The following is a 57,671-nucleotide window of genomic DNA, read 5'->3' as shown; positions in this document are numbered from 1 at the left end:
GACGCGGCTGTTCGGCAGCACCCAGTCGGCCGTCACCACCGGACGCAACCTCGGGCTGCTGGGGCTGGACCTCTTGCCCGCCGCCAAGCGTTGGTTTGCCCGTCAGGCAATGGGTTTGGGGACTCGATCCGATGTTTGACTCACCCACTTCACATACAGGGCTTCGGCCACAAGCGAGAACGCTTTGACCATGGAAACGCGTGCAGATGTGTTGATTGTCGGGGCCGGAATGGTCGGCAGTGCTCTTGCGCTGGCCTTGCAGGGCAGTGGCCTTGATGTGCTGGTGGTCGACGGCGGGCCGCTGAGCGTCAAACCCTTTGACCCGCAATCGACTTTCGATCCACGGGTCAGTGCCTTGTCAGCGGCCAGCCAGCGCATTCTGCAGCGGCTTGGCGTGTGGGATGGCATCGCGTCGCGACGCACCAGCCCTTACGCGCACATGCACGTCTGGGATGGCAGCGGCACCGGGCAGATCCACTTCTCGGCCTCTAGTGTGCATGCCGACGTGCTGGGCCATATCGTCGAGAACCGAGTGGTGCAGGATGCGTTGCTCGACCGTTTGCACGACAGCGATATCGGCCTGCTGGCCAACGCGCGGCTTGAGCAGATGCGTCACTCCGGCGATGACTGGTTGCTGACGCTGGCGGACGGTCGTTTGCTGCGTGCGCCGCTGGTGGTTGCCGCCGACGGTGCTAACTCGGCAGTACGCCGCCTGACCGAAACGCCGACGCGCGAGTGGGATTACCTGCACCACGCCATCGTCACCAGCGTGCGCACGGCCGATTCCCACAAGAAAACCGCCTGGCAGCGTTTCACGGATGACGGCCCGCTGGCGTTTCTGCCGCTGGACCGTGAGGGCGAGCACTGGTGTTCCATTGTCTGGTCGGTCACGCCAGCAGAAGCCGAGCGTTTGATGGTGCTGGAAGATGATCTGTTCTGCCGTGAGCTGGAGCAGGCGTTCGAGGGCCGGCTGGGCCAGGTCTTGTCTGCCGACGCGCGCCTGTGCGTGCCGCTGCGCCAGCGTCACGCCAAGCGCTACGTCGCCAATGGCCTCGCGCTGATTGGGGACGCGGCGCACACCATTCACCCGTTGGCCGGGCAGGGCGTGAACCTGGGTTTTCTGGATGCTGCGGTGCTGGCGCAAGTGCTGACCCACGCAGCGCAGCGTGGCGAGCGCGTGGCAGACCTGCGCGTGCTGGGCCGCTACGAGCGTCGCCGCATGCCGCACAACCTGGCATTGATGGCGGCGATGGAGGGCTTTGAACGCCTGTTCCAGGCCAACCCGCTGCCACTGCGCTGGCTGCGTAATACCGGCCTGAAAATGGTCAACCAAATGCCCGAGGCCAAGGCTCTGTTCGTGCGCGAAGCCTTAGGTTTGTCGGGCGATCTGCCGGAGTTGGCACGGCTTGACGCTCGTTAGAGCATCTATCTAAAGCCCAGTGGCGTTGCGTCTGTTCAGCGCCGGACGCAGAGCGTCCAGAACGGCATGCGACGCGGAGCGTCGCACGATAACTGCATTATCCTCACCGCCCCAACGCACTCCGATACTGCCCCGGTGTCAGCCCGGTCCAGCGTTTGAACGCGCGGCTCAGGCTTTCGGTGTCGCTAAAGCCCAGCAGGTAGGCGATTTCGCTCAGTGAGCTTTGCGGGTCGTTCATGTGCAGCAGTGCCAGGTTCTGGCGGCATTGATTGAGTAACAGGTCGTAACAGCAACCCTCGTCCGCCAAGTGGCGATGCAGGCTGCGCGTGCTCAGGTGTAGTGCTGCAGCAATGCTTTCGGCGGTCGGCTCGCCATCCGGCAGCAGGGTTTCGATGGCCGAGCGCACGCGCTGCTCCCAGATCAGCGAAGGCAACGGGTCGCCATTGGCTTTTTGCTCGTTTACCTGCATCGGGCCGTCATCCAGGTGGCTGTCGAAATCATCGCCGCCAAACTCCAGCAGGTTCTCTTGCGCCGAGAACATCACTGGCGAACGAAACAGGTCTTCCCAAGGCTGCGGATTGTCAGGCGCGGGGCGTTGCAGGTGCACGGACAGGGGCGCGTAACCCCGGCCTAACCGACTGCGGCAAGTGCGCACGTAAATGGCCGCGAATGCATCCAGCAATTCATGCGCGGGGAGCTGACACGATTTCGGCGTGCCGAAGCGAAACTCGTAACGCTCGCCGACCGCTCTGAAGTCCAGTTCCAGCGAGTCTTCAGCCATTGCCCGATAGCGCACGATACGCTCGAAAACCTCGCGCAGAGAGCCGCTGGCCACCAGCGTGTAGCCCAGTGCATGGAACGCTGTGGGGCTGACAAAACGCGAGACTCGCAAGCCCAGCGCAGGATCAAGGCTGGCGTGCACCGCCAGTTGCCAAAGCCTGGCGATAGCGTCGGCCGGAAATTGCGCGCCGGGGTCATCCAGCGATTCCATATGGATACCCGCGCTCCTGCACAGCGCATGGCTGTCCACTCCCAGCGCATCGAGTTGCTTGCGCAAGGCGCGGGTCCAACTGGCGAGACTGCTTGGCTCAGGCATGCGGGGCGCCTCCTCCAGCATTCAGCGTCGGACTGTCGCCGACCAGGTATCGCAGGGCACTCCTTTGCCCAATGCCACAGCCAGAGAATGAAAGCATTTATGACAGTTGTGCAAGCCCCCGGAGCTGATTCTCGACGCTGCGCTGTGAGTTGCAGTACTTCATGGCTTGCGATCAGTGGCGAATAGGTCAAAACGAGCTAGAAACGCTGTCTCCCCAAGCAGTCATCGTATAACGAGTGTGTAAGCGTTCAGGCTTCAACATTCGCAAGCGCTTGCCAAGCGGAGTCAACAGCGTTTCTGGCATTTGACACTGGCATGGCAAATGACTATAAATGCGGGATGTTGTACGACAACATAAGACCTTTATAAAATTACAACCATAAAAATAATTCAAAGAGTAACAAAGCCATGATCAGACAAAATTGTCAGGCAAAAATCCCGTCTGGATTGCTCGATAGGTCACCTAAAGCGTCTGAACATCGTCGAAATCCATCGATTAGCCCCTCTGCAGTATCCGCAATCTAACGTTACATAAAAAACAGCCGCTCCACGGTTCTGGCCGCGGGACGCTCATCGCCAATCTAAAAATAAACAGGGTGAAGAGATGAAGATAAAAGGAATTCGGTGGTGGATGGTGGGGCTGGTCACGGCCGGCCTGGTCGTCAACTACCTCGCACGCAACACGCTGTCCGTTGCAGCGCCGACGCTCATGAGTGAGCTGAGCATTTCCACCGAGCAGTACGCGCACATCGTGGTCGCCTGGCAGTTGTGCTACGCGATCATGCAACCGGTGGCGGGCTACATCATCGACGCAATAGGCACCAAGATGGGCTTCGCGATTTTCGCTGTGGCCTGGTCGGGTGCCTGTGCTGCGGCAGCGTTCGCAACTGGCTGGCAGAGCCTGGCAATCTTCCGTGGCCTGCTCGGGCTGACCGAAGCGGCGGGCCTGCCTGCGGGCGTCAAGGCGACGACCGAATGGTTTCCGGCCAAAGAGCGCTCAGTCGCCATCGGCTGGTTCAACATCGGCTCGTCATTCGGCGCATTGCTCGCGCCTCCGTTGGTGGTCTGGGCGATTCTGCACAGCGGCTGGGAACTGGCGTTTCTGATTGTCGGTGGCCTGGGGATTGTGTGGAGCGGGCTGTGGCTGCTGCTCTACAAGCACCCGCGTGACCAGAAACGTCTGGGCGATGCCGAGCGCGATTACATTCTCAGCGGCCAGGAATCGCGCCTCAAGGATGCACCTGCCCAAAAAGGCAACTGGAAACGCCTGTTCAAGAACCGCAATTTCTACGCCATCGCCTCGGCGCGCATTCTGTCCGAGCCCGCCTGGCAGACCTTCAACGCGTGGATCCCGCTGTACCTGATGACCGAACGGCACATGAACATCAAGGAAGTCGCGATGTTCGCCTGGCTGCCGTTCCTGGCGGCCGATATCGGCTGCGTGCTGGGCGGCTATCTCAGCCCGCTGTTTCACAAGTACTGCAAGGTCTCGCTGTTCACCTCCCGCAAGATGGTCATGCTGTTCGGCTGTTCATGCATGATCGGCCCGGCCTGCATCGGGCTGGTCGAAAGCCCTTACACCGCCATTGCGCTGCTGTGCATTGGTGGCTTTGCGCACCAGACCCTGTCGGGTGCGCTGTACTCGATCACCTCCGACTCGTTCGGCAAAAACGAAGTGGCCACGGCCACGGGCATGGGCGGGATGTTCGGGTTCGTGGGGGCGGCTGCGTTCACGATGGTGTTTGGCGTGCTGGTCACCAAGATCGGCTACAGCCCGCTGTTCGTGGTGCTGGCGATCTTCGACGTGGTGGCCGCGATTGTGGTCTGGACCGTGGCCCGTGAGGTGCCGCAAAACGAAGAGCCCGTAGCGCTGAGTGTTGGCGAGTCGGGTGCTCGCGCCGTTCCGGCAGCCTGAGCGCCGTCGTAATCCTGTAACCAAGCGCGGATATTCTTTGCCCTGAAAGTGATTTTTTATTAGAGGCCGTTCCTCGAAGGCAGGGGACGGCTTCTTTTTTTGTCTGACGGCTTATATTCTTTTTGGGAATTAACAAATAGCTTCTTATTCCTTAGCGAATATAACTTGAGTCCCTATACTCGTCTCATGAACGCATACATGCAGGAGGCGAATCCATGCATAACGAGTCGATCCGGTATCTGATCGTGCCAGGCTGGCAAGGGTCTCCTGATGATCATTGGCAGACCCATTGGCAAAACAGCCTGCCCAACAGTACACGCGTAGAACAAGCCGACTGGCTCAAACCGCGCCGTGAAGACTGGGTGGGCGAGCTGCAGCGCACCATTGCCGCGCAAAGCACGCCAGTGATCCTGATCGCTCATAGCCTGGGTTGCGTGACGGTCGCGCACTGGGCGCAACTCGCGCCACTGGAGACCCTTCGCCAGGTGCAAGGCGCGTTGCTGGTTGCGCCTGCCGATGTCGAGCGTCCGAATTGCCCCCCTGCATTGCGCAACTTCGCGCCGATTCCTGCCGATCTGCTGCCGTTTCCGACGCAGGTTGTCAGCTCCGACAACGACCCTGCCGTCAGCTCCCAGCGCGCTATTGAAATGGCTCGCCATTGGGGTGCAGAGCTTGGGTTTCTGAGCCAGGCCGGGCATATCAACGTCAAGTCCGGTCATCAACGCTGGGAGCAGGGCTTCGCTTATCTGTACCGGCTGCAAAATCGTCTGGAGCAGCACGCGCGTCGTCGCGCATGAGCGGATTACGTATCTATCGGGCCTGCCGGGCCCTGTCTTTTTAACGCTTGAGCCGTCGCAAGGGCTCAGGCGGGAGTGTGTCATGAGCCTTCACGAAAATTTCGGCCAGCCGCTGCTGACCTTTCCCGATGCGGAAAAAAGCCCACTCAGCATTCGCGCCAAGGCGCTGGTGTTCATCGACCCACGCTCCCGCCGCTTGCGTGAGGAAATGGAGCAACTGGCCCCACGTGAGCTGCCGGTGCTGATCCGCGGTGAATCAGGGACCGGCAAGGAGCTGCTGGCACGGCACATTCATCGCGGCAGTGATCGCTCCGGCCTGTTCGTTTCGGTGAACTGCGGCGCCATCAGCCCGACCTACGCCGATGCCGAGCTGTTCGGTTACGCCGCCGGGGCGCACAGCGGCTCGGTCAGCAGCCGCGCAGGCTGGTTCGGTTCTGCCAATGGTGGCACTTTGTATCTGGACGAGATCGGCGACTTGCCGTTGCCGATTCAGGTCAAGCTGCTCGCCGCGCTGGAAAATCACGAAGTCACCCGAGTCGGCGCGCACCAGCCCAGCCCGGTCGATGTGCGCCTGGTCGCGGCCACCAGCATCGATCTGGCGCAGGCGGTAGCCGCCGGAAAATTCCACGAGCGGCTCTATCATTACCTCAGCGAAGGGAAGCTCGACCTGCCCGCATTGCGCGAACAGCCGGGCAATATCCTGCCATTGGCCGAATATTTTGTCGGCATCTACAGTCAGCGCCTGAGCCTGCCCGTGCAGTTGATCAGCGAAGACGCGCAACGCACGCTGGAAGCCCATAGCTGGCCCGGCAACACTCGCGAGCTGGAGAACGTCATTCACTTTGCATTGCTGGTCAGCAGCGGCGACGAGATTCGGGCCGAAGACATCAACCTGCCCGACATCGCCACCCCGCTGACGCTGATCGAGCGCCAGGCAAAGCTGTTGGTCAGCAGCGGAGATCGCGAGCAGCTTTCTGCGCTGCGGCAATTGCTGGAAACGGTGACGTCGCAGCTTGAGCAGAGCCCTGCGTGAGGGCGTTAGACAAAAAGATATAAGCACTCGACTAAAAAGTCTTTCATCGGAATATAAAATCTCGGTAATGTCAGCGTGATGTCGCAGTGATCGGATCGCGCGACGGCAAACCATTGAATAATAAGGCGTCGTTTTTGGATGACGCTCTCGGATTTCGCTAAGGACATTGCATGAAAAAGACGTTTTTGATCACCGCTCTGGCGGCTGCGCTTTCGATTGGCCTGGCTCACGCAGGCGAAAAACTGGTCGTCGGCGCAACGCCCGTACCGCACGCGGAAATCCTTGAGCTGATCAAGCCGACCTTGGCCAAAGAAGGCGTGGACCTGGAAATCAAGGTCTTCACTGACTACGTACAGCCCAACGTTCAACTGAACGAAAAGCGTCTGGACGCCAACTACTTCCAGACCAAGCCTTACCTGGACGGCTTCAACAAAGGCAAGGGCGCCAATCTGGTGACCGGCGTTGGCGTACACGTCGAACCGTTCGGCGGCTACTCCAGCAAGTACAAGAAACTGGCTGACCTGCCTGAAGGCGCAACCATCGCCATTCCGAACGAAGGCAGCAATGCCGGTCGTGCTCTTCTACTGTTGCAGAAAGGTGGCCTGATCACCCTGAAGGACCCGACCAACGCCCTGGCCACGCCTAAAGACATCGCGACCAACCCGAAAAAACTCAAGTTCCGCGAACTGGAATCTGCTGTATTGCCGCGCGCCTTGAGCCAGGTTGACCTTGCCCTGATCAACACCAACTACGCGCTGGAAGCCAAGCTCAATCCGAAGAAGGATGCGCTGATCATTGAGGGCGCTGATTCGCCGTATGTGAACTTCCTCGTCACCCGCGAAGATAACGCCCACACCGACGCCATCGAAAAACTGTCGAAAGCGCTGACCAGCCAGCAAGTCAAAGACTTCATCAACAAGAAGTACGACGGCGCGGTACTGCCTGCGTTCTGACCCGCTGACTCTCGTTCCCGCGCTGAGGAACGATAATCTCAACTATCGTGCGACGCTCCGCGTCGCATGCCGTTCTGGACGCTCCGCGTCCGATCTTGAATGTGCGGCGCGACGCAGATTTGTGACGCAGGAGCGTCACGCAAGGCATTCCGACGTTGGAGCGTGCGGAACGATAATCTCAACCTCGACCACTATCGTGCGACGCTTTGCGTCGCATGCCGTTCTGGACGCTCCGCGTCCGGTCTTGAATGTGCGGCGCGGCAGAGATTTGTGACGCAGGAGCGTCACGCAAGGCATTCCGACGCTGGAGCGTAAGGAACGATAAGCACCTGGCTTCAACATCAGCGCGGGCGGATCGCCCCAATCGCCCCACAGTTCCCCGCCATAAACTCCCCCGAAAACGCTTTCTCGACAAAACGTGTCGAGTCCGGCAGGGAGCCGTTCACAGCCCCCGAATGATCCAGTTGCGGGTAGTAATGCCATTCAACGCGGTCACCAGCGGCGCACGCATCCTTGACCAGCGCGATCTGGCTGCGGACCGGTGAAACGACATCCTTGCCGCCCGTACCTATAAAAATCGGGATGTCCGACGTCAACGTCGGGTAGGAAGACTCGCGGTTCACCTGATCAAGCACAGCCTCCGGCGAGCGCCTGAAACTGTTGTTGAACGTCAGCCCGTCTGCAACAAACTTGCGCTCAATGGCGTGCAGGCAACCCCGCTGACTGACTTCAAACGCAGGCTTTGCACGGTCGCTCAGATGATCGGTGGCCACGAACGACGGATTGATCAGCCCCGCAGTGCTCAGCCGCAGCAGGTTGTAAGCCAAGGATGGCGTGACCTGATCGCGTGACGTGTCCTGCCCGAAAATCCCCGCATGCCCTGAAGCCATCGGATACGGCGTCCCGGTCGCAACCACACCGACGATATTCAACTCTGGTGCGTAGGTTTTCTTGTAGACAGCCGTCGCAAACGCAGCACGACCGCCCTGCGACTGACCAAACACAACAACCCGCGAAGACAGATTGAAATCCGCCCTCTGAACCGCACGAATGCTGTCCAGAACGCCGTAAGCCAACGGGCTGCTCAGCCCGAACGGATGCAGCCCCGGCGTCCCCAGACCCTCATAGTCAGTGGCCACAATCGCGTAACCGCGCCCGAGCCATTCATTCAGATAGCGCGTGTCGCGACCACTGCGCCCGGCAAAAGAAGGCGCGCAGACATCCGCACTACCAACCGTGCCATGCGCCCACGCCATTAGCGGCCATCCACCCTTCGGCGGCGTGCCCTCAGGAATGAACAATGCACCCGACACCCCAATGGGCCCGTTGCTGCGGCCTTCAGTCGAGGTATAAAGAATACGAATATTCAGCGCGGCGTTTTTCAGACCTTGCTGCGGCGTGAGCGGCTCAGAACGCAACAGCTGTCCGGGCCTGGACGGCAGGTCGCCTGCCCAAGTGTAAAAGCCCGGCACGCCACCGTCTCCGGGTACAGCTTCCGAGGTGGCTTGAGGCGTACCGCTGCAGCCTGTCAGCAGTGCGAGTAGCAGGACAGCTGACGACCGCACCAATGAGTGCATCATCACTTCTCCAAAGCCTTTAACGTGTGAGCTTCGATTTAAGCCGATCAGAGCGCTGACGTCACCCGCGAAAGCGGCCCTTTCTTACGGCCTGCTCGGCGAAGAGTCAGGAGGTTTAAAGGTCAGGAAAACCCCAATCCTGGAGTGGTGAGAGCTGGGACAGGAATGTTAAGTGTTCGATGGTTTTTACTTTTTGCAGGTTTTTTAATTCCATCGGACCACCGAGTGCCAACGCAGGAACGAAGCCGTACATTTCGTCACTTTTGAGTTGGCCGAGTTTTTCGAGAGCCGGTCTGAATAGATCGTCTAAGTCGCTTTCGTCAGGTTTTTTTGACGAGAAAAAAACTTTTATGCCGAAGTCAAGCTTTTCGCCTGTAAATTTAGAGGTTCGTGGAGTGTATCGGGCTAAGTAGCTGTTAATGGTCAGGCAACTACCTTGTCTTTCACCCCACACATAAAGCTTGCCAAAAGCGCTACGGGCTATAACATGATAGTTGTCCTGTTCAAATATATCTGTGCCCACAAGCCATTGTTCAAGTAACTCTTCATAGTCTTGAGGGTTGACCGTCCAGAATATTCCTTGAGCATATCCGCTCCAGCCATGATCTTTCCAGTATTCAAGTAGCTGATTAGGTAGTTTGTTTTTGTACCGATCAATACTTGATGTGGGAACCTCTTGGCGGCTAAATTCCGTGCCGAATTTTTCTAGAAAAAAAGCGAAATCCTCATCCATTTTTAACCCCTTTCTTATCACATCTTTCAAGTTTCGCGTTAATCTTCGTGCTATCACGAATTGACTCAGGAATATCGTTGGCAGCGCTGTCCAATCCGCCTATACGGTTCGACCACTGAGGGCCTATGCTTGAATTGATCCGTTTGTCACCAAAGCCCCCGATAATGTCTTTTCCTCCGGCAAATAAGTCAGGATTATGCAAGGCTGCTAATGTAGACATTTTTTGTGCGGCCAGTAGCTCTGCCTGACTCTCTGCTTCCGATGCACTTATATTTTTTGACCTTAGTTCATCTATGAAGTCTTGTTTTAACTTTTGTCTAAATTCATTGCGTGCATCCCTCGCCACCTTAGGATCCCTTACAACATCGCCATCCGTAAAAGCCTTCCGCCCTTTCAGGTACTCATCCACTGTCAAGTCATTCAGCCCATTTTGCTGAACTTCTAGCTGGTCATCAAACTCTTTAGCAAGGTTGCGGTGCTTTTCACTTAATCTAAAGCATGGCACCTCATGCTCCGCTATACCCAACGGTTTCTTCGGCTCAGGCTCGTCCTCACGTCGATTGGGTGGTGGAGGCGGGGGCGGTGACTCCGGTTTGTCCAGCGCCCCTCTACGAGGGCCGGCGTTTTGCAGGTCGGGGTGTCTTCTCAGGGCTTCTTCGTGCTCAAGCATCCATTGGCCCAGCTTCGCACCTTTTGAGCTGGCCTGCATTTCGCTGGCAAGCACGTTTGCATTGCCTCAGCCGCGCGTCAGGTAGGCGACGATGGCGCCCAGTAGCACCACCACTTCTTCGTGGCCTTGGGCGATGTGATAGGCGGCGCGGTCTACAACCTGGGGATCATCGCCGCCGAAGGGGTTGAGGCCAGGCTCGCCACGGGTGCCTTCCCAGGCGACTTCGATGCCACGCACGTAATGGTCGAAAATCTGCGGAAGGCCGTCGACGAAAAATTCGGCAATGGAGGCCAGGCCGAGAATCGCCAGGATCCAGGTGCTGACTTCCAGGCCGATTGCGGCACCTGCTGCGCCAGAAGGAAGCGCGCCGATCCCAAAGAAACCGAAGCCGATCCCTGCACCTATCGCGCCTCCGACGAGCGTACTGCCGGCGACGATCATGGCCATTTGGCTAACCACGTCTATCAGGTCGTTGATGATGCTGGCGATGTCGATGTCTGCGAAACGCCGCCCAAGCCGGCGGGCTGCTTGCCATTCGGCGCGGATGAATGCGGTTCTGATATTGCTGATACGGCGAAGGTTGAGCTGTAACGTCGAAACAGGCTCATTGTTGGGGCTGCGCTGGAAGCTGGCTCCAGGCTGGTAGCCCATGCTTTGGCTAAAACGTCGTTCTATATCGAACCACGTTGGCACAATGCTCCATAGCGGCATTCGGCGTCTCCCTGACTGCTCCGGCTGGTAGGGGCACGATAGAGAAGGCCGATAATGAAGTCAAAGCAGGCTGGGTGTTTCTGACGGGTCCTACACGTTGAGTCGCAATGTCCCGCATGCAGCTCTCTGAATTAGTAGGAGCGGACTTGTCCGCGAACTGCCGGGAACCGGCAGCAAAACCGGCCGCCTCAATACACCAGATACAACCAAGGTGGCCGGTTCTGGGGCTGCTTCGCAGCCCTTCGCGGACAAGTCCGCACGCTTTCCGGGCAGAAGCGCGTTATGTGCACGGACCGGGCGACGCTTCGCTTGTCCGCGATTTGTCGATTTTTTGAGAGCTGCACAGTTGAGGACTTTCAGCCTTAAAACGCCAACGTCACCCGCGCATTCAGCGTCTGATCAGACGCATCGCTGCTCACCTGCCCGTTGTAACTCAGCCCTACGCTCAGCGTATCGCTCAACCCTAAATCAACACCTGCGCCGAGTACCGCTGCGCTGCGTGCGATCGGTGCGCCGGAGAGTTCGAAGGTGCTGCCGCCGCTGAAGGCTGCGCGGCTCTCTGGCGTCACGTCGCCATAGGCGCGACGCCAGCCCAGTGTGGCGTTGGGTTTGATTGCGACGCTGCCGGCGTTCAAGTGAGTCGCGGCACGCAGGCCGAGGGTGCTGAAGGTAATGTGATTATCCTGGGATTTGTTCTCCAGGCTGATGGCGTTGCTGTTTTCATCGAAGGCGTCGGTGTCCAGTCGCACATGCGCGAGGTTGGCGAAGGGTTCGAGCTGTGCGTTGCCCATGTCGATGGCGTAACCCAGTTCGCCGAATACCTGATTGGTCGCCGCTTTGTAGTCTTCCTTGAAATGCTCGGAAGAGCCCGGCAGGTTCAGCGTGCGCTTGGCGGTCAGTTCATGCCAGGTGCGCACCGCGCCGAGGCGAAGGCCCAGTTGGCCCCATTTGGCTCCGGCGTAGACGCCCAGGTGGTAGTTATCGCTGTCGGTGGAGCCCGATGCATGGCGCAGGTCGAAGCTGCTGTTGCTAAAGCCGGCCATTGCGCCCAGGCGCCAGGTGTCGTCGAGCGGCACGTCCGCGCCGAACAGCAAACCGCTGGTGTGGGTGTCGAGGCCCGAGACGTCGCGGGTGCTTTCGGTCTTGCCGGTTGCGCCGATGGCCTGAGTCCAGACCACCCCACGCGAAGCATCGCCTGCGAGGGTTTGTGTGCTGCTGCCGAATGCCTGGGCGGACTGCGCTTGCTGCAATCGGTCGTTCATGGCGTTGCGCACCAGGCGGCTGTCTTCGATCAGCGCGGACTGGGTCGATGCATGCAGTTCGTTGGACAGCGCCTTGAAGGTGGCTTGTGCCGTGGAGGCGTCGGATTGCACCACCTGACGCCACAGCGCGTTGTTTGCGCCTGAACTGTCCAGGCCCTGCGCAACGGCCCTTGCGTTGTCGCTGGTCGCCAGGCTGGAGAAGCGCTGGGCATTGCGATCCAGCGTCAGTCCGACATCGGTCGCGGTGTAGTTCAGCGTCGGCGTGAGGAAGGCGAAGTTGGTTTGCACGGCGGCAAATGCACCACTCACGCCGCCGGCTGCCGAGAGGATCGAGTAGCGGCTGGCGGCCAGCCAGTTGCTGCCCTCGACCAGTGACAGCGTGCTGTTATTAATAGTCGCACGGCCACTGGCGACGATACGGTCGGCGTTGCCGTTGGCGTCCGACTCCACTTGGTAAACCGCGGCCTGAGCGAGGTTTACGTCACCGTTGACGTTCAGTTGTCCCACCGAATTGCCCGGCGCAACCACACCGCCCTGAGCGACGTTGATGCCGCCGACGGTGCCGTTGCCACCCAGCGTTGCGCCTTGTTGCACGCTGACGCTGGAGTTGCCCAGATTACCGTTTACAGCCAGACGACCGGCTTGCACCGTCGTTGCACCGGACAGGCTGTTATTGCCCGTCAGGTTCAACGAACCGGCACCGCGCTTGATCAGCGCACCGTTGCCCGCCAGGGTGTTGGCGAGGGTGGCGTTGGTCGATTGATCGACCACCAGCGTCGCGTTGTCGGTGATCGTTCCGCTGCCGAAGGCCTGAGCGTGACCGGTCAGCACGCCGCCGTTAATCACGGTGCCGCCCGAGTAGGTGTTGTTGCCGGTCAGCATCAGGTTGCCGCTGCCGTTCTTGATCAGCGCGCCGCTGCCGCTGATGTCGTTGCGCCAGGCGTCGATGGCGTTATAGCCGCCCAGGCTGGCGTTCATGTTGACTGTGACGTTGGAATTGAACGCTGCGTAGCCATCGCCCGCTGCGTACAGGTTCAGACGGCCATAACCGCCGGACTGATCGATCACCGCATAGCCCGACGAAATTTCAGTGGTCGCCAGGATCTCGCGGCGCTGACTGGCGTCCAGGTACGGGAAGCGTGTTTCCAGCAACACTTCGGCGCTGACCGGCACCACGGGGGCCAGGTTGGTCTGGCCAACCGGGTCGAAGCCATAGGTCATGCGCGAGGTGTACAGCGCTTTGTCCAGAGCGTGTTGGGAGGTGCGGTCGGTGGCCGGGTCTATGGTTGCCATGCAATTGTTGACGTCGCCGCCGCACTGCGCGGTGAAATAATTCAGTGCCTGGGCGCGGGCGTCGGCGCGCAGTTGCGCGTTGGCCGGGTTGGACAGGTTGTCGATGGCAAAGTAGGTGGCGGTGATGCGCCCGCCCATCACGTCGAACGGCGAGTGCATGCCGGCTTCGATGCGGTTGTCGCCAATCTCCGAGGCGCGCAGCATCAACTCGCTGAAACGCTCAGGGATGGCGTAGGCCAATGCGTAGGAAGACAAGTAGGCTGCGTTGGTATGCCCGCTGGGGAACCCCGAGTCGCTGGCTGGCGTGGTGCTTTGCGCCGGGCGCAGGGAAGGCGCAACCACGAAGGCCAGGCTTTGCCCATCCAGGCTTTGTCGCCACGGGCGCGGGTATAAATAGTGGGATTTGGCTGGCGTGGTGGACGCGTCGTTGCGCACCGCGCCGACCAGATCGACCACCTTGCCCAGTGCGGAAGTCGAACTGCCTGCGCCATTGCCTTTGTCGTCGTATTTGACGGTTTTGTTGCTGTCATCGAATTGCGTGATGGTGGTGAAAGCGCCAGCGCCTGCTCTGTAGGCCGCGGTCAGCGAGCCCAGGCCGCTGGTGGCGCTGTAGCTCTGGTCACGGCGGTCATCGAAATAGGCGGCGGTTTCCTGAGCCAGCGTGCGCGAGTTGGCGCGGTCAACCACGATTTGCAGGTTGCGCCGCAGCAGACTCTGCCCCAGCGCGGTCGGTGTGCCGGTGTCCCAGGTCGCGCCGGTGGTCCACAACGTGTCGAACCCGGAAAGCAGATCGACGCCGTTGATCCTGTCGTCACCTGAGCGTCCTGCCGCCTGCACTGAAACGGCCAGCATCGAAAGTATCAGGGACGACACCATGATCTGGACCACCGGTTTACTGCATCGCATAGCGTGCGCCTTCACTCAGTTTGAATAAGGCGCAGACCCTAGCAAGCAGGTCTTACACTGAGATGTATCTGCCGTGACACATTTATGAGCCGCTACGTTCGACAAAGTATGCGGACGTATTCGGGACTATCGATATTCCTCAACGGTATTTAAATTCTTTTTCTTATACCTATACAGTTCCGTCTTTCAGTCACACTGTTCTGGAGTCGGAGTTCTCATGCCTGCAGCCTCCCTCGTTTCATCGTCCACTCGCGCCGCCTCGCAATCGTTCGACGTGCGTCCATTCACCGGAAAGGTGGGCGCGGAAATCGTTGGGCTGGATCTGTCCAGGCCGCTGAATGACGCCGATTTTGCCCGCGTGCATCGGGCGCACCTGGATCACCATGTGGTGGTGTTCCGCGATCAGCAGATCACGCCGCAGCAGCAGATCGATTTCAGTCGCCGCTTTGGCGTGCTGCAGATTCACGTGCTCAAGCAGTTCCTGCTGGCCAATCACCCGGAAATCCTGATCGTCTCCAACATTGTCGAGAACGAGAAGCCGGTAGGTCTGGGCGATGCCGGCAAATACTGGCACTCGGACCTGTCTTATAAAGAACTGCCGAGCCTGGGCTCGATGCTCTATGCCCAGGAGTTGCCGAGCGAGGGCGGCGATACGCTGTTCGCCGATATGCACCAGGCGTGGGACACCTTGCCGCAACACCTGCGTGATGCAGTTGAAGGGCGCTCAGCGGTTCACAGCTACACCGCGCGTTATTCCGAAGGCCACAACGCCGTCAACTGGCGCCCGACCCTGACCGCCGAGCAATTGGCTCAGGTGGTCGAGGTCAGTCACCCGATCGTGCGCACCCATCCTGAAAACGGTCGCAAGGCATTGTTTGTCAGTGAGGGTTTCACCACCCACATTCTGGGCCTGCCGGAAGACGAAAGCCGGCAGATTCTCGGCGAGTTGTACGCCCACAGCGTGCGCCCCGAGCATATCTATCGCCATCAGTGGCAAGCCAACGACATGGTGTTCTGGGACAACCGATCCCTGATTCACCTGGCCGCCGGTTGCCCGGCCCATCTGCGACGCAAACTGCATCGCACGACCATTCAAGGCACTGCGCCGTTTTGATTCAGGAGAGCCGTTCATGAATGCTGTCGCGCAAGGCCACACGGCCAGCACGAGCGCCCAACCGCAAGAAGCCTTGTTGCAGGTTCGCGGCGTCAGCCTCGAATACCGCACGCCAGAGCGCGTGGTACGTGCGACGCACCAGGTCAGTTTCGAGGTCGATCCGTCTGATCGTTTCGTTCTGCTCGGCCCGTCCGGCTGCGGCAAGTCCACGCTGCTCAAAGCGGTAGCGGGGTTCATTCAGCCCAGCGAAGGCGAGATTCGTCTGGCGGGCAATCAGGTCACCGAGCCCGGTCCTGATCGCATCGTGGTGTTTCAGGAGTTCGACCAGCTGCCACCGTGGAAAACCGTGATCGAGAACGTCATGTTTCCGCTCTTGGCGTCACGCACCCTAAAGCGCCCCGAAGCGCTGGAGCGTGCACGTTATTACCTGGAAAAAGTCGGGCTCAGCGCGTTTGCCGATGCTTATCCGCACACCTTGTCCGGCGGCATGAAAGCCCGCGTGGCCATTGCCCGCGCCTTGGCCATGCAGCCGAAAATCCTGCTGATGGACGAACCGTTCGCCGCGCTGGATGCACTGACCCGTCGCAAGATGCAGGAAGAGCTGCTGGAGCTGTGGGACGAAGTGCGTTTCACGCTGCTGTTTGTTACGCACTCCATCGAAGAAGCGCTGGTGGTGGGCAATCGCATCCTGCTGCTGTCACCGCATCCGGGTCGTGTCCGCGCGGAAATCAACAGCCATCAATACGACCTGAAAAGCCTCGGCGGCGTCGGCTTCCAGCAAACCGCCCAGCGTATTCATCGTCTGTTGTTTGATGAAGGTGAGACCGGGACCGTCGAGCAGGAATTGAATTTTCAGGACATCCGGATTGCTTATTGAGTGACTGCTTTGATCGTTCCCACGCTCCGCGTGGTAATGCCTTTCAGGACGCTCCGCGTCCTGTCTACACGATTACCGGGAAACCCAAACCATGAGCCTTGCACCTCCCGCTCGCGAAGAATACGAAGTCACGCTGGAGCCTTTCACTCAGGAAGACCTGGCCCGCGACCTGCCGCTCGCGCAGCGCATCTGGCAGCTGAGCTGGGTGCGCAAAAGCGTGATCATGATCGCCCTGGCCGTGATCTGGGAGCTGGCCGCACGCCTGCAGAACAACGACCTGCTGTTACCCAGCTTTCTGCAAACGGCCGCCGCTTTTTATGACGGGCTGATTTCCGGCGAGCTGCCAGGCAAGGTATGGATTTCCCTGACCGTGCTGATTCAGGGCTACCTGATCGGCATCGTGCTGGCGTTTGCCCTGACCACGCTGGCCGTGTCCACCCAATTGGGCCGCGACCTGCTCAGCACGCTGACCGCCATGTTCAATCCGCTGCCGGCCATTGCCCTGCTGCCTTTGGCGCTGCTTTGGTTCGGGCTGGGGCAGAACAGCCTGATATTCGTGCTGGTGCATTCTGTGCTGTGGGCGCTGGCGCTCAATACCTACGCAGGCTTTCTCGGTGTTTCGGAAACCCAGCGCATGGCCGGGCGCAACTATGGCCTCAAGGGGTTGCGCTTTGTCTGGCACATCCTGATTCCCGCTGCGCTGCCGTCGATTCTCGCAGGCCTGAAAATCGGCTGGGCCTTTGCCTGGCGCACCCTGATCGCCGCCGAACTGGTCTTCGGCGCATCGTCCGGCAAGGGCGGTCTGGGTTGGTACATCTTCCAGAATCGTAACGAGCTGTACACCGACAAAGTCTTCGCAGGCCTGGCAGCGGTGATCCTCATCGGCTTGCTGGTGGAAAACCTGCTGTTCGCCAACATCGAGCGCCTGACAGTCAAGCGCTGGGGCATGCAGCGTTAAAGCGCGCTCTTCTTTTGAATCATCAAGGTGACAAGCACATGACAATTCCATTTCAACGCCCGGCCCTGACGGTACTGGCGGCGACACTCGGGCTGTTCGGCGTACTGCTCAGCAGCGGTGCGCAGGCCGAAGGCAAGATCAGCATCGCTCAGCAATTCGGCATCGGTTATCTGATCCTCGACGTGGTGCGTGATCAGAAACTGATCGAGAAACACGGCAAGGAACAGGGCCTGGACATCAAGGTCGACTGGAACAGCATCTCTGGCGCCACGGCAATGAACGAGGCGCTGCTGGCCGGCGCGCTGGACGTGGTGTCGGCAGGCGTACCGCCGATGCTGACCATCTGGGACCGCACCAAGGGCAAGCAGAACGTCAAGGCCATCGCTTCGCTGGGCTCGATGCCCAACTACCTGCTGACCAACAACCCCAACGTGAAAACCATCAAGGACTTCACTGACAAGGACCGCATCGCCGTGCCTGCTGCGGGTGTGGGCTTCCAGTCGCGTACCTTGCAGATCGAGACCGCCAAACTGTTCGGTAACGACAACTACAAGAAATTCGACAACATCTCGGTGAGTCTGGCGCACCCGGACGCCACCGCAGCATTGCTGGCGGGCGGTTCGGAAATCAACTCGCACTTCTCCAGCCCGCCGTTCCAGTACCAGGCGCTGGAAAACCCCAACGTCCACAAGGTGCTCAGCTCCTATGACGTGCTCGGCGGTCAGGCCACGTTCAACGTGCTCTACACCACGGAAAAATTCCACGACCAAAACCCCAAGACCTACAAGGCGTTCTACGACGCACTGGCCGAAGCCGAGAAAATCATCAAGGCCGACAAACCGGCCGCGGCGCATACCTACATCCGCGTCGAACAATCGAAACTGCCGCTCTCGCTGGTAGAGAAAATCGTTTCCGACCCGGAAATCGACTTCACCATCACCCCGCAGCGCACCTTCATCTACGCCGAGAAACTGCATGAACTGGGCGTGTTGAAAAACAAAGCGGCGAGCTGGAAGGATTACTTTTTCGAAGAGGCGCAGGGCACTGAGGGCAGTTGATCGGAGGATGACGCGGAGTTTCACAAAGGGCATGCCCGAGCGTGCGGAACGATAATCTCGACATCGTGCGGCGCTCCGCGTCGGCATGCCGTTCTGGACGCTCTGCGTCCTCTGTCCGAAGCGCAGCCTTGGAAAGAATCAGGTTAATTCTGCTGCATACGGTGGTCTTGTCAGCTAAAGGAATAAGCGATGATCAACTACCTAGTAGTTCTACGAGTAGCCGATGCCTCCTCAACCCTTTATTGTGAGCATCGGTGATGTTCATCTATCGCAACCCGGTTGCTCGCCATGCCTCAGCCAATCAGTCTGTGCCAATACAGCTACGACGCACTGGACCGTATCGCGACCCGCACGCCGCTCGCCAGGGCTATCGCTGGAATATCCCGGCAGTCCGGCCCGTTGCCGGGGTTCAATGGCGAACTTCTGGACGACATAACCGGCCACTATCTGCTGGGCAACGGCTATCGCGCCTACAACCCGGTGCTGATGCGCTTCAACAGGCCCGACAGCCTGAGCCCGTTTGGCGAGGGTGGTTTGAATGCCTATGCCTATTGCGCGGGGGACCCGGTCAATCGTTCTGATCCGTCAGGGCATGGTTTTCTTGAGGATCTGGAATCCTCGCTCTACATCGGTGCTGCGGTCCTGAACGGCATTATGGGTTTGCTGGCGGTCCGTGCGCCTATAAGAGCTGTATTTAAAGGTGTCAAAGTGAAGCCTCAGGCTGTTGTCGCCGGCAATAATCTGACTTCTCCAGTACAGGCGACCAGAAGACCGGCAACTCGAGCGGAAAAAATCTCGGCATTCACCGGAGTGTCTGCACTGGTTGCCACTGCGGCATGGGCCGCTTCCTTCGCTCTGACAAAAACTGACCCTGAATCACCAGCAATCCACCCGCTGAGAATTGCCGCTATCCTTATTGCCTACCCGACGGCTGGGCTGCGTGGCTGGTCAATTGCTCGTTCCATAATGGACAAGCGGGTCCAGAAGGCAGTGCCTGTCATTAACGTCAATAAACCCTTAGACGATGCTTCGGGCATTCGAGAGTGGGGGTTGGTGGTCGCTGTTAACGGTCGTTGACCATTGGCTTTGCCATTGGTATCTGGCTTTGGCAACCCATAATCGGGTTATCCATCTACTCCTGCGCAAAATTCGATTGTTCATTAATGCGTTCTGATCACTCCCCAATGAACCCTCACCCTCGCCTACAGTCGCATAGTCACGCTATTCTCTCGCCCCACAACGCCCGCACCCGGCAGCCGCACAAGGAGTCTGCATGCCCGTTCGTCTTTTTAGACTGGTTACATTCGGTCTGGCCGCTGCCTTGGCGGCGCTGGCAGGCTGTGGCGAGGAGAAACCGCTCGCTCCGGAACTGCCACGGGTTTACGTGCAATCGGTGAAAAGCGCCGACTTCGCGGCCAGTGTCGCCTTGACCGGCGACGTTCAGGCGCGGGTGCAGACTCGTCTGTCTTTCCGGGTCAATGGCAAGATCATTCAGCGCAACGTGGATGTCGGCGACCGCGTAACGGCACGGCAGGTGCTGGCCCGTCTTGACCCCAGGGATTTGCAGATCAATGTCGATTCGGCTGCTGCCTCCGTGGCCGCCGAGCAGGCTCGCGTCAGTCAGGCCAGCGCTGCGTTCGTGCGCCAGCAAAAGCTGTTGCCCAAGGGTTACACCAGCCGCAGCGAATATGACTCCGCACAGGCGGCCGTGCGCGGCAGCGAAAGTTCGTTGAAAGCCGCGCAGGCGCAATTGGCCAATGCCCGTGAACAGTTGAGTTACACCGCGCTGGTCGCGGATGCGCCGGGGGTGATTACGGCGCGTCAGGCTGAGGTCGGGCAGGTGGTTCAGGCGACGGTGCCTATTTTTGACCTGGCGCGTGATGGTGAGCGCGACGCGGTGTTCAATGTTTACGAATCTCTGTTCGTCCAGCCGCCCACCGATCAAGCCGTACAGGTCACGCTGCTCGACAATCCGGCTATCAAGGTCAGCGGCAAGGTGCGCGAAGTGACCCCGGCGGTTTCGGCGCAAACCGGGACGTTGCAGGTCAAGATCGCGCTGGACCCGCTGCCGGAAGGCATGGACCTCGGTTCGGTGGTCAGTGTGGCGCTGAGCGCGCCGGCCAATGCCAGTGTCGAGTTGCCGTGGTCGGCGCTGACCAAGGACCTCGGCGAGCGCTTGGGCAAACCCGCTGTGTGGGTGGTCGACGAGCAGGGCAAGGTCAATCTGCGCAAGGTGACGGTCACCCGTTACCTGACCTCCAAAGTCATCATCGGCGATGGGCTGAAAGGTGGAGAGAACGTTGTGGTCGCAGGCGGACAGTTGTTACACCCTGATATGAAGGTCGAGATTGCCGAACAACCCAAACAGCAGAATGCGCAGGTGCAGCCATGAAGCGTATGTCATGCCTGTTGCTGGGCGGCCTTCTGCTGAGTGGCTGTGGCAAGGAAGAAGCACCGCCCGAGCCCATACGACCGGTAGTGTTCGTTGAAGCACAGCCCGAATCGATGCAGGATTTCGGGCGTTTCGCTGGCAATATCCAGGCGCGTTATCAGAGCGTGCTGGGTTTTCGAGTGGCAGGGCGCATTGCCCGACGCAATGTGGACGTCGGCAGCGAAGTGAAGAAAGGCGATTTGCTCGCAACCCTCGATCCGACCGATCAGCAGAATAACGTGCGCGGTCGTCAAGGCGATCTGGCCAATGTTCAGGCGCAGTGGATCAACGCGCAGGCCAACGCCCGTCGTCAGCAAGAACTGTTCGACCGTGGTGTCGGTGCCCAGGCGCAGCTGGACGTCGCGCTCACTGACCTCAAGACTGCCAGTTCGTCACTGGAGCAGGCCAAGGCTGCCGAGCAGCAGGCGCGCGATCAATTGAGTTACAGCGAACTGCACAGCGATCACGATGCGGTAGTGACCGAATGGAAAGTCGAGGCCGGGCAGGTGGTGACCGCCGGGCAGGAAGTCGTCACCCTGGCGCGCCCGGATATCAAGGAAGCAGTGATCGATCTGCCCGACGCACTGGCCGACCAGTTGCCCCGCGACGTGGTTTTCACCGTGGCCAGCCAGTTGAATCCGGACATCAACACCACCGCGACCATTCGCGAAATCGAACCCCAGGCCGACCGCACAACACGTACTCGCCGTGCGCGCCTGTCACTGGCCGAAACGCCAGTGGCGTTCCGGCTGGGCACTGCCATCAGCGTGACGCTCAGCTCGACCATCACGGCGCGCATGCGTTTACCGATCAATGCCCTGCAGGAGGTCGATGGCAAACGCCAGATCTGGATCGTCGACCCGCAGAGCCAGACGGTGAACCCCAGAGCGGTGAATATTACCAGCCGTGACAACGACAGCTTTGTGCTGGCAGACGGTGTCAAAGCCGGTGAAAAAGTCGTGAGCGCAGGCGTCAACAGCCTCAAGCCGGGTCAGAAAGTCAAAGTCGATGAGGAAAGCCCGCGATGAAAGGGAATTTCAATTTATCCGAGTGGGCCATCAAGCATCAGTCGTTTGTCTGGTACCTGATGTTCGTCGCGCTGCTGATGGGCGTGTTTTCCTACATGAAGCTTGGGCGCGAGGAAGACCCGTCCTTCACCATCAAAACCATGATTATCCAGACCCGCTGGCCGGGCGCGACGGTGGACGAGACCCTGGAGCAGGTGACCGACCGCATCGAGAAGAAGCTTGAAGAGCTGGACTCGCTGGACTACGTGAAAAGCTATACCCGACCGGGCGAGTCCACGGTCTTCGTTTACCTGCGTGACACTACCAACGCCAAGGCGATACCGGAGATCTGGTATCAGGTGCGCAAGAAGGTCGATGACATCCGCGGCCAGTTCCCGCAGGGGCTGCAAGGCCCGTCGTTCAACGATGAGTTCGGCGATGTGTACGGCTCGATCTACGCGTTTACCGCAGACGGCTTTTCAATGCGTCAGTTGCGTGATTACGTCGAGAAGGTTCGTGCCGACATCCGCGAAGTGCCGGGTCTGGGCAAGGTCGAGATGATCGGCCAGCAGGATGAAGTGCTGTACTTGAACTTCTCCACCCGCAAGCTCGCGGCATTGGGCATCGATCAGAGCCAGGTGGTGCAAAGCCTGCAATCGCAGAACGCGGTGACGCCTGCCGGGGTGATAGAAGCCGGGCCGGAGCGGATATCTGTGCGCACGTCTGGCCAGTTTGCTTCCGAGAAGGATCTGGCAACGGTCAATCTGCGGATCAACGACCGCTTTTACCGCCTGAGCGACATTGCCGACATCACGCGCGGCTATACCGATCCGCCCAAACCGCTGTTTCGCTTTAACGGCAAACCGGCCATCGGCCTGTCCATCGCCATGCAGAAGGGCGGCAACATCCAGGCGTTCGGCAAGGCGCTGCACGAGCGCATGGACGCCACGACCGCCGAGCTGCCGGTGGGTATCGGCGTACACAAGGTCTCCGATCAGGCCGAGGTGGTGAACAAGGCCGTGGGCGGCTTCACCAGCGCGTTGTTCGAGGCGGTGATCATCGTGCTGCTGGTCAGCTTCGTCAGCCTCGGATTTCGCGCGGGGTTGGTGGTCGCGTGTTCGATTCCGCTGGTGCTGGCGATGGTGTTTGTGTTCATGGAATACAGCGGCATCACCATGCAACGGATTTCCCTCGGCGCGCTGATCATCGCCCTCGGTCTGTTGGTGGATGACGCCATGATCACCGTGGAAATGATGGTCACACGGCTGGAAATGGGTGAAACCAAGGAGCAGGCCGCGACTTACGCCTATACCTCCACAGCGTTCCCGATGCTCACCGGGACGCTGGTGACCGTGGCCGGCTTTGTGCCGATCGGTCTGAACAACAGCTCGGCGGGGGAGTACACCTTTACACTGTTTGCTGTGATTGCCGTGGCGATGCTGGTGTCGTGGGTGGTTGCCGTGCTGTTTGCGCCGGTGATCGGCGTGCACATTCTGAGCGCCAACATCAAGCCCAAATCCGAAGAGCCGGGCCGCATAGGCCGGGCATTCAACAGCAGCATGCTTTGGGCCATGCGCCATCGCTGGCTGGCGATTGGCATCACGGTAGGGTTGTTCGCTGCGTCACTGTTCTCCATGCAGTTCGTACAGAACCAGTTCTTCCCGTCTTCTGACCGCCCGGAAATTCTTGTCGACCTGAACCTGCCGCAAAACGCCTCGATCAACGAGACGCGCAAGGTGGTGGACCGTTTCGAAGCGAGCCTCAAGGACGATCCGGACATCGAGCGCTGGAGCACCTACATCGGGCAGGGGGCGGTGCGTTTTTACCTGCCGCTCGATCAGCAACTGGAAAACCCGTTCTATGCCCAGTTGGTGATTGTCAGTAAAGGCCTGGAAGAGCGGGGCGCACTGACCGCGCGTCTGCAAAAGCGCCTGCGTGATGATTTCGTCGGCATCGGTTCCTACGTGCAAGCCCTGGAAATGGGCCCGCCGGTGGGGCGTCCGCTGCAGTATCGCGTCAGTGGCGAGAGCATCGACAAAGTGCGTCAGCATGCCATCGAGCTGGCTACGCTGCTGGACCACAACCCGCATGTGGGCGAAGTGATCTACGACTGGAACGAGCCGGGCAAGGTTTTGCGCATCGACATCAATCAGGACAAGGCCAGACAACTGGGGCTGTCGTCCGAGGACGTCGCCAAGTTGATGAACAGCGTGGTCAGCGGCTCTACCGTGACGCAGGTGCGTGATGACATCTACCTGATCAACGTGGTCGGACGCGCTGAAGACGCCGAGCGTGGTACGCCGGAAACGCTGCAGAACCTGCAGATCGTGACCCCTACCGGAACCTCGATTCCGCTGCTGGCGTTCGCCACTGTTGGCTATGAGCTTGAGCAGCCGCTGGTCTGGCGACGTGATCGCAAGCCGACCATCACCGTAAAAGGCTCGGTGCGCGACGAAATTCAGCCGACCGATCTGGTCAATCAGCTGAAGCCGGAAATCGACAAGTTTGCAGCCGGTTTGCCGGTGGGCTACAAGGTCGCGACCGGTGGCACGGTTGAGGAAAGCAGCAAGGCGCAGGGGCCGATTGCCAGTGTTGCGCCGCTGATGCTGTTCCTTATGGCGACGTTCCTGATGATCCAGTTGCACAGCGTGCAGAAGATGTTCCTGGTGGCCAGTGTCGCGCCGCTCGGGCTGATCGGCGTGGTGCTTGCGCTTATTCCGACGGGTACGCCGCTGGGGTTTGTGGCGATTCTCGGGGTGCTGGCGCTGATCGGCATCATCATCCGCAACTCGGTGATTCTGGTGACCCAGATCGATGCCTATGAAAAGAGTGGCTATCTGCCTTGGGACGCTGTGGTCGAAGCCACCGAACACCGCCGTCGGCCGATTTTGCTGACCGCCGCAGCGGCCAGCCTGGGCATGATCCCTATTGCCCGCGAAGTGTTCTGGGGGCCGATGGCCTACGCCATGATTGGCGGCATCATCATCGCCACGCTGCTGACCTTGCTGTTTTTGCCAGCGCTGTACGTGGCCTGGTATCGCATTAAGGAGCCGAGCGACGAACAGCGTCAGGAAGCCGAAGACAAGGACGAGGATGAAAACGCGCAGCCTGCGCATTGATGATCGTCCCCACGCTCCGCTTTTGATTATCGTCCCCACGCTCTGCGTGGGGATGCATTTCTCGACGCTCTGCGTCGCAAAAGGGACGCAGAGCGTCCTGAACGGCATGCCAACGCGGAGCATTGGCACGATAATCAAGGCATCCGTTCAGACACTGTATTTTCGGTGAATATACCGGCCCTTTCGCGAGCGATGCGGATCGCCGCCCGAGGCTTGCGTATAACGCCGGGCGCTCTGCGTGGGGCATCTCTTGACGCTCTAGCGCCGCCAGACGCTCGCCAGCCACGGCTGCTGATCCCTCGGCAGCCCGGCGGGGCGGTAGTAGTGTTCCAGTTCGGCAAACCCGGCGTCGGTCAGCAATTGGCGCCATGTTTCGAGGTCGTGATACGCGCCGTAGCGCTCGCCTTGCCAGCCTTCCTGGTTTTGCCCGCGCGGGTTGGAACTGAACAGTACGCCGCCCGGTTTAAGCGTGGCATACAGTTCGCGCAGCACGCGTGGCAGCTCCTGCCTGGGGATGTGGAACAGCACCGCATTGGCGAAAATGCCATCGAAGTGGCCTTGCGGCAGATCGAGTTCAAGGAAGTTCTGCTGGAAGACTTCGCAGCCGGTTTCGGCACGGGCCATCTCGGCGAAGCGCTCGGAGCCATCAAGCCCGACCGCAACGTGCCCCATTGCCGTGAACGTCTTCAGGTCACGCCCCGGGCCGCAGCCGAAATCGAGAATCTGCCACGGCGCCGATCCTTCGATATGGCGCAGCAGCGCGTCGATGTTCTGGCTGACGTCATGGTCGCGGGTGCCTTCGCGAAAGTCATCGGCCACACGGTTGTAGTTGCCGAGGGTGGCGGACGTGATGTGCGCAAGGGTCTGTGGATCAAGTTTCATCAAAGGCGGTCCGGTGAGGGAAGACCGCCAATATACCCTAGGGGCGGCTGCTCAGCGTCTGTCGAAGCTGCGCGCCAGCCGGTCACCGCCCAGTTGCACCAGCGCCACCACGGCCACCAGCAATACAATCACAGTCAGCATCACCTGTGTGTCAAAGCGCTGATAGCCGTAGCGATAGGCAATGTCGCCCAGCCCGCCTGCGCCAATCGCACCGGCCATGGCCGATGAGTTGATCATGGTCACCAATGTGATGGTAAAGCCGCCGACAATGCCGGGACGCGCTTCGGGCAGCAGCACATGCCAGATGATGTGCCAGCGCCGACAGCCCATCGCCTGCGCGGCTTCTATCAGCCCGTGATCGACCTCGCGCAGGCTCACTTCGGCGATACGCGCGAAGAACGGCGTGGCGGCGATGGTCAGCGGCACTACCGCCGCCCACACGCCATAGGTGGTGCCGACGATCATCCGCGTGAACGGGATCAGCGCCACCATCAGGATCAAAAAGGGAATCGAGCGAAACAGGTTCACAAAGCCGCCCAGCACCCGATTGATCGCCGGTGCCTCGTAGATGCCGCTTTTGGAACTGGTGACCAGAATCACCGCCAATGGAATGCCCAACAGCAGCGCGATGAGTGACGACACACCGACCATCAGAAACGTGTCGAGAGTGCCTTGCAGCAAGCGATCAACCCACATAACCCAATACCTCCACACGCGGTGCCAGTTGCCGGGCACGCAATAGCAGTTCTTCGCGAGGGTGCGGCGAGCCGGCAATCAACAGAATCAGGTGGCCGATGGCGCGGTCCTGAATACGCTCGACCCCGCCTTGCAGCAGTTGCACCTTGCCGCCCAGCGTCGCGAACAGCGCGGCCAGGTCCGGCCCCTCGTCGCTGACCCCGGTGAAATGCACATCCAGCAGGATGGCCGCATCAGGCCGTTGCGGATATTCGCTCAGGCGCTCGGCCCACTCTTTGGGCAGCCCGAGTTGCAGCGGTGCCAGCAAGGTCTTGCTGACTTCGTGCTGCGGGTCGCCGAACACTTGCCAGACCGGGCCTTGCTCGACGATTCGGCCTTGCTCCAGCACCACGACGCGGTGACAGATATCACGGATCACTGCCATTTCATGGGTGATCAGCACAATGGTCAGGCCCAGGCGCTGATTGATCTCGCGCAACAGGCCGAGAATCGACTGGGTCGTTTCCGGGTCCAGTGCCGAGGTGGCTTCGTCGCAGAGCAGAATCGCCGGGTCGTGCACCAGTGCGCGGGCGATGCCGACGCGCTGTTTCTGCCCGCCGGACAATTGCGCCGGATACGCCTTGTGCTTGTCCTGCAAACCCACCAGTTCCAGCAACTGAGTGACCTTGCGGGCGCGTTGCTCTTTCGGCACGCCAGCGACCTTGAGCGGCAGCTCGACGTTCTGCCACACGGTCTTGGCCGACATCAGGTTGAAGTGCTGGAAGATCATGCCGATGCGTCGGCGCAGTTCCACCAGTTTGTCTTCGTTGAACTCGCCGATGTCCACCTGATCGATCAGCACCCGGCCGCTGCTGGGTTGTTCCAGACGATTGATGGTGCGGATCAGCGACGACTTGCCTGCGCCGCTACGACCGATGATGCCGAAAATCTCGCCGCGCTGGATGGCCAGGTCGATGCTGCCCAGCGCCTCCACCGCGCCCTGTTTGCCGTGGTAGGTCTTGCCCAGATTGATGAAACGCACATGGGCGCGGTTCAACTCCGGGTGCAGTTCGGCCTGTTGCGCCAACTGACCTGCGCCCGTGGTGTCGAGTGGCAGTTGCCGTTGCGCGGTTGCCGTCATTCTTTCCACCCTACCTGGTAGAGCTTGCCGTTGACCTTGTCCAGCGCCGCACGGACCACCGGCGAGTGCTGGTAGATATCGACGAATTTTGCCAGACGTGGATCGTCTTTACGCTCGGGTTTGATGACGAACTGAATCACGTATTCCGGGTGATCCATGCCGTCGAACAGAATCGCCGAGTCGGCCGGGAAGGTCTTGGCCAGGCGGATGTAGGCGGGGTAGCCCTGCACCAGGTCGGCGTCATCGTAGGCGCGCACCAGTTGCACGGCTTCCACCTGAATGAGCTTGAGTTTCTTCGGGTTGGCGGTGATGTCTTCCTCGGTGGCCTTGTAGCCAACGCCCTGCTTGAGGGTGATCAGCCCGGCCTTGGCGAGCAGTTGCAAGCCGCGCCCGCTGTTGATCGGGTCGTTGGCGATGGCCACGGTGGCACCGGTCGGCAGCTCATCGAAGCTTTTGTACTTTTTTGAGTACAGACCGACGTTGTTGATGATCCCTGGCGCGTAGGGCACCAGCCCGAAACCGGCGGCTTCGTTGGCGTTGGTCAGGAACGGGATATGCTGAAAGTAGTTCACGTCGATGTCACCGGCGGCGAGGCTGACGTTGGGCGCGATCCAGTCGGTGAACTCCACCAGCTCGACTTTCAGGCCCTGCTTACCGGCTTCTTCGACAGCGACTTCCAGCGGTATGGCAAACGCCGCTGTGGTGCCGACTTTCAGGGGGTTATCGTCGGCGTAAGCGGTCAGGGTCAACAGGCCGAGGGCCAGTGCTGCGAGGGTTTTGGTCATGGTGCGGTCCTTTTAAAAATCCCTAAGTTTCGTCCCCACGCGTTGCGCTCATCGCTCCCACAAGACCTGTGTACAACGCTCAGCGCTTCAGCGTGGGAGCGCATGTCGTCATCAAATATGCCGGTGTGCTGCCCCTGCATGCCGTTGCGGTAAACGATCCGTACCTTCTGGAAACAGTTTTTTGCGCAGGCTGCCGTCTTTGTATGCGGTCTTGTATGACCCGCGGCGTTGCAGCTCCGGGATGACCAGGTCGATGAAGTCCTCGTAACTCTCCGGCGTCACGATGCGGGTCAGGTTGAAGCCGTCCAGGCCGGTTTCCTCGATCCACGATTCCAGCTCATCGGCGACCTGCTCAGGCGAGCCGATCAGCGTGATGTAACGGCCGCCCAGCGCGTGCTGATCGAGCAGTTTCTGGCGGGTCCAGTCGTTGTTTTTCAGGTTCCTGGTCGCCGACTGAATGGCATTGCTCTTCACGTACTGAATAGGTTCGTCCAGTTCGTAGTCGGCAAAATCAATACCGGTCGAGGCCGCAAAGTGCGCCACGCCCGCTTCGGCGCTGGCGTGAAGACGGTACTCGGCGTGCTTCTCGCGGGCCTGCGCTTCAGTCGCCGCAACAATCACGTTGAGGCCCATGAACACCTTGACGTCATCCGGTTTGCGCCCGGCCTGCACCGCGCTGGCGCGCACCTTGTCCACCTGCTCGCGGGTCGCGGCCTTGTTCTGACCACTGATGAACACGCACTCGGCGTTCTGGCCGGCAAACTGTAAACCACGCTCCGAACTGCCCGCCTGAAACAGCACCGGCGTGCGCTGCGGCGACGGTTCGCAGAGGTGATAGCCTTCGACCTGATAGAACTCGCCCTGGTGCCGAACCTTGTGGACCTTGCCCGGCTGGGCGTAGACGCGCTGCTCGCGGTCGTTGATCACCGCATCGTCTTCCCAACTGCCTTCCCAGAGTTTGTAGAGCACCTCCAGGTATTCATCGGCCTGATCGTAGCGGCGGTCGTGTTCGTTCTGCTCGCTCAGGCCCATGGCCCGCGCTGCACTGTCGAGATACCCGGTGACAATGTTCCAGCCCACCCGACCACGGCTCAGGTGATCAAGCGTCGACATGCGCCGGGCGAACAGATAAGGCGCGTCATAGGTCAGGTTGGCAGTCAGTCCGAAACCCAGGTGTTTCGTCACGCCCGCCATCGCCGAGACCAGCAGCAACGGGTCGTTGACCGGTAACTGAATGGCTTCCTTGAGCGTGACGTCTACCGAGTTCTGATAAACGTCATACACCCCGACGATATCGGCGATAAACAGCCCGTCGAACAAGCCACGCTCCAGCAGTTTCGCCAGATCGGTCCAGTATTCCAGGCTGTTGAATTGCGTGGAGGTGTCACGCGGATGCGTCCACAACCCGTGGTTGATGTGGCCAATGCAATTCATGTTGAACGCATTGAGGAGGATCTTCTTGCGCGCCATCAGATCGTCCCCCGCAATGGCGGGTTTGTGTCGTTCAGGTAGTAGTTGCCGATGGCGTGAAACTTCCAGCGCACCGGATCGTGCAGCGTGTGCACGCGAGCGTTGCGCCAGTGGCGATCCAGGCCATGTTCGGCCAGGGTCGATTGGCTGCCTGCCAGTTCGAACAGCGTGCTGCCCGCCGCCAGGGAAATCTCCGTGCTGATGGCGCGGGCTTCTGCCACTGCGATCGAGGCAGCGGCGACGTGCTCGGCAGTGCTGTCGGCCTGGGCGATATCAAGAAATTCCCCGGCCCGTTCCAGCAGGGCTTCGGCGGCGTGCAGGCGAATACCGAGCCTGCCGAAGCTGTGCAGCGTCAGCGGGTCATCCACGGCTTTTTCGATACCCGAATCAATCCATGGCCGGGTGCGGGTACGAACGAAGGTCAGCGCGTCCTCGAATGCGGCGCGGGCGATGCCGGTGTCGATGGCTGCATGGAGAATCTGCGCCAGCGGGCCGACCGTGGTTGGCCGCTCGAAGGCGCTCTGGAATGGCACTACCTCAGCTGCGCTGACGTACACGTTGTCGAAGACCACCGAGCCGCTGCCGGTGGTGCGCTGGCCGAAACCGCTCCAGTCATCGATAACCGTCAACCCCTCGCTGTCATGCGGGACGAACACCAGTTGCTGCACGCCGTCGTCGTCAACCACCGACGTGGGAATACGTTGCGCGTACAGCGCGCCGGTCGCGTAAAACTTGCGGCCGTTGATGCGATAACCGTCGCCATCGCGAGTCAGGCGCGTGGTGCGGTCGTGTGCGGTTTTGGTCCCCAGCTCAGCCAGCGCGTTGCCGAAGCGCACGCCTGCCAGCGCCTCGGCATACAGCCGCGCCTGTTGCTGGGGGCTGCCGTTCACGCGCAGCACTTCAAGGGCGTAAAAATGGTTCTGCGGAATCTGGCCGAGCGAGCCATCGGCTTCGGAAATCAGCTGGATCACCTTGGCCAGCGTCACGTTTGAAACGCCCGCGCCACCAAAGGCTTTCGGCACGCTGATGCCCCACAAGCCGGACTGGCTGTAGATGTCGAGTTCGGCGTGGGGTAAACGGCGCTCACTGTCGCGTTGGGCGCTGCCGGTCTTGAACTGCGAAGCCAGTTCGCCAGCGACGTGCAGGGCCTGCGCGTCACTGGTAATCAGCGCTGCGTGGTCGCGCGCCTGTGGATTGAAACTCATGAAGGGTGTTCTCCAGTGGTCTGGTTCAGATCCAGGAATGGCGAGCGGGCAGGGTGCCGTTCAAATGCCAGGTGCCGACCGCGTGGTATTTCCAGCGCACCGGGTCGTGCAGGGTGTGAACGCGTGCGTTACGCCAGTGGCGGTCGAGATTGAACTCGGCAAGCGTTGCGCGGCTGCCCGCCAGCTCGAACAGCTTTTCGCTGGCCAGCAAGGAGATTTCGGTGGTCAGCACCTTGGCGCGTGCTACGGCGATGGAAGCGCGTGCCGCCGACTGTTCGTCGATGGGCGCAGCGTTGATCTCATCCAGTTCCTGACCCGCCTTGCGCAACAAGGCCTCAGCCGCATGCAGTTCGAGCTTCAGCTTGCCGATGTCGGCGATCACATACAGGTCGTCGCTGGCGCGCTCGACCTTGGCGTCGATCCACGGGCGGGACTTTTCGCGGACGAAGGCAATCGCATCATCGATAGCACCGCGAGCAATGCCCGCATCGATTGCCGCTTGAATCAGTTGCGAGACCGCGCCCTGAATATTGGGTGTCAGCGCCAGACGCCAGTTGTCGACGACCTGCTCGGCATCCACTGCCACGTTGTCGAGCAACACGGTGCCGCTCGCCGTGGTGCGCTGGCCAAAGCCCGACCAGTCATCGACGACGCTCAGGCCCGGCGTGCCGCGTTTGACGAAGGCCATGACCTGCCGGCCTTGATCGTCCAGCGCCTTGACCGCTACCCAGTGGGCAAACAAAGCACCTGTGGAGTAGAACTTCTGACCGGTAATGACCAGCCGTTCGCCGTTGGCGGTAATGCGCGCCTTGAGCTCGAGTGTGTTTTTGCTACCGCGTTCGGGGCCGGCGTTACCGATGCGCCAGCCGTCCAGCACGCTCTGAAACAGGGTTTTTTTCTGTTGTTCGGTGGCACTGCTTTGCAGCAGATTCAGGATGCCGAACTGGTTTTGCGGGATCTGCCCAAGCGCAGGGTCGGCGGTCGAAATGATCCTGAACACCTCCGCCACGGTGGCGAACGAGACTTGCGGACCACCGTAGGCACGGGGAATGCAAATGCTGCCCAGCCCGCTGCGCGTGAAGTGTTCGATTTCAGCCCACGGCAAGGCGCGCTGCTGATCGCGCGTAGCGGCATTGAGCCGTGCAGAAGCGGCCAACCGATGAGCCGCCGCAATGGCCTCAGCGTCGTTTTGCAACACTGTGGCCGGTAGAAGGCGGGGAGAGACGTCTGGCTCTTGTGAAGCCGTGACGTTGTGGGCGGTGACTGTCGCCGGATCAGACTCGCGTCGCTCACTGGCAGTCGGCACAGCCCTGGGTTTATCCACAGGGGTAGTTGTGAAAGGGACCATCGGAACCTCGTAGCAATAGACCGCATCAGGTGCGGCTGGAAAAACATCACGACGTCCGGTGGTCCGGTGTATATACCCTAAGCGCGTATAAAGCTTTTTAAAACGTCCTTTTTGGAATAAGCATAGACAGCAATTGGCAGTCGGCGGTGGCGGTCCTGTACCTCACCTTGCGCGCACAGGGCGACAGGTTGCTGACCGGCAATGAACAACCGACAGAACAGAACGCATAACCGGTTCATGCGCGTCTTTTTACACATAAGTAATATTTAAACTAACGCGTATGGCGTGGCGACCCGTTTTTCTCTGCGTATTGTCAGCGCCGGGCAAGTTGTTTAACGACGTCTCTATCTATCTATACAGGGTTGGTCTCTGAATTCAAACGGGTCATTCAGTTCAATCGTCGATCGGCAGTGCCTTGATCAGCCGCGGGGGTGCCCAGAGGGAGTTATTGCCGACCCGGTCGATAACGCAGTAAGTCACTTCCAGGCGCTGTTCTTCACCGCCTTCGATGATCAACGCAGGGGGGATGACCAGGTCGATCGGTTCGCCGACGTCCTCGGCGATCAGGGGCGGCAGGTCCATGCGCAGATCGCCCCAGCGCACGGTGATCTCGTCGTGAACGGCCATGTTCAGATAAGGCTCGATGGTCATCGGCAGACCTCCTTCCAGATGCCTGCGCGAGAGTCCGCGACGGATGACCGACGGTGCGACATAGAGCGGTGCCAGGCCCTGGTTTTCTTCCGTATGGGCACTGATCAGATTGCCGCCGGGGGCGCTCAGCTTGACCCACAGCTTGCGGCACGGCGAGGTCAGGGGTGTTCCGCCTATTTTCATGACCCGGTAGTAGGTCCGTGCCTTGCCGTTCTGAAGAAAGCTTTCGGGTACACGTAGGACAATGGTTTTGTCGATGTCGGAAGCCTTTAGAATTTTTGACGCGACGTAACAGCCGTCCCAGAACAGCTCGATCAGATCGCCCTGGTCCATGTTGGCGTACGGCTCGACATGAACCGTGAGTTGAGAGGCGATCCTCACGCCTATGCCATGACGGCTGGCCTGCGGTATGGAAGGCGTTGGCAGCTCCTGATGGGCTGCTTTGCAAGTGACATGACTCATGTTCGGGTGCTCCTGATAATCAATAATTAAAGTAAAGAATCGTCATAAGTTGTCATGTTTATGTAATAAGAAACGCAGTTCAGACAGCACGATAAGTACCTTAAATATCCAGGCTATGGCAAACATTACAATCGGTAGACTATTAGTGCTTGAAAATTTTGAATCTCGTTAAATGAGCGGTTAGTGTGAGCTAATGGGCTTTGTGATCGCTTGTCAATATGAAGAGAGCGTTTGTCAGGAATTTACTTAAAAAACGGATATGTCCTACACGGTATATTTGGAACTGTTTACCGTCCGGTAAACTACTGTCCTACCACAAAGTATCAACAGCAAAAGCCTGTTACCGATGGGAAAGAAATCAGGAGCGGGGATTGGACCAAGTGCGGTGGTTGCAGGTCAGCCAGGCACGCGGTGGGTGCGATAACCGAGCTCGGCTCGTCTTATTAATTCGATGAATTTTCGGAGATTTACGCAGGAATTAAACAAGGATCTTGAACGATCGAGGCGCTATGAAGTGTAAGAAAAAAGCAGCGCCCGTGGATGGACGCTGCTTTTTTGTGTGTGCGTAAACGATCAGGAGCGTGTGCGTTCCAGAAACTGCCTTGTACGTTCTTCCTGGGGGTTGGCAAAAAGCGCCTTGGCTTCGCCTTGCTCGACGATGACCCCCTTGTCGATGAAAATCACCCGATTGGCGACCTCTCGTGCAAAGCTCATTTCGTGAGTGACGATCACCATCGTACGGTTCTCTTCAGCCAGGGCACGGATCGTTGTCAGCACTTCACCGACCAGTTCCGGGTCCAGTGCCGAGGTTGGCTCGTCAAACAGGATCACTTGCGGCTCCATCGCCAGCGCCCGGGCGATGGCCACACGCTGTTGCTGCCCGCCGGAAAGACGGCGCGGGTACGCGTCTTCCTTGCCGGTCAGGCCAACCTTGGCGAGTAATTGTCGCCCTAGTGCCTCGGCAGCTTCGCGCGCGATCTTCTTGACCACCACAGGACCTTCGATGACATTCTCCAGCGCTGTGCGATGCGGGAACAGGTTGAAGTTCTGAAAGACGAACCCCACCTGCTGGCGCAACTGGCGGATCAGCCCTTGTTGCTGGCCTATGGAGCGGGTGCCATCGATCTCGATGTCGCCGACCTTGATTCTGCCGCTGGTGGGTGTTTCAAGCAGGTTCAGGCAGCGCAACAGGGTGGTCTTGCCCGAGCCGCTCGGGCCGATGATCGCGACGACTTCTCCGGCTTCGATACGCAGATCAATGCCCTTGAGCACTTGATTGCCCTTGAATTCCTTGGTGAGTTTTTCAACGACTATCATGCGTCAGGTCTCCAGATCGTGCCGGTTGACCCTGGCTTCCAGCTTGTTTTGCAGGTGCGAGAGCGCCGTGGCAAGGATCCAGTAGATCAGTGCGGCGGCCAGGTACATGGTGAAAATTTCGAAGGTACGCGCGGTGATCAACTGTGCCTGGCGGAACAGCTCCGGCACCTGAATGGTGGCGGCCAGTGCGGTGTCCTTGACCAGCGAGATGAAACTGTTGCCCAGCGGTGGCAATGCTGTGCGTGCTGCCTGCGGCAGGATTGCACGGCGCATGGTCTGCCAGCGGGTCATGCCGATACTGGCGGCGGCTTCCCACTGCCCACGTTCCACAGAGCCAATGGCTGCGCGCAGAATCTCGCAGGCGTAGGCGGCCATGTTCAGCGAAAAACCGATCAGCGCTGCGCTTAGCGGTTCAAGCTGGATGCCCAGTTCCGGCAGGCCGTAATAAATCACGAACAGCTGAACCAGCAACGGCGTGCCGCGAAAGAACGACACGTAGATGCGTGCTATCCAGTTCACCAGCTTGAAGCGCGACAGGCGCATCAGTGCCAGGCCGAAGCCCAGCAGCAATCCGAAAAACATACCGCCCAGGCTGAGGAAGACCGTGTAGTACGCGCCCTTGAGCAAAAAGGGCGCGGAGTCCAGCGCGAGCTGAAGGCTCTCTTCGATCATTTGGTGACGTCAGCGTTGAAGTACTTTTTCGACAGCTTTTCCAGGGTGCCGTCGGCACGCAATTTGTCGATTGCCTTGTCGATGGCAGCCAGCAGCTCCGGCTCGCCTTTACGCAGGGCAATGCCCGATTCCTGACGAGAGAACGCTGCGCCGGCAGGTGCAAGTTCTCGTTTTGTGTCTTTGGTCTTGGCTGCGATCTCCAGGGCTGCCAGACGATCAACCAGGATTGCATCGATACGGCCTACACTCAGGTCCTGGATCTTGGTGGGGTCATCTTCGTAGGTCTTTATTTCGGCCCCCGGAACGTTTGCCTTCAACCACTGTTCGTAGTTGGTGCCCAGACCTACGCCAACCTTCTTGCCGCTCAGGTCATTGGCAGACTTGATGGTGTCTGCGTTCTTCTTCAGAACCAGCGCCTGGATGCCGGAAATGGTGTAGGGCTCAGAGAAGTCGTACTTTTTCTTGCGCTCGTCGGAGATGGTCACCTGGTTGATCACCACGTCCAGACGTTTGGAGTCCAGAGCGGCCAGAATACCGTCCCATTTCGATGGCTGAATCCTGGCCTTCACGCCCAGCTCCTTGGCCAGCGCTTCGGAAAACTCGACTTCAAAACCGCTCAGTTTGCCGTTTTCATCGACGAAGCTGAACGGCGGGTAGGTGCCTTCAAGGCCCACATTCAGCGTGCCGCTATCCTTGATTTTCTGCAGTTGCTCGCCAGCCATGGCTTGCCCGGCGATACCGGTACCGAGCATCAAGCCCAGTGCCGAGAAAAGAAACGTGCGACGAATAGCGGAAATGTTCATGCGAGCCCCTTGTTGGAATGGAAGTGTCTGGCCATTTTCTGACCCGACTCAAGCAACTTCGTGCTGATTATTCAGCTTTTTTTCAGGCAGTTACGTCGGGTGTAAGGTTAAGCGTTGTGGTCTGCCGGGCGCGACTATATAGCCATCGGCTTATGAGGAAAAATAACAAAAAAAGTTATTTTCCCTCCACAAATGCATAAAGGACCCGTTGGCTAAAACGTCACTGGTCAAACGCATCCGGGTAAGCGAACAACGCAGGCGCGCCACCGGTGTGCAGGAATATCAACGGCCCGTCGTTGAAGCGTTGACGGCCGATACCGTCCAGCAGGCCGGACATGGCCTTGCCGGTGTAGACCGGGTCCAGCAACAGGCCTTCCTGGCTGGCCACCAGTTTGATCGCTGCCAGCGTACCGGCGTTTGGCTCGCCGTAGCGCGGGGCGAAATACTCGTCCCACAGTTCGACCTTGAAGTGCTCCGGCAGGGCGATATCGAGCAGTTGCGCGGTGCGCTCGGCGAGGCCTTGCACTTTGGGCAACTGCGCTTCTTCACTGCGCGACACGGTCACGCCGACCACCGGCAATTGCGGCAACTCATGAGCCAGCGCCAACGCCAGGCCGCTGTGCGTACCCGCACTGCCCGATGCCAGCACCACGGCCGCAAAGTCGATGCCGGTCTGTTTGATCTGCTCGGCGAGTTCCAGCCCGGCGCGGACATACCCCAGCGCACCAACCGGGCTTGAGCCACCGATAGGCACCAGATACGGCTTCTTGCCGCTGGAGCGCAGGCGCGCAGCCAAGGCATGCAACTGGTCGTCGGCGTTATCGAGGTTTTCGACCAGCTCGACCTTGGCATCGAACAGTTCCAGCAGCAGGCGGTTGCCGTTTTTCAGGTAACTCGGGTCTTCGGTGCCGATGGGGTTTTCCAGCAGGGCCACGCAGCCCAGCCCCAGCCGCGCTGCCAAGGCTGCTGTCTGGCGTACATGGTTGGACTGGATTGCGCCGGCCGTGATCAGTGTGTCGGCACCCTGAGCCAGCGCATCGGCGGCCAGGTATTCAAGCTTGCGCACCTTGTTGCCACCCAGCGCGAGCGTGGTGGTGTCATCACGCTTGATGTAGATGTCGCGATCTGCCCACAGCGACAGGCGCTCAAGCTTTTCCAGGGCCGTTGGCGCGCTGATCAAGTCCAGACGATTGAAGCGGGCAAGCTGATTTTTGATCATGGTGATAAATGAGCCGTGTAAAGAGTCACCGGACTATAGGCAGACGTTTCCCGCACGGCAACTTATCTGTGCTTACAGACGGCTCGGAATATACCTATGGAAATTGTTGTTTTTTTCGTCTGAATGTTTGCCGTAGAGTGGCATGAACAGCGGCCCGCTCTGTCGGTCGTTACCCTCGCATCAAGGAGAGTCCAGCGTGAGCGATATTCCACAAGCCCCTGCCGATGGTCGCTCCAGCCACTGGCAGTTGCAGCGGATCGTCAGTCAATTGCGCGGCGCGCGTGAAGACTGGCGGGCGCGCAACCGTCGGGTCAGCGGCGAGCACGGCGGGCGCGAACTGCCTTCGCGTGCAGCCATGGGTGAAATTCTCGAAGCGCTGAGCGGGGCGTTGTTCCCGATGCGGCTCGGCCCGGTGGACCTGCGTGAAGAAAGCGAAGACTTCTACGTGGGTCATACGCTGGATGTGGCGCTCAACGCCTTGCTGGCCCAGGCCCGCCTGGAGCTGCGCTATGTGGCCCACCAGCAGGGCGCTGACCTCAAGGGCATCGACGCCCATGCGCTTGAACTGATTCAGGGTTTCGCCACGGCACTGCCGGCCATTCGCCTGTTGCTGGACACCGACGTGCTGGCGGCTTATCACGGCGACCCGGCGGCCCGCAGCGTCGATGAAGTGCTGCTCTGCTACCCCGGCATTCTGGCGGTGATTCATCATCGTCTGGCGCATCATCTGTACCGCGCCGGCTTGCCATTGCTGGCGCGCATCAGCTCGGAAATCGCCCACTCGGCGACCGGCATCGACATTCACCCCGGCGCGCAGATCGGGCCGAGCTTCTTTATCGATCACGGGACGGGCGTGGTGATTGGCGAAACCGCAATCATCGGCGAGCGGGTGCGCATTTATCAGGCTGTTACGCTGGGGGCCAAGCGCTTCCCGGCGGACGAGGACGGCCAGTTGCAGAAAGGCCATCCGCGCCATCCTATCGTTGAAAACGATGTGGTGATCTACGCCGGTGCAACCATTCTGGGGCGCATCACCATTGGTCAGGGCTCGACCATCGGCGGTAATGTCTGGCTGACCCGTAGCGTACCGGCAGGCTGCAACCTGACTCAGGCCAACCTGCTGCAACAGGACGATTGCAGCAAGAAGTGATGTTGGCTCGTTATCAGATGACCTTCACCGCCCGGCCGATGAACTGAATCGGGCCGGTCGGTTTGCCGATTGGCGAGCCGGTGGAGGTCTCCAGGGTCAGCTCGAACAACTGATTGGCTTGCAACGGCGGCAGTTTGTCCAGTGCAATGCTCAGGCTCTGCCCCGGTTTGACCAGCCCGAGGGATACCGGGCCTTGCCAGTCGTCGCCCTTGGTCCAGAACTCCAGCGCCTTGTCGGCCGGGACTTCAACCACACCCAGCGGAATAAGCTGTATCTGCTGTGAGTTGCTGGCTTGCACGACCCAGCCGGGGGCTTTGTCCTGCGGCCCGACGAGCACCACGAGGTAGGACGGCTGCGCCGGTGCGCGGGTCAGCAGGGTCATGCCCAGCACCAGCGATGCGGCGAGCCCTGCTCCGGCCAGGCCGCGCCAGACCGACAGGTTGTTCCACCAGCGCACGCGCGGCCTGTGTGCCGGTTTGGCCGGCGCGGTCATGCCCTGCAGGTTGCGTTCGATGCGTTCCCACAGGCCGGGCGATGGCGTGACGGGGTCGGCCAGTTCGGTCAGGGGCAACAGGCGTTGCTCCCAGGCGTCGATGGCCGCCTGCAAGTCTGGCTCACGGGGCAGGCGACGCTGCACGTCGAGCCTTTGCTGCGCTGACAGGGTGCCGAGCACATACTCGCCAGCCAGGTCATGAATGTTGTCGTCTAAAGGTCGGGTCATCCCATGCACTCCCGCAAAGCCGTCAGGCTGCGCTTGATCCAGGCTTTGACCGTACCCAATGGCGCGCCGATCTTCTGCGCGATTTCCTGATGCGAATAGCCGTCTACGTAAGCGTGAAAAATACAGTTTCGGCGTACCGGTTCGAGTTGCTCCATGCATGAAGTCATCCGTCCTGGATTGACCCGCCAATCGAAAGCGTCCCCGGTTTCCTGCCAGCCTTCCAGGGTTGCCTGTTCGTGATGGTCTTCGCTGCCATCGTCCTCGACACGCACCTCGCGTGCCGTGTTGCGCAGTGTGTTCAGCGCAAGGTGCCGGGTCACGCTGAATATCCAGCCACGTGCCGAACCGCGCGACGCGTCGAAGCTGGCCGCGTGGGTCCAGATTTTCAAGAAGGCGTCATGCACGATGTCTTCGGCCAGTGCGCTGTCACGTACCAGGCGCTGGGCGACGCCGAGCAACCGGGCGCTTTCCTGTAGATAGAGACGCTGCAAGGCCTGTTTCTCACCGCGAGCGCAGGCCTGCAACGTAGCTTCGTAATCAAAGAGAGATTCGTGCGAGGACAAGATGATCCGCCATCAATGGAAGACTAACTGCCTCGCGGGTATCACGAGGCTCCCGCGCAGCAGCATAGCTCACTGTTGCGCGGTCACCCGGTTAATAACGGCGATCAGCTCGCGGTCCAGAACAGGTAGTCAGCCTGATACTTGACCACTTCTTTGGCGCCCTTGTTGCTTTGCGCACAGGCTTTGGCTGGTGCGACGCCACCTTTCAACGCCACGCGCTGAATGTAGGTCACGCCGGTCATTGCGCCCTTGCCTTCAGCCGGGTTGGCCTTGACCAGTTGATACGGCAGGTTGCCAGCGCTCGATGGAGCTACAGCAACCTGAGTACCGGTCACTTTGGAGCCGTCTTTAGCTTCCCAGGTGGCAGGCGGGCCGTAGTAAGTGCCGACCTGTTTGCCGCTTTTGTCATTGAGTACGGCTTTGGGGCCTACGAACGCCCATTCCAGCTCGTTGGGCATGTTGGCTTTGGCGCGGCACTCGTAGGTGATTTCGCCCACCCCGGTGGTCGTCATGCTGACTTTGTTGCCAGCCGGCACGTGGACGCTTTCAGGCAGGTCAGTCTGAGCCAGGGCCACGGACGACAGGCAAGTGAAGGCCAAAGTGCTACCTGCAAGGCAGAGCAAACGTTTTGCGTTCATGCAGAAATCTCCAGATTGTTTAACCGCGCTCAGCAACTCGAAGTGGCTGCTGAATGTACTACCCGCGAGAAACCCATCTGGATGCAGTGATTTGAAAATATTTTTCAGTGCCGGCTGAAACGGCTGCGCAGCAGCACTATGCCGGCAACCGCCGCAATCCCCGAGCCGATCAGCACACCGACTTTGACTTCGTCGATCAGGTGCTGCGAGCCGGGGAATGCCAGGTTGCCGATGAACAGGCTCATGGTGAAGCCGATGCCACACAGGATCGCCACGCCGTACAGTTGCACCCAGTTACTGCCCTCCGGCAACACGGCGAGCCCTGCGCGGATGGCCAGCGCTGCGGCGAGAAACACGCCGATCTGCTTGCCCACAAACAGGCCCAATGCAACGCCCAGCGGCACCGGGTCGATCAGGTTTGCCAGGGTAATGCCGGAAAGCGATACGCCGGCATTGGCAAAGCCAAAGATCGGTACCACGGCAAACGCGACCCAGTAATGCATTTTTTCTTCCAGCAACAGCAGCGGCGAGCGTGCTTCTTCCTCGGGCTTGCCCATCGGGATACACAGCGCCAGCGCGACACCGGCCAGCGTCGCGTGCACGCCCGACTGCAGGACGAAGAACCACAGCAGCGCACCGAGCAGCAAATACGGCAGCAGACGACGGAGGTTCAGGCGGTTCAGCGCGACCAACACGGTGAGGGTCACGAACGCGGCGGCCAGCATCGGCAGATTAAGCCCGGAGCTGTAGAAAAACGCGATGATGGTCACAGCCCCCAAGTCATCGAGAATCGCCAGCGCGGCGAGGAAGACTTTCAGCGAGGTCGGCACGCGATTGCCCAGCAGCGACAGCACGCCGAGGGCGAAGGCGATGTCGGTGGCCGCCGGGATCGCCCAGCCGCTCAGGGTCTGCGGGTTGCCCCAGTTGATCGCGATGTAGATCAGCGCGGGCACCAGCATGCCGCCAAGGGCTGCAAAGCCGGGCAGGGCGCGTTGCCCCCAGGTCGCCAGGCCACCGGCCAGTACTTCGCGCTTGATCTCCAGGCCGACCATCAAAAAGAAGATCGCCATCAGCCCGTCGTTGATCCACAACTCGACCGACAGCCCCAGCCAGACGCTGTGCAGCGTCGAGAAGTAGCCCGTGGACAAAGGCGAGTTGGCGACGATCAGTGCGGCCAGCGCTGCGGCCATCAGCACGATGCCGCCCGCTGATTCGGAGGCGAGAAAACGGGTAAGAATGGCAACGCCACGGGGCGTTTCCCGGTTTGGGGCTTGAGTCATGGTCTTCCTTGAAAACACAGCTGTTTTTATTGTGAGGTGCCAGAAAGCGGTGACTGGCCCGTGGCACTGAGCTCGATGAGGCAGCAACGGCTGACGCGTGGTGATTGCAGTTCGATTTCCAGCAAACCGCCGGGATTATCCACCAGCGCGCAGTCGTGTTTGCCGAGAATTTCCCAAGGCTGGCCGTCGACGCTGATCGCCACCTGTTCGGCCATGCTGAACAGGACGAAGGTGCTGGCCGAACTGAACAGACGCTGGGGATGACGAACGTCGATCCAGTGCAGGCGCGCTGTGTAACGGTGTGCAGCATAGATCAGATTGAAGTCGCGAATCGGACCGTCCAGCAGGGTGCAGCTGACTGCGCTGTCACCACTGAAGGCAAACGGATCGGAAGGCAGCAGCGGGCGACTGGCCACACCGTCCACGTCCAGGGTCATGCCGGCGCCCTGCAATACGGTAATGATGCGTTGATAACCGGCGAATACCGAGAAGCCGCCTGAGGTGTCGATGTCGGCAATCGACAGTCGCCAGCCAAAGCCGTCGAGGTCCTGGCCTGCGTCGCGTGCGATTTCTTCGGTGCTGCCGCCGCCGTTTTTCCATGGCATGCGTGGGTAGTCGGCGGCGCGCAGCAGGCGGGTCTTGGTCATTTGGTAAAGCGTCCTTCCAGGCGATGGCGGGAGCCGGGGTGAATCAGGCGCGCAGCGGTGACGGGCTGGCGACCCGACCAGGTACGGCGGCGAATCAGCAGACAGGGCTCTCCGGCATCGATCTGCAACAGTTTGCACTCATCGGCTTCGGCGAGGATCGCCTCGACCACATGCTCGCCTTCGGTGAGCGGCGCGACCTGGGAGAGATAAGCGTAAGGCGTTTGCAGGGTGAAGTCTTGCTTGAGATAGTCCGGCGCGACCTGAGCGTTCACGAAGCGGTCTTCGATCTGCACCGGGATGTCGTTCTCGAAATGCACGATCAGCGAATGAAAGACCCGCTGGCCTTCGCGCATGTCCAGTGCCAGTGCGCGTTCCGAGCCTGCGGCTTCTTCTTTGAGTACCATCACCTTGCAGGTGTGGCGATGGCCGCGCGCAGCGATCTCGTCGGCAATGTTGTGCACTTCAAACAGCGCCGACTGGCTTTTGGGTTCGGCCACAAAGGTACCGACGCCCTGCATGCGCACCAGCAAACCCTCGACCGTCAGCTCGCGCAGGGCACGGTTGATGGTCATGCGGCTGAAGCCCAACTGCGTCACCAGCTCGCTTTCCGACGGCACGCGATGGTGCGGCGGCCAGGTGCCGTTCTGAATCTGCAAGGCGATCATGTGTTTGACGCGGGCGTACAAGGGTGCGGGACTTTCGCCCATCTGGGCTGCCAGGGAAGAAGCGGCGGGCGGAGTCGGCACGAGTGAGTCCTTGTTTTCAAAATGACGTTTTGACGATGATTCAGACGCCGGAGAGCGCCACGCTAACCATTAACCTGCTGCTCGGCAAGCGTGCCGAAGGTTTACCGGCTCCGTAAACGTCTGTATATGTATATACAAATTACAGTGATGGGGTGTGAAGTCAATGTCAGCCTTCTTTGCCGAGCGTGCGCTACTTCCCGACGGCTGGGCCAGCAATGTGCGTCTGGAGGTCAGCCAGGAAGGTGTATTGACCCGCGTCGAGGCCAATGCGGACCGGCAGGGTGCCGACATTGTCAGCGGGCCTTTGCTGCCTGGCATGCCGAACCTGCATTCCCACGCGTTTCAGCGGGCGATGGCCGGGCTGGCCGAGGTGGCGGGCAACCCCAACGACAGTTTCTGGACGTGGCGCGACCTCATGTACCGGCTGGTCGGGCGCATCAGCCCGCAGCAACTGGGCGTCATTGCCCGACAGCTGTACATCGAGATGCTTAAGGGCGGCTATACCTCGGTCGCCGAATTTCATTACGTGCATCAGGACCTAGACGGCAAACCCTACGCAGATCCTGCCGAACTGGCGGTGCAGATCAGCCAGGCGGCGAGTTCGGTCGGCATCGGCCTGACGTTGCTGCCGGTGCTTTACAGCCATTCGGGGTTTGGCGGGCAGGTGCCGAACGAAGGCCAGCGCCGGTTTATCCACAGTAGCGACAGCTATCTGGACTTACAGGCACGCCTGCGACCGGTGCTGGCGGCTCAGCCAGCGCAGCAGTTGGGGCTGTGCTTCCATTCGCTGCGTGCGGTAACCCCACAGCAGATCAGTGAAGTGCTGGCGGCCAGCGACCCGCAATGCCCGGTGCATATTCATATCGCCGAGCAGCAGAAGGAGGTCGATGACTGCCTGAGCTGGAGCGGGCGACGTCCGCTGCAATGGCTGTATGAAAACACCCCTGTGGATAACCGCTGGTGCCTGGTCCATGCGACCCACGCCGACGCGCATGAAGTGCAACTGATGGCGCAAAGTGGTGCGGTGGCTGGATTGTGTCTGACCACCGAGGCGAACCTTGGCGACGGGATCTTTCCGGCGGTGGACTACATCGCGCAGGGCGGTCGTTGGGGGATTGGTTCGGACAGTCACGTCTCGCTCAGTGTGGTCGAGGAGCTGCGCTGGCTGGAATACGGCCAGCGTCTACGCGATCAACGCCGTAACCGGCTGTATCGCAGTGACCAGCCGATGGTTGGCCGCACCCTCTACGACGCCGCACTGGCAGGCGGCACGCAGGCGCTGGGTCAGCAGGTTGGTGCACTGCAAGCAGGGCAACGCGCCGACTGGCTGGTGCTGGATGGCAACGACCCATACATCGCCACCGCCTCGGGTGATGCAATCCTCAACCGCTGGCTGTTCGCGGGCAGCGACCGGCAGATTCGCGACGTGGCGGTGAATGGACGCTGGGTCATACGCGAAGGCCGACATGCCGGCGAAGAGCAAAGCAACCGTGAGTTCGCGCAGGTGCTGAGGGAGTTGCTGGGCTGATGCGAGAGAGGACGCGAAGCGTCCAGAACAGCATGCGACGCAGAGCGTCGCACGATAGTTGAGATTATCGTTGCGCACGCTCCAGCGTCGGGATGCCTTGCGTGACGCTCCGCGTCACAAATCTGCGCCGCGCCGCTGATCCAGGATCGGACGCAGAGCGTCCAGAACGGCATGCGACGCAGAGCGTCGCACGATAATCAACTGTGTAGTGTTTGTTTACTTTTCAGCCTTGCCGATCTTCGAGTCATCCTCACGCCAGATCAGGCGCGAGGTGTCGTAGCCTTGCTGGCGGGCCTTGCTGAGCATGTTTTCCCTGACCGATGCAGACACCGTCGGCGTGCGCGACAGCAGCCACAGGTACTTGCGGTCCGGGTTGCCGACCACGGCGGTTCTGTAGCCTTCGCTGACGTCCAGAATCCAGTAGTCACCCTTGGCAACGCCTGGCAGCAGGCGCGAGAACCAGTTATCGAATACAACCCACAGCTTGTCGGTCTTGCCCGGGACCTGCGGCGAGGCCGTGCCCGTTGCTTCTTCCCACTTGCCTTCAATCGTGCGGCAGCGGTTGGTCACCGCGATGTTGCCGTCGTCCTTGAGCGTGTACAGCGCTTCGGACTGGGCGCATTTGCGCTGGAAGAACATCGGCAGGCGCGCGATCTCGTACCAGGTGCCCTGATACTGCTTGAGGTCAACGCCGTCGACAGTCCTTGGCTCAAGGTTGTCCGCCGAGTGGGCAAAACCGATGGCCAGGAAGCTGGCCATGACAAAAATTCCGAAACGTACCAGTACCTTGATCATGTTTTATTTCAGACCCTGACCCGAGAACAGCACCACTTTATCCGCTGCGTACTGCACGCTGATAAAGGTGTTCTGATCGCCCCATGTGCAACTGGACATGCCCAGCGCGCCGGAACATTCCGTCGGGCTGCCGAGCATGGATTCGACCTGTGCCTTAGGCATGCCAGCGGAAATTTTCGAGTAGTTTTCCTGAGTGATCTTGCTGCAGGCAGCCAGAAAGACGCAGAACGAGAGTAACGCGACAGTGCGCAAGGACATGGATGTAGCTCCTGAACGGAAGGGGGTCGCGTCGCAGTGCAGGCGGATACAGTCTGGCGCTGGCGCAGTACCGCAAGCTTAGAAGAGAAAAACGGGATCTGGTTCCCGCAGGACGCAAGGATTTGTGGCGTGGATCAGAGGGTTGACTGGCAGCCCCGTGCTGGCTGCATCCCCGATGCTCATTTGCCTGAGCATTTGCCCGCTTGATGGCGGTTCAGCCAGGCTGAACCGCCACAGGAGCATCAGAAGCGGTCTTACTCTTTGTGATACGCGGTTGCGCGCTCGACTTCTTCTTTCGAGCCCAGGTACACCGCTACGCGCTGGTGCAGGCCTTCGGGCTGGATGTCGAGGATGCGCTGATGGCCATCGGTGGACGCGCCACCAGCCTGTTCAACCAGGAAGGACATCGGGTTGGCTTCGTACATCAGGCGCAGTTTGCCCGGCTTGGACGGCTCGCGGCTGTCGCGTGGGTACATGAACAGGCCGCCACGGGTCAGGATGCGATGCACGTCGGCAACCATCGCGGCAACCCAGCGCATGTTGTAGTTCTTTTTCAGCGGACCGTCTTCACCGGCCAGCAACTCGCTGACGTAGCGCTGTACCGGGGCTTCCCAGTGGCGCTGGTTGGACATGTTGACGGCGAATTCCTGAGTGGTCTCAGGAATGGTGATGTCTTCATGAGTCAGTACGAAGCTGCCCATTTCACGGTCCAGCGTAAAGCCTTTCACACCGTCACCCAGCGTCAGCACCAGCATGGTCTGCGGGCCGTAGATGGCATAACCGGCTGCGACCTGTTCAGTGCCTGGCTGCAGGAAAGCTTTTTCGTTCAGGGCTTCGTTCTGGCTCAGGTACTCGTTCGGGCAACGCAGTACCGAGAAGATGGTGCCGACCGGTGCGTTGATGTCGATGTTCGACGAGCCGTCGAGTGGGTCGAACACCAGCAGGTACGCGCCCTTCGGGTATTTGCCCGGGATCTGGTAGGCGTTGTCCATTTCTTCGGACGCCATACCGGCCAGGTGACCGCCCCATTCGTTGGCTTCGAGCAGAATTTCGTTGGAGATCACGTCGAGTTTTTTCTGCACTTCGCCCTGAACGTTTTCAGTGCCCATGCTGCCCAGTACGCCGCCCAGCGCGCCTTTGGAGACGGCGTGGCTGATTTCCTTGCAAGCGCGCGCCACCACTTCGATCAGGAAGCGCAGATCGGCAGGGGTGTTGTTGCTGCGGGTCTGCTCGATCAAGTAACGACTTAGTGTGACGCGGGACATGGATAGCTCCGAAAATAGGGATATGAAAACCCGCGCAGTTTAACGCGAGTGGCGACGTAATACTGCTATCAGACTGGCTTATGCCTGTTTCAGTTCAGATGCCGGGCTAACCGAGCCCGACAGGCCGTATGTTTCAGCGTTTCGACGCGCGCAAGGTGCTGAACGCCATCCAGCCCAGAAACAGCACGCCGAGCAACAGCACCGCCCACAGCCCCAGGCGTTTGAAGTCAGTGCTCTGCGTGGCCACCAACGGCGCGGCGGTCATGTTGGCGACGCTTGCCGTGGCAGGTTTCGCGGTGCCGATAGAGGCCAGCTTTGCCGGGCTCAGGTCGGGAATCAAGGTCGCCAGCGACAGGTTCGCCGCTTTGGCTGCAGCGTTACCGACCGCCAGCGTGAATGGCCCGTTGCCGCGTGCCAGAAACACCACTTCCGTCGCCGGTACGGCCACGCTCAATTGCGGTGCCTCATTGCCCAGCCCGCCGCCGCGGTCATCGACCACCAGCTTGAGCTGCTGAACGATGCGTCCGGACAATTGCAGTTGGTCCTGCAAGACATCGCTGTTGTTCTGCGACAGCCGATACAGCAGGCCACTGCTGATCGGCTGCCAGGGCTGTCTGGCGTCGATACGGCCGTAAAGTGTTGCCGGGGCGAGGCTGTTGGGTTGCGCGATATCGACCCTGACGCGCCCTACCGGCAGGCCTGCCGGCAATTGCCAGACATATTCGTTGGGGCTTTCGACGCTGCCTTTGACCGGCGGCGACCAGGTCAGCGGCGGCGTCGGGTTGTCGCTTGCGGCGCTCAGCACGTGCGCGGAAACCAACAGCGGGGCGCTGTGCGGGGCGCGCCACAGCAGGCGCAGATAACGGGCACTCTGACCCGGCAGGCCGACTTCACGCTGCTCGACCACTTCGTCTGCAAACGACAGGCGTGCCACCTGCCCCTCACCCCAGTCGCGCCAGTGCTGCAAGTCGTCGCTGGCCTCAATGCTGAAATTCTGAAAGCCTTCGCGCTCGGTGCTCCAGTCGATCACCAGTTGTTCCAGCGGTGCCTTGACGGCGCTGGTATCCAGCAGCCAGCCACGCAGCACCTCTTCGCCTGCTTCGATGTCGCTTTGCGGCTGGACCTCGATCACGCTGCCGTTGCTGGAGCGCTCGATGCGGATGACCGGCGCGGTGTCGCCTGCTTCCTGCGTGCTGTACAGCGCGAACCATTTGACCTCGATCGGCGCGGGCTCCTGCTCGCGTTCGGGCTGTCGAGGGGTTATTGCATAAGCCTGCGGCTGCCCCTCGGCGTTGAACACACGCACGTCACCCAGGTCGGTCTGACGGGCATTCAACTGGACGGCAAGCGGTAACTCGATGCGATACCACGGCCCTTCGCCGCTGAGGCTCAGCGGGGTCTGACTCGCGAAATCCGCCGGCTTGTCCTGAGCGGCGGCGGTCATCACCGTGCACAAGGCCAGGCCAAGCACGGCGATTTTCATGGCGGGATGACTCAAGAACAGTTCCTCATGGCGTTTCAGGCGCGGCAGTCGGGCCAGGGCCGGGTGTTTCGCCGAGATCTTTGACAGCATGTTTCGGCGGTAATGGTGCGAAATATCCCACCACCAGTAGCAAAATGCCAACACCGATGAACGAGACGATACGCTCCATGCCGCCGCGATTGCTCAGCTCGACAAAAAACAGTTTGATCACCACCACCCCGATCAATGCTGCGCCGCCGAGCCAGATTTCGCGATTGGCGCGCATGTTGCCGCCGATCATCAACGCCAGCGCCAACAGCGTCCAGACAATCGACAAGCCCGCCTGAACGCGCATCGACGCCAGCAGTGCCTCGGTTTCCCACGGCACATCTGCCCACTGATGGGCGGTGCGCATGACCATCGCCGTGATCAGTGCGAACAGCGAAGCGCCGGCCAGCAGCAGGGTGTGATTGCGTTTGTGCGTCAGGTAGGTGCGCATCCACAGGCACACGCCGGTCAGCGCGAGCAGCAGGCCGATTTCCAGCGGGTTGAACAGCGGTAGGTAAGGCAGCGGATCGGCGGCGCCGTCGCTGAAGATATTCGCCAGCCAGAACCACACCAGCATCAGGGCCGCCAGTGGCGCGGCGGCTCCTGTGTGATAAGCCACGGGGCAGGCTTTCACGGGCCACGGCCATTGACGTGTCGAACTAATCGCCAGCAGGAACAGGCTCGGCAGGATCGCCCAACCCAGCCAGCGCCAGGCGTTGTAATACTCGGACAATTGCAACAGACCGAAACGCAACTCCAGTGCCAGCACGCTTATGATCAGCAGGCAGCCCACTGTGTGAGCGATGCGTTGGGCAAGGACGGATTGCAGGCCCGCCAGGTAGCGCAGACTTAGCAGATGCACCGCGAACACCGCCAGCCAGGCCAGCCAGCCCAGGTTGCCTGCCGGATTATTGCGCAGGTACACCGAGATCATCAGCAATGCAGCGCACACAGGCGTTAGTGCGCTGCACAGCTCGGCGAGATCCGTCCAGCGCAAACGGAGGGCGAATGCGGCCCAGAGCGCCACGCTGATTGCCATGGCGATTAGGGCCGTGGAGGCCAGATACGGCGCTGGCGCGTGCAGGACGGCCGCGCTGGCCAGCGAAACCAGCCACCAGAACGCCCCCCAGATGACCAGCAGTGTTCGGGCGGTGCGCTGATCGATGAGGGTCAGCGAATTGAGGCGGAACACGCACCAGGCGCTGACCATGGCGGCGATGGCCAGGATCATCGGCGTCCAGTAATCATTGGCAAAGGCTTGCCGCGCGCTGTCGGTGCCGCCGCCGCTGATCAGAATCGCGCTGGCGGCCAGTTGCAACACCAGGCCGAAAACCTGTGCCAGCCTACGGTGCTGGCGCAGGCCCAGCCAGAAAACCGCTGCGCCTTCCACGGCCCAGGCACTGGTCGTCCACTGCGAACCAAGGCCCAGCGGTATTGCCAATGTGGCAAACACCACGCCCAGCGCCAGGCAGGTTTCCATCAACAAAACGGTTCGGCCGGTTGCACGTGCCGCCAGCCAGCGTGCCAGCCCCATGTAGATCAGGCCCAGCGTGAGCGCGCTGAACGCGGCACCGAACTCAAGGTGTTCGACCAGTGCGTATTGCAGGCCGAACCCGACGATTGGCGTGCCAAACAGCAGTGTGCCGTCGACGTAATCACCTTGGCGTGCAGACCAGCGCAGCAGGGTTTCGCGACTGGCATCCGGTGGCGCGTCAGTGAGTTCCAGCAGCTTGTGGCGGGCGAACAGCAGACCGATAGCCAGATACATCAGGAAGAACAGAATCAGGAAGGGTTCGGTGCTCCAGAACAGTTCGGGGATGTAAGCCCTGATGCCCCAGGCGAAGCCGATGCCGAAGGTGCCGAAAAAGCCGATCAGGTTGAGGACGCGCCAGGCCTTGAACCAGGCGATGGCGATGATGCCCGCATTGAGCAGGGCGAAATAACTGAACAGCGAAACGTGGCTGCCTTGACCGGTCGAGGCCAGAATCGGTGCCGCAAACCCGCCGAGTGCGCCCGCGCAGGCCAGCGCCAGCGAATTCTGGTTCAGCGCCAGAATGGCCGAGAACACCGTGACGGCGACCAGCAGCGCAAAGCCCAGCGTCGGGTCCAGCAATGCGTGCAGCTTCATCGCTGCGAATACAGTCAGGTACAACACGCCGACGCCAGCGCCTTGCAGCATCAGCGCGTAAGGCCCGTTGCGCAACCTTAGCCACCAGCCCAGCGCCAACAAGGCCAGCGCACTGGCTGCAACACCGGCGTAGCGCGCCTCAACAGGCACGACCACACCTTCCGTGGCATAACGCAGAAGAAACGCCAGGCCGAGAAACAGCACGACCACGCCGACGCGCAACACGGTATTGCCGCCCAGCAGCCAGTTCTTTGCGCGCTCGATGGCGCGGTCCAGCAGGTTGGGTGTTGCCGGTGGTGATGGCTGGGGGAGTGCGGCGGCAGGTTCGGGAGGTTGCGTTGGTTGCGTTTGTGGTTCGTCCGGCAGGTCCCAGATCAGTTCGGGGCCGGCAGTCGGCGCTTGCAGAATGACAGCATCCACCGGCAGCGGAGCGGCGTCCTGTGCAGGCGGTACGAAGGCGGGTGCAGGCTGGCGTTCAAGTGCGCCAAGGCGTTGCTGGAGGGTCTCGATGTTTTTGCCGGTTGCGAGTATCTGTTGCAGTTGAGCCTCGGATCGCCTGCCAAGCACACGTACACGAATGCCTGCCCAGACAGCCCAGCCCATCAGCGCGCCGATCAGAAACCCCGTCCACTCGTCATAGCTGAGCAAATAGCCCAGTAATGCACCGCCCACTACCAGACAAATCCAAAGCACGCGACGACATCCTTTTCGGTGTGTGAAGGTTTATCGGGCGCAGTATATAGGGGCGGACGGACATCGTTTGTAATGTTTTATGCGGAACAGACCCTCGTTACGCATGCTTCAAACCAGGCATCTATCGTTCTCACGCTCCAGCGCATTCAAGATCGGACGCGGAGCGTCCAGAACGTCGTTACCACGCAGGGCGTGGTAACGATAACCATGTGAGTGGGCGAGCAGCGCTTGGTCAGTCCAGCGCCTTCCAGATGTCGCCGGCGTATTCGCGAATGGTCCGGTCCGAGGAGAACCAGCCCATGCGTGCGGTGTTGAGCACCGCCGAGCGCCACCATTCCTTGGAGTCGTGCCAGCGTTCCTCGACCTTGGCCTGGGCCGCCCAGTACGAGTCGAAGTCGGCACAGACAAGGAAACGGTCATACGCCAGCAACTGATCGATCAGGCCCACGTAACGGTTCGGATCATCCGGTGAGAACACCCCGCCACGAATCGCTTGCAGTACATCGTTCAAACGTCCCGATGCCTCTACATCAGCATGCGCGCTGAATTCGCCTGCCTGTTTGCGGGCTTCGACCTGTTGCGAGGTCATGCCGAAGATGAACATGTGCTCCAGCCCGACCTGCTCGCTCATCTCCACGTTGGCACCGTCCAGTGTGCCGATGGTCAGTGCGCCGTTAAGGCCGAATTTCATGTTGCTGGTGCCCGACGCTTCCAGGCCCGCAGTGGAGATCTGCTCGGACAGGTCGGCTGCCGGAATGATGCTCTCGGCCAGGCTGACGTTGTAGTTGGGCATGAACACCACTTTCAGCAAACCACGAACCGTAGGGTCGTTGTTCACGGTCCGGGCGATGTCGTTGGTCAGCTTGATGATCAGCTTGGCCGAGTGATAGCTGGCGGCTGCCTTGCCGGCGAAGATTTTCACTCGCGGCACCCAGTCTGTACCCGGTTCGGCACGAATGGCCTGATACAGCGCGACGGTGTGGAACAGGTTCAGCAACTGACGCTTGTATTCGTGAATCCGTTTGACCTGCACGTCGAACATCGCCGCAGGGTTGACCGCAATGCCCAGACGCTCATGAATGATCGCGGCCAGGGCACGCTTGCTGTGCAGGCGCTGATCGGCCATTTGCTTGCGGAACGATGACTTCTCGGCGAACGGCTCAAGCTCCTTGAGTCGGGTCTCGGCGTTGTCCAGAACATCCTCGCCCAGCGATTCGACGAGCATTTCGGTCAGTTTCGGGTTGGCCTGGAACAGCCAGCGGCGGAAGGTGATGCCGTTGGTCTTGTTGTTGATCCGGTCCGGGTAGATCTTGTGCAGCTCTGCGAATACGGTCTTGCGCATCAACTGAGTGTGCAGCGCCGAAACGCCGTTGACGCTGTGCGAACCGAGGAAGGCGAGGTTGCCCATGCGCACACGACGACCGTTGTCTTCTTCGATCAGCGACACCGCGCGCAGCACGTTGACGTCGTCGACGCCTTTGGCACGCAGCGTGTCGATGTGTTGCGCGTTGATCAGGTAGATGATCTGCATGTGGCGCGGCAGCATGCGCTCCATCAGACCGACCGACCAGGTTTCCAGCGCTTCGGGCAGCAACGTGTGGTTGGTGTAACCGAGGGTGCCGACGGTGATTTTCCAGGCGGTGTCCCACGCAATGTTGTGGTTGTCGATCAACTGACGCATCAGTTCGGCCACTGCAATCGAGGGGTGCGTGTCGTTCATCTGGATCGCAGCGTGATCGGCCAGGTCGGTCAGCGTCGCGTGCTGGTTCAGGTGGCGACGCAGCAAGTCCTGCAGCGATGCCGATACGAAGAAGTACTCTTGACGCAGGCGCAGTTCCTGGCCCGCTTCGGTTGCATCGTTCGGATACAGCACGCGCGAGATGCTTTCTGCGCGGACCACTTCGGCCACCGCACCAAAGTGGTCGCCGGCGTTGAAGCGCTCCAGATGCAGATCTTCTACTGCACGGGCACGCCACAGGCGCAGGGTGTTGACGCTTTTGCCGCGCCAGCCCACCACGGGGGTGTCATAGGCGATGGCCCGCACGGTTTCGCCCGGACGCCATACCTGACGCGACTCGCCCGCTTCGGTAACAACGGTGTCGACGCTGCCGCTGAAGCCGATGGAGTACACCACCTCAGGGCGCTCGAATTCCCACGGGTTGCCGAAGTCCAGCCAGTTCTCGGTCTGTTCCTGCTGCCAGCCATCGACGATGCCCTGACGAAACAGCCCATGCTCGTAACGAATGCCGTAACCGTGGCCAGCAATGCCCAGGGTCGACATGCTTTCCATAAAGCACGCGGCCAGGCGGCCCAGGCCGCCGTTACCCAACGCAGCGTCGGGTTCGAGCAAGCGGATACGCTCTATGTCCACGCCCAGCTCGGTCAACGCTTCGCGAGCGACTTCCAGCAGGCCGAGGTTGCTCAGGCTGTCGTACAGCAGCCTGCCGATCAGAAATTCCAGCGACAGGTAATAAACGCGCTTCTGGACCTTGCGATAAATCTGTCGCGTGTGGTCCATCCAGTGTTCGACCATGTGGTCACGAGCGGCCAGAGCAACGGCTTCAAACCAGTCATGCTCAAACGCATGGTCGGGGTCCTTGCCCACCGAATAGGTGAGTTTGGCGAGCACGGCGGCGCGAAAAGCTGCCACATCAGCGTCACGAACAAGTGGTTCCTGAGACATCGATACAACCTCAAGTAGTCTGACGAATGAAAAACGGGATTCTTAGACTGTAGGCGTGTCGTCAGTTATTTCCTGAAAATAGAGAAATAATTCGGTTTACGACTCACGCTTCGACCCAGCGCGACGGCTCTGGTTCGCGAACTTTTCAAATTGGCAAAACGCTTGCATCGATCGTTCCACCCCGATCAATGACGTGCAGCATGCTCATTCTTCGTTTCGGGTTTATGATGCCCCGTGGCAGAACAATAGAAGCCTCTGAACTGGACTTATGGAGCACTTATGCAGACTTTGTACCCGCAGATCAAACCCTACGCCCGGCACGATCTGGCCGTGGAACAACCGCATGTGCTCTACGTCGATGAAAGCGGTTCGCCTGAAGGTTTGCCTGTGGTGTTCATTCACGGTGGCCCGGGTTCTGGATGCGATGCGCACAGCCGCTGCTATTTCGATCCCAACCTGTACCGAATTGTTACCTTCGATCAGCGTGGCTGTGGCCGCTCCACACCTCATGCCAGCCTCGAAAACAATACCACCTGGAAGCTGGTGGAAGACCTTGAGGTCATTCGCGAGCACTTGGGCATCGACAAATGGGTACTGTTCGGCGGCTCGTGGGGTTCGACCCTCGCGCTGGCTTACGCTCAGACCCACCCCGACCGCGTGCATGCGCTGATCCTGCGTGGCGTGTTTCTGGCCCGTCAGCAGGAAATCGACTGGTTCTATCAAGCAGGTGCCAGCCGCCTGTTCCCCGATTACTGGCAGGACTACGTCGCCCCTATCCCGTTGGATGAGCGCAACAATATTCTCGCTGCCTTTCACAAGCGTCTCACCGGCGCAGACCAGATTGCCCAGATGCACGCCGCCAAGGCCTGGTCGACGTGGGAAGGCCGCTGCGCAACCTTGCGTCCCAATCCTCAGGTGGTCGACCGCTTTACCGATCCGCACCGTGCCCTGTCCATCGCGCGTATCGAATGCCACTACTTCATGAACAAGGCGTTTCTGGAAGAGAACCAGCTGATTCGCGACATGCCGAAGATCGCTCACCTGCCGGCAATCATTGTGCACGGTCGTTACGATGTCATCTGCCCGCTGGACAATGCCTGGGAGCTGCATCAGAACTGGCCCGACAGCGAGCTGCAGATCATTCGCGACGCAGGGCATTCGGCCGCCGAAACCGGTATCGCCGATGCGCTGGTACGTGCCGCTGCACAGATTGCGCAGAACCTGCTCGATCTGCCGCCCGAAGAAGCCTGACGGCGGTTTTTGAAACGGGTCTGAAGTCTGGAAAGGTCTCTATGAAAGGTTTGTTGCAGCGCGTGCGCAGCGCACGCGTCGAGGTGGGTACCGAGGTCGTTGGTGCTATCGATCAAGGTATATTGGTGCTGGTCGGGATAGAGCCTCAAGACACTCGCGCCAGTGCCGATAAGTTGCTGCACAAACTGCTCAATTATCGTGTGTTCAGCGACGCCGACGGCAAGATGAACCTGTCATTGCGCGAAGTCAGCGGCGGATTGCTGCTGGTTTCGCAGTTCACGCTGGCTGCCGATACCAAAAGCGGGTTGCGCGCAGGGTTCTCGAAAGCCGCTGCTCCAGCGCTGGGTGCCGAGTTGTTTGACTACCTATTGAGTCAGGCCAGAATCGCGCACCCGGTCGTGGCAGCGGGCCAATTTGGTGCGGATATGCAGGTGCACCTGATAAATGATGGCCCTGTGACATTTTTGTTTGAGACGTAAGCTACGATTTCACCGTTACGCCTGGCGAATTCATCGTTCGTTCAGGAAATAAATTCTTTGTCATACCTGATGCGTTGTAGCGCGCGCTGCTGGATAATCGCGCGCTACGGGGATCGGCACTGTTGGTCCAATTGGTATGACAAAAGCGGTTCTGACATCGGATTGGGGAATCATTAAGCCCATTCGGAGTCGGAACAATGCTCGCCAACCCGGCATTGATAGCTGGCCGTTGGTTTATTCATCTGTTTTTCGGCGAGGGTTGCTCGTGATTGTTAGTCCCTGTGATGCTCCAAAGACACCCGTCAAGCGGTTGCGTAGTGCACTTCTGGCAAGCTCGGCCCTTGTGTGCCTGTTCAGTGCAGGCCAGCTGTGGGCGTTCAGCCTTGATGATGTAGCGGCAAAGGCCAAAGAAATGGCCGGGCAGAAGTTCGAGGCTCCGCGGAGCAATCTGCCGAACGAACTGCGCGACATGAAGTTCGCCGACTATCAGAAGATCCGCTTCCGTGATGACAAGGCCGAATGGGCGGGCGACAAGACCCCGTTCAAAGTGTCTTTCTACCACCAGGGCATGCACTTCGATACGCCGGTCAAGATCAACGAAGTGACCGCGACCAGCGTTGACGAGATCAAGTATGACGCCAGTCGGTTTGACTTCGGCGGCCTGAACATCGATCCGAAAACCTCCGAGAAACTGGGTTATGCCGGTTTTCGCGTTCTGTATCCGATCAACAAGGATGACAAGCAGGACGAAATCATGACCATGCTGGGCGCGAGCTACTTCCGCGTCATCGGCAAGGGTCAGGTTTATGGCCTGTCCGCACGCGGCATGGCCATCGACACGGCATCGCCGTCCGGTGAAGAGTTCCCGCGCTTCAAGGAATTCTGGATCGAGAAGCCAGGCCCGGATGACAACCATCTGGTGATTTTCGCACTGCTCGATTCGCCACGCGCCACGGGTGCCTACCAGTTAACCCTGCGTCCTGGCACCAACACGCTGGTTGACGTCAAATCGCGCATGTTCCTGCGTGACAAGGTCAACAAGCTCGGTGTTGCGCCGCTGACCAGCATGTTCCTGTTCGGCGCCAACCAGCCTTCGCGTGTGCCTAACTACCGTCGCGAGCTGCACGACTCCAGCGGTCTGTCGATTCAGGCAGCCAATGGCGAGTGGTTGTGGCGTCCGCTGAACAACCCTAAACATCTGTCCATCAGCAGCTTCTCGGTCGAAAACCCGCGTGGTTTCGGTTTGCTGCAACGTGGTCGTGATTTCAGCCAGTACGAAGACCTCGATGATCGCTACGACAAGCGCCCTAGCGCCTGGATCGAGCCAAAAGGTGACTGGGGCAAGGGCACCGTCGAGCTGGTCGAAATCCCGACTGCCGACGAGACCAACGACAACATCGTCGCGTTCTGGAAGCCTGAGACCCTCAAGGCGCCGGGCGAGGAAATGGCGTTCGATTACCGTCTGCACTGGACCATGCAGGAAAACTCGATTCACTCGCCGGATCTGGGCTGGGTCAAACAGACCCAACGCTCCATCGGTGACGTGCGTCAGTCCAACCTGATTCGTCAGCCGGACGGCAGCCTTGCATTTCTGGTCGACTTCGTTGGTCCGGTACTGGCCGCATTGCCGGAAGACAAGACCATTCGTAGCCAGGTCACTACCGACGACAACGTCGAGCTGGTGGAAAACAACCTGCGTTACAACCCGGTCACCAAAGGCTACCGCCTGACCCTTCGTGTGAAGGTCAAGGATGCCGGCAAGGCGACCGAGATGCG

The 57,671-nt window shown here is 59.9% G+C and carries 47 protein-coding genes and 1 pseudogene (2 of these 48 only partly in view); 19 read left to right on the top strand and 29 right to left on the bottom strand.

The features are described 5' to 3' along the window. Both ubiH and QRN38_RS14685 read left to right on the top strand, forming a co-directional pair. Nucleotides 1–139: the 3' portion of a 2-octaprenyl-6-methoxyphenyl hydroxylase gene (gene ubiH, locus QRN38_RS14690; RefSeq protein WP_007247330.1), read on the top strand. It extends 1,049 nt beyond the left edge of the window; only the last 139 of its 1,188 coding nucleotides appear in the window; its start codon lies beyond the left edge, outside the window; its stop codon occupies nucleotides 137–139. 51 nt (nucleotides 140–190) lie between these two features. Next, complete coding sequence (locus QRN38_RS14685; protein ID WP_007247331.1) at nucleotides 191–1,420, top strand: 2-octaprenyl-3-methyl-6-methoxy-1,4-benzoquinol hydroxylase; 1,230 nt, start codon at nucleotides 191–193, stop codon at nucleotides 1,418–1,420. Nucleotides 1,421–1,523: 103 nt separating this feature from the next. Here the strand turns inward: QRN38_RS14685 and QRN38_RS14680 are convergent, their stop codons facing one another. Then, on the bottom strand, nucleotides 1,524–2,516 hold the full coding sequence (locus QRN38_RS14680) for an AraC family transcriptional regulator (protein WP_007247332.1): 993 nt from the start codon (nucleotides 2,514–2,516) through the stop codon (nucleotides 1,524–1,526). Between the two features lie 604 nt (nucleotides 2,517–3,120). Here QRN38_RS14680 and QRN38_RS14675 point away from each other — a divergent pair. The 4 genes from QRN38_RS14675 (at nucleotide 3,121) to QRN38_RS14660 (ending at nucleotide 7,214) form a co-directional block, all read left to right on the top strand. Beyond that, entirely contained in the window at nucleotides 3,121–4,431 is a 1,311-nt protein-coding gene (locus tag QRN38_RS14675) for an MFS transporter (protein ID WP_007247334.1), read from the top strand. 215 nt (nucleotides 4,432–4,646) lie between these two features. Then, nucleotides 4,647–5,228: an alpha/beta hydrolase gene (locus QRN38_RS14670; protein ID WP_007247335.1), complete on the top strand. Its 582-nt coding sequence runs from the start codon at nucleotides 4,647–4,649 to the stop codon at nucleotides 5,226–5,228. Between the two features lie 82 nt (nucleotides 5,229–5,310). Then, entirely contained in the window at nucleotides 5,311–6,261 is a 951-nt protein-coding gene (locus QRN38_RS14665) for a sigma 54-interacting transcriptional regulator (RefSeq protein ID WP_007247336.1), read from the top strand. Between the two features lie 170 nt (nucleotides 6,262–6,431). Further along, a complete protein-coding gene (locus QRN38_RS14660) occupies nucleotides 6,432–7,214 on the top strand; it encodes a MetQ/NlpA family ABC transporter substrate-binding protein (protein WP_007247337.1) in 783 nt (260 codons plus the stop codon). Nucleotides 7,215–7,555: 341 nt separating this feature from the next. Here QRN38_RS14660 and QRN38_RS14655 read toward each other — a convergent pair whose 3' ends face one another. The 4 genes and pseudogenes from QRN38_RS14655 to QRN38_RS14640 all read right to left on the bottom strand — a co-directional run bounded on the left by QRN38_RS14655 (nucleotide 7,556) and on the right by QRN38_RS14640 (nucleotide 14,366). Next, a complete protein-coding gene (locus QRN38_RS14655; RefSeq protein WP_005765606.1) occupies nucleotides 7,556–8,791 on the bottom strand; it encodes a lipase family protein in 1,236 nt (411 codons plus the stop codon). A gap of 115 nt (nucleotides 8,792–8,906) precedes the next feature. After that, complete coding sequence (locus QRN38_RS14650) at nucleotides 8,907–9,524, bottom strand: GAD-like domain-containing protein (protein ID WP_007245548.1); 618 nt, start codon at nucleotides 9,522–9,524, stop codon at nucleotides 8,907–8,909. Beyond that, nucleotides 9,517–10,905, bottom strand: a pseudogene (locus tag QRN38_RS14645) (DUF6861 domain-containing protein). The gene QRN38_RS14650 and the pseudogene QRN38_RS14645 overlap by 8 nt, the downstream one beginning before the upstream one ends. Nucleotides 10,906–11,267: 362 nt before the next feature. Beyond that, nucleotides 11,268–14,366, bottom strand: a complete 3,099-nt coding sequence (locus tag QRN38_RS14640) for an autotransporter domain-containing protein (protein WP_057418302.1) — start codon at nucleotides 14,364–14,366, stop codon at nucleotides 11,268–11,270. 217 nt (nucleotides 14,367–14,583) lie between these two features. Here QRN38_RS14640 and QRN38_RS14635 point away from each other — a divergent pair, with 217 nt between their 5' ends. The 8 genes from QRN38_RS14635 (at nucleotide 14,584) to QRN38_RS14600 (ending at nucleotide 24,930) form a co-directional block, all read left to right on the top strand. Next, complete coding sequence (locus QRN38_RS14635; protein WP_007245552.1) at nucleotides 14,584–15,480, top strand: TauD/TfdA dioxygenase family protein; 897 nt, start codon at nucleotides 14,584–14,586, stop codon at nucleotides 15,478–15,480. Nucleotides 15,481–15,496: 16 nt separating this feature from the next. Beyond that, the gene (locus QRN38_RS14630; RefSeq protein WP_011105360.1) at nucleotides 15,497–16,357 is read left to right on the top strand and encodes an ABC transporter ATP-binding protein; all 861 of its coding nucleotides are present in this window, start codon (nucleotides 15,497–15,499) and stop codon (nucleotides 16,355–16,357) included. 91 nt (nucleotides 16,358–16,448) lie between these two features. Then, nucleotides 16,449–17,315 carry an ABC transporter permease gene (locus QRN38_RS14625; RefSeq protein WP_005737007.1) on the top strand — a complete coding sequence of 289 codons (867 nt, stop codon included), beginning with the start codon at nucleotides 16,449–16,451 and terminating at the stop codon, nucleotides 17,313–17,315. Nucleotides 17,316–17,353: 38 nt separating this feature from the next. Beyond that, nucleotides 17,354–18,373, top strand: a complete 1,020-nt coding sequence (locus QRN38_RS14620; RefSeq protein WP_005765596.1) for an ABC transporter substrate-binding protein — start codon at nucleotides 17,354–17,356, stop codon at nucleotides 18,371–18,373. Nucleotides 18,374–18,661: 288 nt separating this feature from the next. Then, nucleotides 18,662–19,450, top strand: coding sequence for an RHS repeat-associated core domain-containing protein (locus QRN38_RS14615; protein WP_057418303.1), 789 nt, complete (start codon nucleotides 18,662–18,664; stop codon nucleotides 19,448–19,450). 196 nt (nucleotides 19,451–19,646) lie between these two features. Next, nucleotides 19,647–20,765 (top strand): efflux RND transporter periplasmic adaptor subunit, encoded by a 1,119-nt coding sequence (locus QRN38_RS14610; RefSeq protein WP_057418304.1) that lies wholly within the window; start codon nucleotides 19,647–19,649, stop codon nucleotides 20,763–20,765. Further along, nucleotides 20,762–21,832, top strand: coding sequence for an efflux RND transporter periplasmic adaptor subunit (locus tag QRN38_RS14605; RefSeq protein WP_005765590.1), 1,071 nt, complete (start codon nucleotides 20,762–20,764; stop codon nucleotides 21,830–21,832). The genes QRN38_RS14610 and QRN38_RS14605 overlap by 4 nt, the downstream gene beginning before the upstream one ends. Then, entirely contained in the window at nucleotides 21,829–24,930 is a 3,102-nt protein-coding gene (locus QRN38_RS14600; protein WP_057418305.1) for an efflux RND transporter permease subunit, read from the top strand. Before QRN38_RS14605 ends, QRN38_RS14600 begins: the two co-directional genes overlap by 4 nt. Before the next feature lie 258 nt (nucleotides 24,931–25,188). On the opposite strand, the gene QRN38_RS14595 is transcribed toward QRN38_RS14600, so the two are convergent. The 12 genes from QRN38_RS14595 to QRN38_RS14540 form a co-directional block, all read right to left on the bottom strand. Next, nucleotides 25,189–25,812, bottom strand: a complete 624-nt coding sequence (locus QRN38_RS14595) for a class I SAM-dependent methyltransferase (RefSeq protein ID WP_057418306.1) — start codon at nucleotides 25,810–25,812, stop codon at nucleotides 25,189–25,191. A 51-nt stretch (nucleotides 25,813–25,863) separates the two neighbouring features. Beyond that, on the bottom strand, nucleotides 25,864–26,508 hold the full coding sequence (locus tag QRN38_RS14590) for a methionine ABC transporter permease (RefSeq protein ID WP_057418307.1): 645 nt from the start codon (nucleotides 26,506–26,508) through the stop codon (nucleotides 25,864–25,866). Next, nucleotides 26,498–27,628, bottom strand: a complete 1,131-nt coding sequence (locus tag QRN38_RS14585; protein WP_005765582.1) for a methionine ABC transporter ATP-binding protein — start codon at nucleotides 27,626–27,628, stop codon at nucleotides 26,498–26,500. The genes QRN38_RS14590 and QRN38_RS14585 overlap by 11 nt, the downstream gene beginning before the upstream one ends. After that, entirely contained in the window at nucleotides 27,625–28,413 is a 789-nt protein-coding gene (locus QRN38_RS14580; protein ID WP_057418308.1) for a MetQ/NlpA family ABC transporter substrate-binding protein, read from the bottom strand. The genes QRN38_RS14585 and QRN38_RS14580 overlap by 4 nt, the downstream gene beginning before the upstream one ends. A 111-nt stretch (nucleotides 28,414–28,524) precedes the next feature. Beyond that, entirely contained in the window at nucleotides 28,525–29,883 is a 1,359-nt protein-coding gene (locus QRN38_RS14575; RefSeq protein ID WP_057418309.1) for an LLM class flavin-dependent oxidoreductase, read from the bottom strand. Then, entirely contained in the window at nucleotides 29,883–31,088 is a 1,206-nt protein-coding gene (locus tag QRN38_RS14570) for an SfnB family sulfur acquisition oxidoreductase (RefSeq protein WP_057418310.1), read from the bottom strand. Before QRN38_RS14570 ends, QRN38_RS14575 begins: the two co-directional genes overlap by 1 nt. A gap of 25 nt (nucleotides 31,089–31,113) precedes the next feature. Continuing rightward, entirely contained in the window at nucleotides 31,114–32,286 is a 1,173-nt protein-coding gene (locus tag QRN38_RS14565) for an SfnB family sulfur acquisition oxidoreductase (protein ID WP_057418311.1), read from the bottom strand. A gap of 543 nt (nucleotides 32,287–32,829) precedes the next feature. Then, a complete protein-coding gene (locus QRN38_RS14560) occupies nucleotides 32,830–33,549 on the bottom strand; it encodes a hypothetical protein (protein ID WP_054090247.1) in 720 nt (239 codons plus the stop codon). A gap of 573 nt (nucleotides 33,550–34,122) precedes the next feature. Further along, the gene (tcyN, locus tag QRN38_RS14555; RefSeq protein ID WP_007245567.1) at nucleotides 34,123–34,866 is read right to left on the bottom strand and encodes an L-cystine ABC transporter ATP-binding protein TcyN; all 744 of its coding nucleotides are present in this window, start codon (nucleotides 34,864–34,866) and stop codon (nucleotides 34,123–34,125) included. Between the two features lie 3 nt (nucleotides 34,867–34,869). Then, complete coding sequence (gene tcyL, locus QRN38_RS14550; protein WP_003381368.1) at nucleotides 34,870–35,538, bottom strand: cystine ABC transporter permease; 669 nt, start codon at nucleotides 35,536–35,538, stop codon at nucleotides 34,870–34,872. Next, nucleotides 35,535–36,341, bottom strand: a complete 807-nt coding sequence (gene tcyJ, locus QRN38_RS14545; RefSeq protein WP_005765569.1) for a cystine ABC transporter substrate-binding protein — start codon at nucleotides 36,339–36,341, stop codon at nucleotides 35,535–35,537. The genes tcyL and tcyJ overlap by 4 nt, the downstream gene beginning before the upstream one ends. A gap of 220 nt (nucleotides 36,342–36,561) precedes the next feature. Then, on the bottom strand, nucleotides 36,562–37,560 hold the full coding sequence (locus QRN38_RS14540; protein WP_005765567.1) for a D-cysteine desulfhydrase: 999 nt from the start codon (nucleotides 37,558–37,560) through the stop codon (nucleotides 36,562–36,564). Between the two features lie 196 nt (nucleotides 37,561–37,756). On the opposite strand from QRN38_RS14540, the gene epsC reads away from it, so the two are divergent. After that, the gene (gene epsC / locus QRN38_RS14535) at nucleotides 37,757–38,710 is read left to right on the top strand and encodes a serine O-acetyltransferase EpsC (RefSeq protein ID WP_010216200.1); all 954 of its coding nucleotides are present in this window, start codon (nucleotides 37,757–37,759) and stop codon (nucleotides 38,708–38,710) included. A gap of 13 nt (nucleotides 38,711–38,723) precedes the next feature. On the opposite strand, the gene QRN38_RS14530 is transcribed toward epsC, so the two are convergent. The 6 genes from QRN38_RS14530 to hutC form a co-directional block, all read right to left on the bottom strand. Further along, nucleotides 38,724–39,431, bottom strand: a complete 708-nt coding sequence (locus tag QRN38_RS14530) for an anti-sigma factor (RefSeq protein ID WP_024668443.1) — start codon at nucleotides 39,429–39,431, stop codon at nucleotides 38,724–38,726. After that, nucleotides 39,428–39,994, bottom strand: a complete 567-nt coding sequence (locus QRN38_RS14525; protein ID WP_057418312.1) for a sigma-70 family RNA polymerase sigma factor — start codon at nucleotides 39,992–39,994, stop codon at nucleotides 39,428–39,430. Before QRN38_RS14525 ends, QRN38_RS14530 begins: the two co-directional genes overlap by 4 nt. 104 nt (nucleotides 39,995–40,098) lie before the next feature. Further along, on the bottom strand, nucleotides 40,099–40,632 hold the full coding sequence (locus tag QRN38_RS14520) for a DUF3455 domain-containing protein (RefSeq protein ID WP_057418313.1): 534 nt from the start codon (nucleotides 40,630–40,632) through the stop codon (nucleotides 40,099–40,101). A gap of 104 nt (nucleotides 40,633–40,736) precedes the next feature. After that, nucleotides 40,737–41,912 (bottom strand): Na+/H+ antiporter NhaA, encoded by a 1,176-nt coding sequence (gene nhaA, locus QRN38_RS14515; protein WP_057418314.1) that lies wholly within the window; start codon nucleotides 41,910–41,912, stop codon nucleotides 40,737–40,739. A gap of 26 nt (nucleotides 41,913–41,938) precedes the next feature. Continuing rightward, nucleotides 41,939–42,559 (bottom strand): HutD/Ves family protein, encoded by a 621-nt coding sequence (locus QRN38_RS14510; protein WP_054090242.1) that lies wholly within the window; start codon nucleotides 42,557–42,559, stop codon nucleotides 41,939–41,941. Then, nucleotides 42,556–43,266 (bottom strand): histidine utilization transcriptional repressor HutC, encoded by a 711-nt coding sequence (hutC, locus tag QRN38_RS14505; RefSeq protein ID WP_081011124.1) that lies wholly within the window; start codon nucleotides 43,264–43,266, stop codon nucleotides 42,556–42,558. The genes QRN38_RS14510 and hutC overlap by 4 nt, the downstream gene beginning before the upstream one ends. Before the next feature lie 202 nt (nucleotides 43,267–43,468). Between hutC and QRN38_RS14500 the strand changes: the two genes are divergently transcribed. After that, nucleotides 43,469–44,833: a formimidoylglutamate deiminase gene (locus QRN38_RS14500; RefSeq protein ID WP_007245573.1), complete on the top strand. Its 1,365-nt coding sequence runs from the start codon at nucleotides 43,469–43,471 to the stop codon at nucleotides 44,831–44,833. Between the two features lie 216 nt (nucleotides 44,834–45,049). Here the strand turns inward: QRN38_RS14500 and QRN38_RS14495 are convergent, their stop codons facing one another. From QRN38_RS14495 to QRN38_RS14470, 6 genes are all read right to left on the bottom strand, one after another. Further along, nucleotides 45,050–45,628, bottom strand: coding sequence for a lipocalin family protein (locus QRN38_RS14495; RefSeq protein WP_007245574.1), 579 nt, complete (start codon nucleotides 45,626–45,628; stop codon nucleotides 45,050–45,052). A 3-nt stretch (nucleotides 45,629–45,631) separates the two neighbouring features. Further along, nucleotides 45,632–45,886: an outer membrane protein assembly factor BamE domain-containing protein gene (gene bamE, locus QRN38_RS14490; protein ID WP_057418315.1), complete on the bottom strand. Its 255-nt coding sequence runs from the start codon at nucleotides 45,884–45,886 to the stop codon at nucleotides 45,632–45,634. A 254-nt stretch (nucleotides 45,887–46,140) separates the two neighbouring features. After that, a complete protein-coding gene (locus tag QRN38_RS14485) occupies nucleotides 46,141–47,151 on the bottom strand; it encodes a class 1 fructose-bisphosphatase (protein WP_003381390.1) in 1,011 nt (336 codons plus the stop codon). Between the two features lie 133 nt (nucleotides 47,152–47,284). Beyond that, a complete protein-coding gene (locus tag QRN38_RS14480) occupies nucleotides 47,285–48,634 on the bottom strand; it encodes a DUF3999 domain-containing protein (RefSeq protein ID WP_057418347.1) in 1,350 nt (449 codons plus the stop codon). A gap of 25 nt (nucleotides 48,635–48,659) precedes the next feature. Next, nucleotides 48,660–51,482, bottom strand: coding sequence for a DUF2339 domain-containing protein (locus QRN38_RS14475; RefSeq protein WP_057418316.1), 2,823 nt, complete (start codon nucleotides 51,480–51,482; stop codon nucleotides 48,660–48,662). A gap of 232 nt (nucleotides 51,483–51,714) precedes the next feature. Then, a complete protein-coding gene (locus QRN38_RS14470) occupies nucleotides 51,715–54,165 on the bottom strand; it encodes a glycogen/starch/alpha-glucan phosphorylase (protein ID WP_005765552.1) in 2,451 nt (816 codons plus the stop codon). 279 nt (nucleotides 54,166–54,444) lie between these two features. On the opposite strand from QRN38_RS14470, the gene pip reads away from it, so the two are divergent. From pip to QRN38_RS14455, 3 genes are all read left to right on the top strand, one after another. Further along, a complete protein-coding gene (pip, locus tag QRN38_RS14465) occupies nucleotides 54,445–55,416 on the top strand; it encodes a prolyl aminopeptidase (protein WP_005765551.1) in 972 nt (323 codons plus the stop codon). Nucleotides 55,417–55,457: 41 nt separating this feature from the next. Continuing rightward, the gene (gene dtd / locus QRN38_RS14460) at nucleotides 55,458–55,895 is read left to right on the top strand and encodes a D-aminoacyl-tRNA deacylase (RefSeq protein ID WP_005765550.1); all 438 of its coding nucleotides are present in this window, start codon (nucleotides 55,458–55,460) and stop codon (nucleotides 55,893–55,895) included. 259 nt (nucleotides 55,896–56,154) lie between these two features. Further along, a protein-coding gene (locus tag QRN38_RS14455; protein ID WP_269467375.1) for a glucan biosynthesis protein G crosses the window boundary here: on the top strand, nucleotides 56,155–57,671 show its 5' portion. The gene runs 415 nt beyond the window's last position; 1,517 of the gene's 1,932 nt are visible here — the first part of the coding sequence; the start codon lies at nucleotides 56,155–56,157; its stop codon lies beyond the right edge, outside the window.

Source organism: Pseudomonas sp. CFBP2511 (assembly GCF_030209255.1).
In the GTDB taxonomy this organism is placed as follows: Bacteria; Pseudomonadota; Gammaproteobacteria; order Pseudomonadales; family Pseudomonadaceae; genus Aquipseudomonas; species Aquipseudomonas avellanae.
Note: the sequence above shows the minus strand (reverse complement) of the source record. Positions and strands in the feature narration are given on the sequence as shown.

Coding starts and splice junctions, on each gene's coding strand:
- QRN38_RS14685 (WP_007247331.1), top strand. CDS start 191: ATGGAAACGCGTGCAGATGTGTTGATTGTCGGGGCCGGAATGGTCGGC.
- QRN38_RS14680 (WP_007247332.1), bottom strand. CDS start 2,516: ATGCCTGAGCCAAGCAGTCTCGCCAGTTGGACCCGCGCCTTGCGCAAG.
- QRN38_RS14675 (WP_007247334.1), top strand. CDS start 3,121: ATGAAGATAAAAGGAATTCGGTGGTGGATGGTGGGGCTGGTCACGGCC.
- QRN38_RS14670 (WP_007247335.1), top strand. CDS start 4,647: ATGCATAACGAGTCGATCCGGTATCTGATCGTGCCAGGCTGGCAAGGG.
- QRN38_RS14665 (WP_007247336.1), top strand. CDS start 5,311: ATGAGCCTTCACGAAAATTTCGGCCAGCCGCTGCTGACCTTTCCCGAT.
- QRN38_RS14660 (WP_007247337.1), top strand. CDS start 6,432: ATGAAAAAGACGTTTTTGATCACCGCTCTGGCGGCTGCGCTTTCGATT.
- QRN38_RS14655 (WP_005765606.1), bottom strand. CDS start 8,791: ATGCACTCATTGGTGCGGTCGTCAGCTGTCCTGCTACTCGCACTGCTG.
- QRN38_RS14650 (WP_007245548.1), bottom strand. CDS start 9,524: ATGGATGAGGATTTCGCTTTTTTTCTAGAAAAATTCGGCACGGAATTT.
- QRN38_RS14640 (WP_057418302.1), bottom strand. CDS start 14,366: ATGCGATGCAGTAAACCGGTGGTCCAGATCATGGTGTCGTCCCTGATA.
- QRN38_RS14635 (WP_007245552.1), top strand. CDS start 14,584: ATGCCTGCAGCCTCCCTCGTTTCATCGTCCACTCGCGCCGCCTCGCAA.
- QRN38_RS14630 (WP_011105360.1), top strand. CDS start 15,497: ATGAATGCTGTCGCGCAAGGCCACACGGCCAGCACGAGCGCCCAACCG.
- QRN38_RS14625 (WP_005737007.1), top strand. CDS start 16,449: ATGAGCCTTGCACCTCCCGCTCGCGAAGAATACGAAGTCACGCTGGAG.
- QRN38_RS14620 (WP_005765596.1), top strand. CDS start 17,354: ATGACAATTCCATTTCAACGCCCGGCCCTGACGGTACTGGCGGCGACA.
- QRN38_RS14615 (WP_057418303.1), top strand. CDS start 18,662: ATGCCTCAGCCAATCAGTCTGTGCCAATACAGCTACGACGCACTGGAC.
- QRN38_RS14610 (WP_057418304.1), top strand. CDS start 19,647: ATGCCCGTTCGTCTTTTTAGACTGGTTACATTCGGTCTGGCCGCTGCC.
- QRN38_RS14605 (WP_005765590.1), top strand. CDS start 20,762: ATGAAGCGTATGTCATGCCTGTTGCTGGGCGGCCTTCTGCTGAGTGGC.
- QRN38_RS14600 (WP_057418305.1), top strand. CDS start 21,829: ATGAAAGGGAATTTCAATTTATCCGAGTGGGCCATCAAGCATCAGTCG.
- QRN38_RS14595 (WP_057418306.1), bottom strand. CDS start 25,812: ATGAAACTTGATCCACAGACCCTTGCGCACATCACGTCCGCCACCCTC.
- QRN38_RS14590 (WP_057418307.1), bottom strand. CDS start 26,508: ATGTGGGTTGATCGCTTGCTGCAAGGCACTCTCGACACGTTTCTGATG.
- QRN38_RS14585 (WP_005765582.1), bottom strand. CDS start 27,628: ATGACGGCAACCGCGCAACGGCAACTGCCACTCGACACCACGGGCGCA.
- QRN38_RS14580 (WP_057418308.1), bottom strand. CDS start 28,413: ATGACCAAAACCCTCGCAGCACTGGCCCTCGGCCTGTTGACCCTGACC.
- QRN38_RS14575 (WP_057418309.1), bottom strand. CDS start 29,883: ATGGCGCGCAAGAAGATCCTCCTCAATGCGTTCAACATGAATTGCATT.
- QRN38_RS14570 (WP_057418310.1), bottom strand. CDS start 31,088: ATGAGTTTCAATCCACAGGCGCGCGACCACGCAGCGCTGATTACCAGT.
- QRN38_RS14560 (WP_054090247.1), bottom strand. CDS start 33,549: ATGAGTCATGTCACTTGCAAAGCAGCCCATCAGGAGCTGCCAACGCCT.
- tcyN (WP_007245567.1), bottom strand. CDS start 34,866: ATGATAGTCGTTGAAAAACTCACCAAGGAATTCAAGGGCAATCAAGTG.
- tcyL (WP_003381368.1), bottom strand. CDS start 35,538: ATGATCGAAGAGAGCCTTCAGCTCGCGCTGGACTCCGCGCCCTTTTTG.
- tcyJ (WP_005765569.1), bottom strand. CDS start 36,341: ATGAACATTTCCGCTATTCGTCGCACGTTTCTTTTCTCGGCACTGGGC.
- QRN38_RS14540 (WP_005765567.1), bottom strand. CDS start 37,560: ATGATCAAAAATCAGCTTGCCCGCTTCAATCGTCTGGACTTGATCAGC.
- QRN38_RS14530 (WP_024668443.1), bottom strand. CDS start 39,431: ATGACCCGACCTTTAGACGACAACATTCATGACCTGGCTGGCGAGTAT.
- QRN38_RS14520 (WP_057418313.1), bottom strand. CDS start 40,632: ATGAACGCAAAACGTTTGCTCTGCCTTGCAGGTAGCACTTTGGCCTTC.
- nhaA (WP_057418314.1), bottom strand. CDS start 41,912: ATGACTCAAGCCCCAAACCGGGAAACGCCCCGTGGCGTTGCCATTCTT.
- QRN38_RS14510 (WP_054090242.1), bottom strand. CDS start 42,559: ATGACCAAGACCCGCCTGCTGCGCGCCGCCGACTACCCACGCATGCCA.
- hutC (WP_081011124.1), bottom strand. CDS start 43,266: ATGGGCGAAAGTCCCGCACCCTTGTACGCCCGCGTCAAACACATGATC.
- QRN38_RS14500 (WP_007245573.1), top strand. CDS start 43,469: ATGTCAGCCTTCTTTGCCGAGCGTGCGCTACTTCCCGACGGCTGGGCC.
- QRN38_RS14495 (WP_007245574.1), bottom strand. CDS start 45,628: ATGATCAAGGTACTGGTACGTTTCGGAATTTTTGTCATGGCCAGCTTC.
- bamE (WP_057418315.1), bottom strand. CDS start 45,886: ATGTCCTTGCGCACTGTCGCGTTACTCTCGTTCTGCGTCTTTCTGGCT.
- QRN38_RS14485 (WP_003381390.1), bottom strand. CDS start 47,151: ATGTCCCGCGTCACACTAAGTCGTTACTTGATCGAGCAGACCCGCAGC.
- QRN38_RS14480 (WP_057418347.1), bottom strand. CDS start 48,634: ATGAAAATCGCCGTGCTTGGCCTGGCCTTGTGCACGGTGATGACCGCC.
- QRN38_RS14470 (WP_005765552.1), bottom strand. CDS start 54,165: ATGTCTCAGGAACCACTTGTTCGTGACGCTGATGTGGCAGCTTTTCGC.
- pip (WP_005765551.1), top strand. CDS start 54,445: ATGCAGACTTTGTACCCGCAGATCAAACCCTACGCCCGGCACGATCTG.
- dtd (WP_005765550.1), top strand. CDS start 55,458: ATGAAAGGTTTGTTGCAGCGCGTGCGCAGCGCACGCGTCGAGGTGGGT.